63 protein-coding genes, 1 pseudogene and 1 riboswitch (1 of these 65 running past the window's edge) are annotated in these 57671 nt (G+C 36.2%); of the genes and pseudogenes, 8 read left to right on the forward strand and 56 right to left on the reverse strand.

From position 1 onward, the window contains the following. Positions 1-30 precede the first annotated feature (30 nt). The 3 genes from HMPREF2937_RS09565 to HMPREF2937_RS09575 all read right to left on the reverse strand — a co-directional run bounded on the left by HMPREF2937_RS09565 (position 31) and on the right by HMPREF2937_RS09575 (position 4312). Positions 31-1539: a degradosome RNA helicase CshA gene (locus HMPREF2937_RS09565; protein WP_002481757.1), complete on the reverse strand. Its 1509-nt coding sequence runs from the start codon at positions 1537-1539 to the stop codon at positions 31-33. 323 nt (positions 1540-1862) lie between these two features. Then, positions 1863-3227, reverse strand: coding sequence for a UDP-N-acetylmuramoyl-tripeptide--D-alanyl-D-alanine ligase (gene murF / locus HMPREF2937_RS09570; RefSeq protein ID WP_070864469.1), 1365 nt, complete (start codon positions 3225-3227; stop codon positions 1863-1865). Between the two features lie 14 nt (positions 3228-3241). Further along, on the reverse strand, positions 3242-4312 hold the full coding sequence (locus HMPREF2937_RS09575; protein WP_002481759.1) for a D-alanine--D-alanine ligase: 1071 nt from the start codon (positions 4310-4312) through the stop codon (positions 3242-3244). Positions 4313-4557: 245 nt separating this feature from the next. On the opposite strand from HMPREF2937_RS09575, the gene HMPREF2937_RS09580 reads away from it, so the two are divergent. Further along, positions 4558-5766, forward strand: coding sequence for an FtsW/RodA/SpoVE family cell cycle protein (locus HMPREF2937_RS09580; protein WP_002481760.1), 1209 nt, complete (start codon positions 4558-4560; stop codon positions 5764-5766). A gap of 59 nt (positions 5767-5825) precedes the next feature. Here the strand turns inward: HMPREF2937_RS09580 and HMPREF2937_RS13780 are convergent, their stop codons facing one another. The 5 genes from HMPREF2937_RS13780 to csoR all read right to left on the reverse strand — a co-directional run bounded on the left by HMPREF2937_RS13780 (position 5826) and on the right by csoR (position 9072). Next, positions 5826-5966 carry an Lmo0850 family protein gene (locus HMPREF2937_RS13780; RefSeq protein WP_023016106.1) on the reverse strand — a complete coding sequence of 47 codons (141 nt, stop codon included), beginning with the start codon at positions 5964-5966 and terminating at the stop codon, positions 5826-5828. 81 nt (positions 5967-6047) lie between these two features. Beyond that, the gene (locus HMPREF2937_RS09585; protein WP_070864470.1) at positions 6048-8240 is read right to left on the reverse strand and encodes a heavy metal translocating P-type ATPase; all 2193 of its coding nucleotides are present in this window, start codon (positions 8238-8240) and stop codon (positions 6048-6050) included. Between the two features lie 92 nt (positions 8241-8332). Then, positions 8333-8539 (reverse strand): copper ion binding protein, encoded by a 207-nt coding sequence (locus HMPREF2937_RS09590; protein ID WP_002481763.1) that lies wholly within the window; start codon positions 8537-8539, stop codon positions 8333-8335. A gap of 18 nt (positions 8540-8557) precedes the next feature. Continuing rightward, positions 8558-8764, reverse strand: a complete 207-nt coding sequence (locus HMPREF2937_RS09595; RefSeq protein WP_002481764.1) for a putative copper chaperone CsoZ — start codon at positions 8762-8764, stop codon at positions 8558-8560. Positions 8765-8778: 14 nt separating this feature from the next. After that, positions 8779-9072 (reverse strand): copper-sensing transcriptional repressor CsoR, encoded by a 294-nt coding sequence (gene csoR / locus HMPREF2937_RS09600; RefSeq protein WP_002481765.1) that lies wholly within the window; start codon positions 9070-9072, stop codon positions 8779-8781. A 158-nt stretch (positions 9073-9230) separates the two neighbouring features. Between csoR and cls the strand changes: the two genes are divergently transcribed. Together cls and HMPREF2937_RS09610 are read left to right on the forward strand one after the other, a co-directional pair. Then, positions 9231-10712 (forward strand): cardiolipin synthase, encoded by a 1482-nt coding sequence (cls, locus tag HMPREF2937_RS09605; RefSeq protein ID WP_002481766.1) that lies wholly within the window; start codon positions 9231-9233, stop codon positions 10710-10712. 23 nt (positions 10713-10735) lie between these two features. Further along, on the forward strand, positions 10736-11386 hold the full coding sequence (locus HMPREF2937_RS09610) for an HD domain-containing protein (RefSeq protein ID WP_070864471.1): 651 nt from the start codon (positions 10736-10738) through the stop codon (positions 11384-11386). A 56-nt stretch (positions 11387-11442) separates the two neighbouring features. On the opposite strand, the gene HMPREF2937_RS09615 is transcribed toward HMPREF2937_RS09610, so the two are convergent. The 9 genes from HMPREF2937_RS09615 to HMPREF2937_RS09655 form a co-directional block, all read right to left on the reverse strand. Further along, positions 11443-11955, reverse strand: coding sequence for a GNAT family N-acetyltransferase (locus HMPREF2937_RS09615; RefSeq protein ID WP_002481768.1), 513 nt, complete (start codon positions 11953-11955; stop codon positions 11443-11445). A gap of 125 nt (positions 11956-12080) precedes the next feature. Next, on the reverse strand, positions 12081-12950 hold the full coding sequence (gene yidC / locus HMPREF2937_RS09620; RefSeq protein WP_002481769.1) for a membrane protein insertase YidC: 870 nt from the start codon (positions 12948-12950) through the stop codon (positions 12081-12083). Positions 12951-13038: 88 nt separating this feature from the next. Next, a complete protein-coding gene (thiE, locus tag HMPREF2937_RS09625; protein WP_060804053.1) occupies positions 13039-13677 on the reverse strand; it encodes a thiamine phosphate synthase in 639 nt (212 codons plus the stop codon). Further along, entirely contained in the window at positions 13678-14472 is a 795-nt protein-coding gene (gene thiM, locus HMPREF2937_RS09630) for a hydroxyethylthiazole kinase (protein ID WP_060804052.1), read from the reverse strand. Further along, positions 14465-15286, reverse strand: coding sequence for a bifunctional hydroxymethylpyrimidine kinase/phosphomethylpyrimidine kinase (gene thiD, locus HMPREF2937_RS09635; protein ID WP_002481772.1), 822 nt, complete (start codon positions 15284-15286; stop codon positions 14465-14467). The genes thiM and thiD overlap by 8 nt, the downstream gene beginning before the upstream one ends. 2 nt (positions 15287-15288) lie before the next feature. Further along, entirely contained in the window at positions 15289-15969 is a 681-nt protein-coding gene (tenA, locus tag HMPREF2937_RS09640; RefSeq protein ID WP_060804051.1) for a thiaminase II, read from the reverse strand. Positions 15970-16036: 67 nt separating this feature from the next. After that, positions 16037-16133: riboswitch (TPP riboswitch) on the reverse strand. Positions 16134-16246: 113 nt separating this feature from the next. After that, positions 16247-17008, reverse strand: coding sequence for a LysM peptidoglycan-binding domain-containing protein (locus HMPREF2937_RS14190; protein ID WP_060804050.1), 762 nt, complete (start codon positions 17006-17008; stop codon positions 16247-16249). Between the two features lie 209 nt (positions 17009-17217). Then, positions 17218-17895 carry a transglycosylase family protein gene (locus tag HMPREF2937_RS09650; RefSeq protein WP_070462648.1) on the reverse strand — a complete coding sequence of 226 codons (678 nt, stop codon included), beginning with the start codon at positions 17893-17895 and terminating at the stop codon, positions 17218-17220. 711 nt (positions 17896-18606) lie between these two features. Next, a complete protein-coding gene (locus tag HMPREF2937_RS09655) occupies positions 18607-19023 on the reverse strand; it encodes a single-stranded DNA-binding protein (RefSeq protein WP_002481776.1) in 417 nt (138 codons plus the stop codon). 185 nt (positions 19024-19208) lie between these two features. Between HMPREF2937_RS09655 and HMPREF2937_RS09660 the strand changes: the two genes are divergently transcribed. After that, positions 19209-19652, forward strand: a complete 444-nt coding sequence (locus HMPREF2937_RS09660) for a YwpF family protein (RefSeq protein ID WP_002481777.1) — start codon at positions 19209-19211, stop codon at positions 19650-19652. A 72-nt stretch (positions 19653-19724) separates the two neighbouring features. Here HMPREF2937_RS09660 and fabZ read toward each other — a convergent pair whose 3' ends face one another. The 28 genes from fabZ to fdaB all read right to left on the reverse strand — a co-directional run bounded on the left by fabZ (position 19725) and on the right by fdaB (position 43782). Then, positions 19725-20162 (reverse strand): 3-hydroxyacyl-ACP dehydratase FabZ, encoded by a 438-nt coding sequence (gene fabZ, locus HMPREF2937_RS09665; RefSeq protein ID WP_002481778.1) that lies wholly within the window; start codon positions 20160-20162, stop codon positions 19725-19727. 4 nt (positions 20163-20166) lie between these two features. Next, positions 20167-20355: a DNA-directed RNA polymerase subunit beta gene (locus tag HMPREF2937_RS14265; protein ID WP_002481779.1), complete on the reverse strand. Its 189-nt coding sequence runs from the start codon at positions 20353-20355 to the stop codon at positions 20167-20169. Positions 20356-20372: 17 nt separating this feature from the next. Beyond that, entirely contained in the window at positions 20373-21644 is a 1272-nt protein-coding gene (gene murA, locus HMPREF2937_RS09675; protein ID WP_002481780.1) for a UDP-N-acetylglucosamine 1-carboxyvinyltransferase, read from the reverse strand. A 109-nt stretch (positions 21645-21753) separates the two neighbouring features. Then, positions 21754-21987: a DUF1146 family protein gene (locus HMPREF2937_RS09680; RefSeq protein ID WP_002481781.1), complete on the reverse strand. Its 234-nt coding sequence runs from the start codon at positions 21985-21987 to the stop codon at positions 21754-21756. Between the two features lie 186 nt (positions 21988-22173). Beyond that, positions 22174-22578 (reverse strand): F0F1 ATP synthase subunit epsilon, encoded by a 405-nt coding sequence (locus HMPREF2937_RS09685; protein WP_002481782.1) that lies wholly within the window; start codon positions 22576-22578, stop codon positions 22174-22176. A gap of 19 nt (positions 22579-22597) precedes the next feature. Then, positions 22598-24013 carry a F0F1 ATP synthase subunit beta gene (gene atpD, locus HMPREF2937_RS09690; RefSeq protein WP_002481783.1) on the reverse strand — a complete coding sequence of 472 codons (1416 nt, stop codon included), beginning with the start codon at positions 24011-24013 and terminating at the stop codon, positions 22598-22600. Positions 24014-24035: 22 nt separating this feature from the next. Then, entirely contained in the window at positions 24036-24899 is an 864-nt protein-coding gene (atpG, locus tag HMPREF2937_RS09695) for an ATP synthase F1 subunit gamma (RefSeq protein ID WP_002481784.1), read from the reverse strand. A 33-nt stretch (positions 24900-24932) separates the two neighbouring features. After that, positions 24933-26444 (reverse strand): F0F1 ATP synthase subunit alpha, encoded by a 1512-nt coding sequence (gene atpA / locus HMPREF2937_RS09700; protein ID WP_002481785.1) that lies wholly within the window; start codon positions 26442-26444, stop codon positions 24933-24935. Positions 26445-26466: 22 nt separating this feature from the next. Then, on the reverse strand, positions 26467-27006 hold the full coding sequence (locus tag HMPREF2937_RS09705; RefSeq protein WP_002481786.1) for a F0F1 ATP synthase subunit delta: 540 nt from the start codon (positions 27004-27006) through the stop codon (positions 26467-26469). Next, a complete protein-coding gene (locus HMPREF2937_RS09710) occupies positions 27006-27530 on the reverse strand; it encodes a F0F1 ATP synthase subunit B (RefSeq protein WP_002481787.1) in 525 nt (174 codons plus the stop codon). The genes HMPREF2937_RS09705 and HMPREF2937_RS09710 overlap by 1 nt, the downstream gene beginning before the upstream one ends. 113 nt (positions 27531-27643) lie before the next feature. Continuing rightward, complete coding sequence (gene atpE / locus HMPREF2937_RS09715) at positions 27644-27856, reverse strand: F0F1 ATP synthase subunit C (protein WP_002481788.1); 213 nt, start codon at positions 27854-27856, stop codon at positions 27644-27646. Positions 27857-27904: 48 nt separating this feature from the next. Continuing rightward, positions 27905-28630 (reverse strand): F0F1 ATP synthase subunit A, encoded by a 726-nt coding sequence (gene atpB / locus HMPREF2937_RS09720; protein WP_070864472.1) that lies wholly within the window; start codon positions 28628-28630, stop codon positions 27905-27907. A 33-nt stretch (positions 28631-28663) separates the two neighbouring features. Further along, on the reverse strand, positions 28664-29014 hold the full coding sequence (locus HMPREF2937_RS09725; RefSeq protein ID WP_070864473.1) for an ATP synthase subunit I: 351 nt from the start codon (positions 29012-29014) through the stop codon (positions 28664-28666). A 160-nt stretch (positions 29015-29174) separates the two neighbouring features. Then, complete coding sequence (gene wecB, locus HMPREF2937_RS09730; RefSeq protein ID WP_070864474.1) at positions 29175-30326, reverse strand: non-hydrolyzing UDP-N-acetylglucosamine 2-epimerase; 1152 nt, start codon at positions 30324-30326, stop codon at positions 29175-29177. A 164-nt stretch (positions 30327-30490) separates the two neighbouring features. Beyond that, a complete protein-coding gene (gene upp / locus HMPREF2937_RS09735; RefSeq protein ID WP_060804043.1) occupies positions 30491-31120 on the reverse strand; it encodes a uracil phosphoribosyltransferase in 630 nt (209 codons plus the stop codon). 23 nt (positions 31121-31143) lie between these two features. Beyond that, positions 31144-32382, reverse strand: a complete 1239-nt coding sequence (gene glyA / locus HMPREF2937_RS09740) for a serine hydroxymethyltransferase (RefSeq protein WP_002481793.1) — start codon at positions 32380-32382, stop codon at positions 31144-31146. A 25-nt stretch (positions 32383-32407) separates the two neighbouring features. Beyond that, a complete protein-coding gene (locus HMPREF2937_RS09745) occupies positions 32408-32935 on the reverse strand; it encodes a TIGR01440 family protein (RefSeq protein ID WP_023016114.1) in 528 nt (175 codons plus the stop codon). Positions 32936-33049: 114 nt separating this feature from the next. Further along, entirely contained in the window at positions 33050-33484 is a 435-nt protein-coding gene (locus HMPREF2937_RS09750) for a low molecular weight protein arginine phosphatase (RefSeq protein ID WP_002481795.1), read from the reverse strand. Next, on the reverse strand, positions 33481-34524 hold the full coding sequence (locus HMPREF2937_RS09755) for an L-threonylcarbamoyladenylate synthase (protein ID WP_070864475.1): 1044 nt from the start codon (positions 34522-34524) through the stop codon (positions 33481-33483). The genes HMPREF2937_RS09750 and HMPREF2937_RS09755 overlap by 4 nt, the downstream gene beginning before the upstream one ends. Positions 34525-34631: 107 nt before the next feature. Beyond that, the gene (prmC, locus tag HMPREF2937_RS09760) at positions 34632-35471 is read right to left on the reverse strand and encodes a peptide chain release factor N(5)-glutamine methyltransferase (RefSeq protein ID WP_070864476.1); all 840 of its coding nucleotides are present in this window, start codon (positions 35469-35471) and stop codon (positions 34632-34634) included. Next, positions 35461-36537, reverse strand: coding sequence for a peptide chain release factor 1 (gene prfA / locus HMPREF2937_RS09765; RefSeq protein WP_023016117.1), 1077 nt, complete (start codon positions 36535-36537; stop codon positions 35461-35463). The genes prmC and prfA overlap by 11 nt, the downstream gene beginning before the upstream one ends. A gap of 2 nt (positions 36538-36539) precedes the next feature. Further along, positions 36540-37139 (reverse strand): thymidine kinase, encoded by a 600-nt coding sequence (locus HMPREF2937_RS09770; protein ID WP_002481799.1) that lies wholly within the window; start codon positions 37137-37139, stop codon positions 36540-36542. A gap of 151 nt (positions 37140-37290) precedes the next feature. Continuing rightward, positions 37291-37551: a type B 50S ribosomal protein L31 gene (locus tag HMPREF2937_RS09775; protein ID WP_002481800.1), complete on the reverse strand. Its 261-nt coding sequence runs from the start codon at positions 37549-37551 to the stop codon at positions 37291-37293. 132 nt (positions 37552-37683) lie between these two features. After that, positions 37684-39000 (reverse strand): transcription termination factor Rho, encoded by a 1317-nt coding sequence (gene rho, locus HMPREF2937_RS09780; RefSeq protein WP_002481801.1) that lies wholly within the window; start codon positions 38998-39000, stop codon positions 37684-37686. A 191-nt stretch (positions 39001-39191) separates the two neighbouring features. Beyond that, a complete protein-coding gene (locus tag HMPREF2937_RS09785; RefSeq protein WP_023016119.1) occupies positions 39192-40622 on the reverse strand; it encodes an aldehyde dehydrogenase family protein in 1431 nt (476 codons plus the stop codon). A gap of 131 nt (positions 40623-40753) precedes the next feature. Further along, complete coding sequence (locus HMPREF2937_RS09790; RefSeq protein WP_002481803.1) at positions 40754-41104, reverse strand: winged helix-turn-helix transcriptional regulator; 351 nt, start codon at positions 41102-41104, stop codon at positions 40754-40756. A 62-nt stretch (positions 41105-41166) separates the two neighbouring features. Next, entirely contained in the window at positions 41167-42426 is a 1260-nt protein-coding gene (locus HMPREF2937_RS09795; protein ID WP_023016121.1) for a UDP-N-acetylglucosamine 1-carboxyvinyltransferase, read from the reverse strand. A 498-nt stretch (positions 42427-42924) separates the two neighbouring features. After that, the gene (gene fdaB / locus HMPREF2937_RS09800) at positions 42925-43782 is read right to left on the reverse strand and encodes a class IIb fructose-bisphosphate aldolase FdaB (protein ID WP_002481805.1); all 858 of its coding nucleotides are present in this window, start codon (positions 43780-43782) and stop codon (positions 42925-42927) included. 302 nt (positions 43783-44084) lie between these two features. Here fdaB and HMPREF2937_RS09805 point away from each other — a divergent pair, with 302 nt between their 5' ends. Further along, a complete protein-coding gene (locus HMPREF2937_RS09805) occupies positions 44085-44618 on the forward strand; it encodes a DUF2529 family protein (protein ID WP_070864477.1) in 534 nt (177 codons plus the stop codon). A gap of 97 nt (positions 44619-44715) precedes the next feature. On the opposite strand, the gene HMPREF2937_RS09810 is transcribed toward HMPREF2937_RS09805, so the two are convergent. The 4 genes from HMPREF2937_RS09810 to HMPREF2937_RS09825 all read right to left on the reverse strand — a co-directional run bounded on the left by HMPREF2937_RS09810 (position 44716) and on the right by HMPREF2937_RS09825 (position 48512). Continuing rightward, complete coding sequence (locus HMPREF2937_RS09810) at positions 44716-46332, reverse strand: CTP synthase (protein WP_070864478.1); 1617 nt, start codon at positions 46330-46332, stop codon at positions 44716-44718. 227 nt (positions 46333-46559) lie between these two features. Beyond that, the gene (rpoE, locus tag HMPREF2937_RS09815; protein WP_002481808.1) at positions 46560-47108 is read right to left on the reverse strand and encodes a DNA-directed RNA polymerase subunit delta; all 549 of its coding nucleotides are present in this window, start codon (positions 47106-47108) and stop codon (positions 46560-46562) included. A 122-nt stretch (positions 47109-47230) separates the two neighbouring features. Continuing rightward, positions 47231-48097 (reverse strand): GNAT family N-acetyltransferase, encoded by an 867-nt coding sequence (locus HMPREF2937_RS09820; RefSeq protein WP_070864479.1) that lies wholly within the window; start codon positions 48095-48097, stop codon positions 47231-47233. A 49-nt stretch (positions 48098-48146) separates the two neighbouring features. Continuing rightward, positions 48147-48512: a VOC family protein gene (locus HMPREF2937_RS09825; protein ID WP_002481810.1), complete on the reverse strand. Its 366-nt coding sequence runs from the start codon at positions 48510-48512 to the stop codon at positions 48147-48149. A gap of 93 nt (positions 48513-48605) precedes the next feature. On the opposite strand from HMPREF2937_RS09825, the gene coaW reads away from it, so the two are divergent. Next, positions 48606-49415: a type II pantothenate kinase gene (gene coaW, locus HMPREF2937_RS09830; protein ID WP_070864480.1), complete on the forward strand. Its 810-nt coding sequence runs from the start codon at positions 48606-48608 to the stop codon at positions 49413-49415. 82 nt (positions 49416-49497) lie between these two features. Here the strand turns inward: coaW and HMPREF2937_RS09835 are convergent, their stop codons facing one another. From HMPREF2937_RS09835 to HMPREF2937_RS14075, 3 genes and pseudogenes are all read right to left on the reverse strand, one after another. Next, entirely contained in the window at positions 49498-50163 is a 666-nt protein-coding gene (locus HMPREF2937_RS09835) for a DUF2750 domain-containing protein (RefSeq protein ID WP_002481812.1), read from the reverse strand. 139 nt (positions 50164-50302) lie between these two features. Beyond that, positions 50303-51523, reverse strand: coding sequence for an L-aspartate--L-methionine ligase LdmS (locus HMPREF2937_RS14070; protein WP_257245387.1), 1221 nt, complete (start codon positions 51521-51523; stop codon positions 50303-50305). A 9-nt stretch (positions 51524-51532) separates the two neighbouring features. Beyond that, positions 51533-52690: pseudogene (locus HMPREF2937_RS14075) on the reverse strand (M20 family metallopeptidase); the annotation flags it as partial. 291 nt (positions 52691-52981) lie between these two features. Here HMPREF2937_RS14075 and HMPREF2937_RS09845 point away from each other — a divergent pair. Beyond that, positions 52982-53449, forward strand: coding sequence for an S-ribosylhomocysteine lyase (locus tag HMPREF2937_RS09845; RefSeq protein ID WP_002481814.1), 468 nt, complete (start codon positions 52982-52984; stop codon positions 53447-53449). Positions 53450-53563: 114 nt separating this feature from the next. Here HMPREF2937_RS09845 and HMPREF2937_RS09850 read toward each other — a convergent pair whose 3' ends face one another. Both HMPREF2937_RS09850 and deoC read right to left on the reverse strand, forming a co-directional pair. Next, positions 53564-54820 (reverse strand): aminoacyltransferase, encoded by a 1257-nt coding sequence (locus HMPREF2937_RS09850; RefSeq protein WP_070864482.1) that lies wholly within the window; start codon positions 54818-54820, stop codon positions 53564-53566. Between the two features lie 178 nt (positions 54821-54998). Beyond that, entirely contained in the window at positions 54999-55661 is a 663-nt protein-coding gene (deoC, locus tag HMPREF2937_RS09855) for a deoxyribose-phosphate aldolase (protein WP_070864483.1), read from the reverse strand. Between the two features lie 248 nt (positions 55662-55909). On the opposite strand from deoC, the gene deoD reads away from it, so the two are divergent. Next, positions 55910-56617 (forward strand): purine-nucleoside phosphorylase, encoded by a 708-nt coding sequence (gene deoD, locus HMPREF2937_RS09860; protein WP_002481817.1) that lies wholly within the window; start codon positions 55910-55912, stop codon positions 56615-56617. Between the two features lie 66 nt (positions 56618-56683). Here the strand turns inward: deoD and HMPREF2937_RS09865 are convergent, their stop codons facing one another. After that, positions 56684-57376, reverse strand: coding sequence for a D-Ala-D-Ala carboxypeptidase VanY (locus tag HMPREF2937_RS09865; RefSeq protein WP_002481818.1), 693 nt, complete (start codon positions 57374-57376; stop codon positions 56684-56686). A 164-nt stretch (positions 57377-57540) separates the two neighbouring features. Continuing rightward, positions 57541-57671 carry the end of a Dps family protein gene (locus HMPREF2937_RS09870; protein ID WP_002481819.1) on the reverse strand. The gene runs 316 nt beyond the window's last position, so 131 of the gene's 447 nt are visible here — the last part of the coding sequence; its start codon lies off the right edge, out of view — the gene reads right to left on this strand; the stop codon is at positions 57541-57543.

Here is a 57671-nt window from a genome sequence, read left to right on the forward strand (position 1 = left end):
TTTATATATCAACCGAATTTGACAAAGAGCCTATTTTTGCATGTCTGCGAATGTACGACCTTTAATCGGTTTTTTATGATCTTTTTTATCGTGTTTTTGTTTTTTACCATTAAATTTGCCTTTACCGCGACGGTTTTTGTTATCAAATTTATTGTTTGAACGTTTATTAGAAGGTTTGCCTCCACGACGAGGACCTTTCGCATTATGACGACCTTTGCGTGCAAGTGGTTTTTCGAATGTTAATTGAACTTCTACTTCATCATTTGACTCTACTAATTCTTGTAATAATGCAGCTACTAATTCTACATCATCATATTCATTTAATAATTGAGAAGAGATATTTTGTAGACGTTCTGAATGTTCTTGATTCATCCATTTTTCTACTTTTTCTTTAATATCATTTTCGCGTGCACGTAATACTTCTTTACGATGTGGTGGTCTTAACGCTTTCATACGTCTATTATTTGTATCTTCGATTTGACGGATATAGTCCATTTCAATCGGGTTAACGAATGTAACCGCGATACCTTTTTTACCGGCACGGCCTGTACGTCCGATACGGTGAGTATAACTTTCAGTATCTTGAGGAATGTCGAAGTTGTATACATGGCTGACACCTGAAATATCTAAACCACGTGCTGCAACGTCTGTCGCAACTAAAATATCGATTTGGTCATTTTTAAATTTCTTCAAGACTTCTAAACGTTTTGCTTGTGTAATATCACCATGCAAACCTTCAGCTTTGTAGCCTTTTGAAATTAATGCACTTGTTAATTCGTCTACACGACGTTTTGTACGACCGAAGACAATTGCTAATTCTGGTTGGTGGACATCTAAGAAGTTGGTAAATGTTTCGAATTTCTCTAATTCTTTAACGATTGTGTAGTATTCATCAATTTGCGGATCTGACATTTCGTTATTCATTGTTTTAACGATTTTAGGGTCTTTCATGAATTGTTGTACTAAAGCTTGGATGGCTTTAGGCATTGTTGCTGAGAACAACATTGTTTGACGATTTTCTGATGGAATATGGTCCATAATGAATCTCATATCGTCGATGAAGCCCATGTTCATCATTTCATCCGCTTCATCAATAATTAATGTGTGGATATCATTTGTTTTAAGTGTACGACGGTTCAAGTGGTCAATGACACGTCCTGGTGTACCTACAACAATTTGCGGTCCTTTTTTCAACGCTTTAATTTGGCGTCCGATCGGCATACCACCGAAAACTGTTACGACTTGTACGCGTTGTCCGCGACTGAATGCACGTAATTGTTCCGCAACTTGCATTGCAAGTTCGCGTGTAGGTGCTAAAATCAGTGCTTGTACGCCTTCTTTTCCGACAACTTTCTCAATTAACGGAATACCAAACGCTCCCGTTTTACCTGTACCTGTTTGCGCTTGTCCTAAAATATCTAAACCGTGCAATGCAAACGGAATACTATCATTTTGTATAGGAGTCGGTTCTTCGAAGCCCATATTAGCAAGCGTTTCAGCAGTTTGTTCTGAAACACCTAAGTCTATAAATTTTTGCAAAATAATTCTCCTTTATATATGGTCGAGACGACTTTGATGAATTTGTGCTCTCTTTATTTCAGTAGATATACATCATCTATCAGTTTCATTTTCATCTAAAAATGATAAAAAATGAGCGGTTAATACTTTAACAATTATTCTGTATGGATACAGAACTAATGAGCACCCGCCCCCACCTTGTCTTTAATTTTTCATCAACTTCTATATAGTACCACCTTAAGCCCATTATAGCAATCATGCAATTCTCACTAGAAAGTAAAAAAGTCAGTAAGATGATAGGATTTCTCGTAATAAGAAATTTCATCATCTCGCTGACTTTCTAATTAATTTTGTTCTAATAGAGCTTGAGCTACTTCTTCTAAAGCCATACCTCTTGACCCCTTAATCAACACATTATCTTTTGGTTGAACATGTGCTAACGTATATGCGATTAATTGTGTTTTATCATCAAAATGTTCGGCAGTCTCTACAAATGCTTTACCCGCTTGATGAATATGTGCCGCTTCTTCGCCGTAAGTCAATAAATAGTCGATACCTTTATCTTCTAAGTATTCACCTACTGAAGCATGCATTGCTGCACTGTTTTCTCCTAATTCTAGCACATCCGCTAAAATCAAGATTTTGCGTCCATCCATTGCAGATAGCGTATCAATAGCCGCTTTCATACTTGTTGGGCTGGCATTATAAGCGTCATTAATTACTGCGACATCTTGTTTAGAATGATGCAACTCCATACGCATTTGCGTCAATTGGACTTGCGCAATATTCGTTTTAATTGTTTCATAATCAAGACCTGACAATTTGCCGACCGTAATCGCAATTGCTGCATTACGCATATTATGAATACCTAAAATAGGAATTTGATAATGTTCTTGATCATTGATACTAAATGCAATACCTAACGCATCATGTTGTTCAACATGACATACCACTTCATTCTCAGAACTTATGCCGATACTGATGGCTTGATTGTTTTCTAACGTATGAACATGCGGTACAAGTAAAGGTTCATCTCCATCATAAAGCAGTACACCTTCTGGTTTTAAACCAGCAACAATTTCAAATTTAGCTCGGGCAATACCTTCTCTAGAACCTAAATCTTGCATATGTGATTCACCGATATTGGTAATCACTGCAATATCAGGTTGTGCGATTTCAGATAGTAGTTCAATTTGATGGAAACCTGACATACCCATTTCTAAAATGGAAATTTCAGTATCCTCATCTAACTCTAAAATCGTTATTGGCATCCCAATTTCATTATTGTAATTTCCTTGTGTTTTCTTCACTTTGAAATTCGGCTTTAAGACACTTTCAATCATATCTTTAGTTGTTGTCTTACCATTAGATCCTGTTACAGCAATTACTTTTGGTTGTACGTGCTGCAAGTAAGCTTTCGCCAGTTCTTGCAGTGCTAATAAGGTATCATCAACCCAGATGACAGGACCTTCTACTGGATGTTCTGGTTTGACATCTTTTTGATAAAAAACAGCGCCTGCACCATCTTGTAATGCTTGTTCTACAAATCGATGACCATCTGTATTTTCACCTTTAAATGGGATAAACAAATTACCTTCATCAATTTTTCTTGAGTCGATTGTGACACCTTTAATTGTATGATCTAAATATTTTTCATCAATTTCACAAGGAATCCACGCTTTAATTTGTTTTAAAGTTACTTCTATCATGTAAGTACACGACCTTAATCAATTTTGTATTTGTTCTTTTGTTTTTCGATATGTTTTTCTTTCGCTAACTCAATTAATTTTGTAATCAAGTCAGAGTATGATAAGCCCATGCTTTCCCACAGACTTGGATACATACTGAATTTAGTAAATCCTGGCATCGCATTTGTTTCATTAATGTAGATTTGATTATCTTCTGTCACAAAGAAATCTGCACGTAATAAGCCTGCGCAGTCTGTTGCTTTAAATGCTTCAACTGCCATATTACGAAGTGTTGTACGTACTTCACTGTCTAATTCAGCTGGAATAGATAAACGGATATTACCATCTAAATATTTAGATTTATAGTCATAGAATGCCACATCTTTGATAACTTCCCCTGGTTCCGTTGTTTCTGGGTAATCATTACCTAATACCGCAACTTCGACTTCTCTCGCAACGACACCTTGTTCAATCACAAGTTTTCTATCGAATTGGAAAGCTTCTTCAATCCCTGCTTTTAACTCTTCTTCGTTGTTACATTTACTGATACCGACACTTGAACCTAAGTTTGCTGGTTTTACAAAGACAGGATATTCTAATTTGTCATGCACAAGTTTTAAAATATTGCTTTGATATTTGTCATACTCACTTCTTAAAAAGCTGACATATGGTAATTGCGGTAAACCTCTATGTGCAAATAATTGTTTCATGACAAGTTTATCCATTGTACTAGAAGCTGCTAACACACCATTACCGACATACGGTAAATCTAATACTTCAAATAATCCTTGAATTGTTCCGTCTTCACCATTCGGTCCGTGTAATAATGGGAATACTGCTGAATATGGCTGTCCAGAACTGCTGTTTGTAAGCAAGCTGGAAATTTCACCTTCTTTTACATCTTCTAGGCGCAAAGTTTCTGTATCTTCCACACTATCGACGATGTTATCTTTCTTTTTCCAAGCACCATCATTTGTAATGTAGATAATATCTACTTGGTACTTATCTTTATCAATAGCATTTAAGACATTCTGCGCAGTTAAAATAGAAACATCATGTTCCGCGCTTTTTCCACCATAAATGATACATATATTTTCTTTAGCCATGTTCTTTCCTCCAAACGCATTGTTAAACTTTATTTTATCACGATTTCCTAATTTATTGCATGTCAAACCTGAGAAATTAAAGTCATAATTGGTAAAACGGTATATAATAGGAAATAGCTACAGATGAAAGTTCAAATATGCTATAGTTTTTCATATGGATAACTATACATAACATTCAACTATCAAAGAGTAACCTGTCAACATCAATTGAACTGATGTAAAACATGCATTAAAGGAGACTATTTATGAAAGCTTCACGTCAACAACCTAATAAATCATGGATACGGCGTATTGACTGGGTTTTAATCGGCATTTTGGTAATATTTGCTATCATTAGTGTCGTTTTTATAAAATCTGCCATGGGCGGCGGTCAATATAGCGCAAACTTCAGTATTAAACAAATCATTTATTACATACTCGGTTTTATAATCGCCTTTGCAATTATGGTAATCTCACCTAAGCGCATTATGAAATACACGTATACGTTGTACGGCATTTTATGTGTTTTGTTAATTGTCTTATTGGTAATGCCGGAAACAGCGATAACACCTATCATCAACGGTGCAAAAAGTTGGTACAGTTTTGGTCCGATCAGTATCCAACCTTCTGAGTTTATGAAAATTATACTGATTTTAATGCTTGCGAAGATTGTATCTCGTCATAACAAATATACATTTAACAAATCATTAGAAACTGACTTTAAGTTATTCTTTAAATTATTAATAGTCACAGGTATTCCGATGGCTTTAATCTTTTTACAAAATGACTTAGGGACAACGTTAGTCTGCCTAGCAATCTTAACAGGTGTTTTAATCGTCAGTGGGATTTCTTGGAAAATCCTTGCACCAATTTTCTTAACGATTTTATCAATCGGTGCATTCTTTATTTTATCTATTATCTTCAAACCATCATTAATTGAAAATGGGTTCGGTATTAAAACCTATCAATTAGGGCGTATCGCTTCATGGTTAGATCCTTATTCTTATAGTTCAGGCGATGGTTATCATTTAACAGAGTCGCTAAAAGCAATCGGTTCTGGGCAATTATTAGGTAAAGGACTTAATCATGGTGAAGTTTATATTCCTGAAAACCATACTGACTTTATCTTCTCTGTTGTTGGTGAGGAATTCGGATTTATCGGCGCTGTATTATTAATCATTTTATTTATTGTGCTGATGTTCCACTTGGTACGTCTTGCGAATAAAAACACAATTATTTACAACAAGATTTATATTATCGGATTTATGACACTTGTTTTATTCCATGCAGTCCAAAACATGGGAATGACAGTTCAATTATTACCAATTACAGGTATTCCGCTTCCATTCATCAGTTACGGCGGTAGCTCTTTATGGAGTTTAATGACGGGTGTCGGTGTGATCTTATCAATCTACTATCACCAACCTGTCCCTTATCAACCAGACTTCTTACGTTCTAAATCTTATACAAACTAAAAAAACAGGTTATCGGTTGAACATTGCATTCAATGTCCGAATCGATAACCTGTTTTTTATTACTTTAATTTTGGTGTCGCTACTGAAGTATTCGGTAACGTATGCATAATCTCTAATCTGGATTTCGTTTTCTTAATATTGACACCGAGCGAAGATAACAATTGAACGACATTACGTAGTTTATCTGTATTATTATTCATTCGTGTTCACCCCATCTTCGTATTACTATAGAATAGTTACTTTTATTCTACCCTAAAAATTTTCATTTTACTACATTATTTTTATATTTTCTTTTGTGGTTTAACTTTTTGTAGTCTTAATGCATTGAGTACGACTGAGACTGAACTGAATGCCATTGCAGCGCCAGCCACCCATGGGGCAAGTAAACCGAATGCCGCAATCGGAATGCCGATTGCATTGTAACAGAATGCGAAGAATAAGTTTTGTTTAATATTCTTCATCGTACGCTGACTCATATCTAACGCATCTTCTACTTTTTCAATATCTCCACCGACAATCATAATGTCGCCTGCTTCAATCGCAATATCAGAACCTGTACCCATCGCCAAGCCGATGTTACTTTTTGCTAATGCTGGTGCATCATTGATACCATCACCGACCATCATCACATTTTTACCTTCGTCTTGTAATTTCGTAATCTCTTCAGCTTTATGATCAGGTTTCACGCCAGCGATGACACGGTTAATGCCTAACTCTTCAGCAATGACTTCAGCTGTACCTTGGCTGTCACCACTTAACATCACAATGTCATAATGTGGATTTAAGCGCTCAATTAATGCTTTGGCACTTGTTTTCGGTTCATCTCTTAAGGCAATCAATCCCGCAAATTGATTATCGATTGAAGCTAATACAACCGTTGAACCTTGATGTTGTAAATTTTTTATTTCTGCTTCAAGCTGCTCATCCCAATCATTCAAATCAGGTTGAATAAAGCTTTGTGATCCGATTTTGATAAACTGTCCATTAATATAACCACTGATACCATTACCTGGATGTGTTTGATACTGTTCTACTATCAAGTTTTGCGCATCTTGATAATAGTCTGTAATTGCTTGTGATAATGGATGTTCAGATTGTACTTCTAAACTTTTTACAAGTGTTCCGAACTGTTGATTATCTGTATTATCGATGACTTTGTATACTGAAGGTTGCCCTTCTGTTAATGTGCCTGTTTTATCAAATACGATTGTGTCCACATTTTGCGTTTGTTCTAACGCTTCAGATGATTTGAATAACACACCTAATTCTGCTGAACGTCCTGATCCAGCCATAATTGAAGTCGGTGTCGCAAGACCTAAAGCACATGGACATGCAATAACTATGACTGCGATAAAGACCTCTAAACTAGATTGAAAATTAAATGGTGTGATAAAACTGAACCAAATAATAAACACAACAAGCGCGATACCGAGTACTGTCGGCACAAAGATTCCAGAAATCTTATCTGCTAAACGTTGAATATTTGGTTTTTCTCCTTGTGCTTCTTCAACAATTTTAATAATTTGATTTAATACTAAATCATCGCCTGTATGTGTCACTTTCACTTTAATAAAGTTTCCATGGTTTAATGTGGCACCGATGACTTCATCACCAATCGTTTTATCTACAGGAATACTTTCACCAGTTAACATTGATTCATCTAAACTCGTCTCCCCTTCGATAATTTCACCATCTAAAGGCACATATTCACCGCTTTTAATCAGTAAAACATCACCTTTTTGTACTTGATCGACTGGTAAAGAGACCGCTTCCCCATCTCGTTCTACACGCGCTTCTTTAACTTGAAGTGATAACAATTTATTAATCGCATCACTCGCATGGCCTTTAGCTTTCGCCTCAAAGTATTTACCAAGTAAGATTAACGTTATTAAAACTGCACTGGTTTCAAAGTACAATGGAATGTGTTTTTCACCTGCATGAATAATCCACATATAGATACTATAGAAGTACGCTGCGGAAGTCCCTAATGCGACCAAGACATCCATATTAGCACTCTTATTTCTTAATGCACCATACGCACCTTTATAGAATTGCCAACCTAGAATAAATTGGACTGGCGTTGCTAAGATAAATTGGAACCACGGTTCTGTCATCACATGAGGGAGTGGCAAGAAGCTTAAGAAACTGAAATGCCCCACCATGGTATATAACAATGGCAATGATAAAATCATCGCAATAATAAATTTCATTTTTTGACGGTTTAACTCTTGGTTTTTACGTGCTTTTGCTTCATCTGCAGTTTCAAGCGCAATGGGTTCATAACCGAGCTGTTTCACTTTTTCAAAGACTTGATCCATATCGACATGGCTTTGGTCATATTCGATAGATGCTTTTTCAGTGACTAAGTTCACATTCGCTTGGTCGATCCCTTCTGTACGACTCAAAACCCGTTCAATTCGTGATGAGCAAGCAGCACAAGTCATACCTGATATTTTAAACTCTGCTTTTTCCATATTTCACCCGCTCCTATACCCTATATAGGTATATTTTTATTTAAAAAAGAAGGCTCAGCCATAGAGATAACTTGAGCCTTTATAATTCTGTCTTATTTTACAACGTCATAACCTGCGTCATAAATTGCTGATTCAACTTCAGATAATACTTTATCTTCACCATTGAATGTTACGTCTACTGTATCATTATCTGGAGTAGCCGTTACTTGGTCAACCCCATTTACTTTACCAACAGCATCTTCTACAGCTTTTTTACAATGACTGCAACTCATACCTTCAACTTTTAATTGTTTTTCCATATCACAACACTCCTCTTTTTAATTTAATATTTGGTAACCTTGATCATAAATTTCTTTTTCCAAATTGTTTAAACTGATTGGTGTCTGGTAACTCGCTTTCACTTCTTGTGATTTCAGATCCACTTGCACTTCTGACATACCAATCATTTGCTGCAAATGTTCTTGCAAAATATGCTGTTGTTCTTCAGTTTCCATACCACTGATTTGAATCACACTACTATGCATGTCTGACTCCTTTATTAATCTTTAATTAATTTTTGGACGGTAACTAATAATTCTTCCATTGCAGCTTCTGCTTGTCCATCTTCAGCTTTATGCAAAATACAGCCTTTCATATGATGATCCAGCAATTTTACAGCAACACTATTCAAAGCTGAACGTGTCGCTCTGATTTGTGTTAAAACATCATCACAATAAACATCTTCGTCTATCATGCGATTAATCGCTCTGACTTGTCCTTCTATACGATTTAGTCGTGCTTTAAGGTTAGATTTGATTTTTTCTGAATGATGTGCGCGTTCTTCTTGCGTCATGTTTGAACCTCCGTCCTGTTAGGTTTCTATCTCTAGAATATACCCTATATAGGTATATGTCAAATGTATCGTGAAAGGTGTGCCTGTGTTACAATAAGTTCAACATCAGCCAAAGTAAAAACATACATAATTGCTGATTAACAACACGGAGGTTACTTATGTATAATTTCGACTTTATACCTTTTCAAGCCAATTTAGTCATCAATATTATTTTAATCGGCTTATTCATATTAAACCTCGTATTCGGTTTCGTTATTGTATTTATGGAAAGAAGATCTGCAGGATCGATTTGGGCATGGTTGCTCGTACTCGTATTCTTGCCTGTTATCGGGTTCATACTTTATTTATTGCTGGGCCGTCAAATCCAAAGAGATCATATCTTTTCCTTAGATGAGGAAGACCGTATTGGATTAGAGGCAATTGTTAATGAACAATTAAAAGCATTACAAACCAAAGAGTTCTCTAAAGGAAACCATGAAATCGTCAAACATAAATCAATGGTACAAATGTTGTTGTATAATAACTCAGCCTTCTTAACTACTGATAATGAAATGACGATTTTTACAGATGGTCATGAAAAGTTTGATGCGTTGATTAAAGATATAGAAAACGCCACAGATTACATCCATATCGAGTATTACATTTTTAGAAATGACAAGCTTGGTAAACGTATCTTAGCTGCCTTAGAGAAAAAACTTGAAGAAGGCCTTGAAGTAAAAATGTTATACGATGATATGGGTTCCAGAGGCTTAACTTTAAAAGACTTTGATGAGTTCAGAAGAAAGGGCGGACAAGTTGAATCTTTCTTCCCATCTAAATTACCGCTTATCAACTTTAGATTAAACAACCGAAATCACCGTAAAATTGTCGTGATTGATGGTTATATCGGATATGTCGGCGGTTTCAATGTTGGTAAAGAATATTTAGGCTTATCCAAACGTTTCGGATACTGGAGAGACACGCACTTACGTATTGTCGGAGATGCGGTCAATGCCTTGCAATTACGCTTTATTTTAGATTGGAACTCACAAGCTAAGCGTGATAACATCACTTATTCTGATCGCTACTTCCCTGACATTGATACAGGTAGTTCTATCGGTATCCAAATCGCATCAAGCGGTCCAGATGAAGATTGGGAGCAAATCAAATACGGTTATTTGAAAATGATTACTTCAGCGAAAAATTCGATTCAAATTCAATCGCCCTACTTTATTCCTGACCAAGCCTTTATGGATGCTGTGTCTATTGCTGCATTAGGCGGTGTAGATGTATCGATTATGATTCCAAATAAACCAGACCATCCATTCGTCTACTTTGCGACATTGAAAAATGTTGCATCACTGTTGGCATCAGGCGTCAAGGTTTATCATTATGACAATGGTTTCTTACATTCAAAAATGATGATTATTGATGACGAAGTCGCAAGTGTAGGAACAGCGAATATGGACCATCGTAGTTTTACACTGAATTTTGAAATCAATGCGTTTATTTATGACCGTCAAATTGCGGCACAATTGCGTGACCAGTTCAATCAAGATTTAATGTTATCTTCAGAATTAACACAAGAGCGTTATAATCAACGCAGTTTATGGGTGAAATTCAAAGAAGCCATTGCCAACTTAATTTCACCGATATTGTAAATCATAAAGGAGTACACAAAGTCATGAATCAATACCAACAATTAAAATCAGCTGAACAATATATGAAAGACTTCCATCAAACAGATCACACAGGGCATGATATCAACCATGTCATGCGGGTCGTTAAAATGGCACTCTTTATTTCTGAACAAGAAGGCTACGGCAATCCTTACATTATTCAGATGGCTGCATTATTACATGATACGGTAGATACCAAATTAACAGATGAAACTGCTGCTGAAAATCAACTAATTGATTTTTTAAACCGTATTGAAGTTAGTGGACAGGATCAAGAAAAAATTATGCATATCATCAAAAACATCAGCTTTCGTCATAATGCGGATCAAGAAATCCCCTTATCCAAAGAAGGTTATATTGTTAGAGATGCAGATCGCTTAGATGCGATTGGTGCAATTGGTATAGCGCGTACGTTCCAATTTGCGGGTCACTTTGATGAGCCGATGTGGCAAGGGCCTATTCCTGATAGTATTAGTTCTGATAACGAATTAGAAGGTTATGATCCTTCAGCGATTAAGCATTTCTATGATAAATTGTTTAAACTTAAAGATTTAATGCATACTGAAACAGCTTCAGAAATTGCGCAAGAACGTCATCGTTTTATGGAATTCTTCGTCGCACAATTCTTTAACGAATGGCAGTTTACAGAACAATAAGCAAATAAGATGAAGAAGCGGTTGAGAACAAATCTAAATTCTCAACCGCTTCTTTTTTATTCGATATTATATGCTAGTATTAAATCTGTTTGTCTATCATTCCCCATCATGAAATCATGTTCTGAGATCTTCTTGAATCCTAAATGTTTATAGAAACCTAATGCTTGTTCATTTTTCTCCCATACACCTAGCCATACACATTTTTTACCATCTTCGACTGCTGTCTTTATAGCAAAGTTCAATAATTTTTTACCATAACCATAGCCATGATAATTCTTCAAAATATATAAGCGTTCTATTTCAGTACAATCAGATGAAACTTGTTCTGTTTGTGAATCCCCTTCATTCAACTTTAAATATCCGACAATTTTATCGTTATCATACAAGAAATAGAAATTCGAATGTGGATCTTCTAATTCACGTCTTAGTTTGTCTTGTGTAAATGCTGTATCTAAATAATCTTTAATATTTTCTGGGCTGTTCATTTCTCTAAATGTGTCATCAAAAGTTCTATAGCTGATTTTCTGTAACTCTAAAATGTCAGCAGTTGTTACTGATTTAATTTCCATTGGTATTCCCCTCCAATTTTAAAATAACACTTTTAGTTACTATTACTATTCCCTATTGTACAAATCCTAAATAAAAAATCAGCTGCAATTTTAGTTGCAACTGATTTTAAGTCATCAATGATGTATTATTTTTTCTTTCTGTTTTTCTTACCTAAGACTTGCGCACCTTTTTGTTTACCGTCTTTACCATGTTTCTTTTCATATTCTCTAATCATCGGAGCGACTTCTTCTTTCGCTTTCTTAGAGTAATATTGGTTCGCAACATATGTTTGAACAATCAAGAACGCGGCACTGACTGACCAGTATAAACCTAATGCAGCTGCTGAACTTAATGATACCCAGATAATCATAATTGGTGAAATGATCATCATCATGTAACTCATTTGTTTTTGTTCAGGCGGCATACTGAATGTTGATACGTAAGCTTGTAGGAAGTATAACACACCGGCAATAATTGTAATCCAAATATCCGGTTTTGCTAAGTTGAACCATAAGAAATCAGGATGTTCTACAATACCACCTGGTGATGGGTATTTTAATACGAAGAATAAGCCCATGATTACAGGCATTTGTATTAACATTGGTAAACATCCAAGCATACTTTGCATTGGATTCATATCGTATTTTTTATAAACTTCCATCATTTCTTGGTTTGCTGCCATTTTTTCTTCTTGTGTGCGTGCACGTTTTACTTTCTCTTTCACTGCGTCCATATCTGGTTTTGCAATCACCATTTTTTCGCGCATTAAGTGACTGTTCTTATAGTTAGAAAGCATGAATGGCAGAACGACAATACGGATTGCTAAAACTAAGACAATAATCGCTAATCCATAATCGTTATTAAAACTAGAGCCTAGCCAATGGATGATGTTATCCATGTTTTTCACAAATGTATTATAGAAAAAACCTGTTCTGTTTTCAGGTTTAGAATAATCACATCCTGCAAGAAAAACCATAACCCCAAGAAGCAAAGGCAATAATGCTTTTTTATTCATTTTTCCACCTCTATTGGTATTATTCACATAAAAATAATTTTATCACATTCTATGAGGTGTAGAAAACAAAAACATAGAATTAAGGGCATTATTTAAAATATTGTAAGAAATTGCGAACGGTTTCTTTAACATTTGAACTCTGAGCAATCGCTGAAATAACCGATACACCTTGTGCATGTGTTTGCGCAATCGGTTCGACATTATTTAACGCAATACCGCCAATTGCGACAATCGGCATACCATTTGTTTTCTCATGCAATGTTTCAATCATTTCTGTGCCGACAGGATCACTGGCATCGTCTTTAGACCCTGTTTTAAATATCGGACCAACGCCAATATAATCGACATCTGTTAAATCAGATTGCGCTAATTCTGTTTCATTGCCGACACTTAAACCGATAATTTTATTTTTAAAGTGTGTCTTAAAAGTATTCACTTTCGCATCATCTTGTCCAACATGAATGCCATCAGCATCAATCAACTCTGCTAATTCAACATCATCATTTACGATAAAAGGTACATGATATTGTTTACATAATTGTTTCAAAGATTGTGCCAGTTCTTTCTTCGCATCACCTGTTTTAGCGTTAGGCCCTTTTTCACGAAATTGATACATCGTAATGCCGCCTTCTAATGCTTCAGTTAATACTTCATGAATCGTACGACCTTCAGGTATATCTTGTGTTCCGCAAATAAAGTAAACTTTTAAATCTTCTGGTTGAAACACTTATTTCACCTCTTGTGCTTTACGATTTTCAACTGCTGCTTCACTGTCTATTTTATATAAGGCATCAATAAATTGAACTAAGAAAGTACCTGGTCCTTTACTTTCACTTAATTGTTCAGCACGTTCAGCTGCAATATTATAAACAGAAACTGCTTCAATTAAATCTTCAATCTCTGGATTTTCATTTCTAAATAAGAATGCGCCTACAATAGCACCTAATAAACAACCTGCACCTGTAATTTGTGTTAAGAAACGTGAACCATTATTCAGCTTAACGATTTTATTGTTTTGAGCAATGACATCTGTTTCGCCAGTTAACACAATGGCAGTTTGATATTGTTCATGTGCTTTTTTCGCAATGGATACAACATCTAAGCTTTCAGCACTATCTGTACCTTTCATTGTTGTTGTATCATCTATAAGCGTTAAAATTTCTGAAGCATTTCCTTTGATTACAGTTGGTTTCACTTGCTCTAGGAATGTTTTGCAGAATTGTTTACGATACGTTGATGCACCCACAGCAACGGGATCAAATACTAACGGTGTGTTTGTTTTATTCGCAATTTTTCCAACTTCTAACATTGCTTGTTCATTCGCTTTTGTCAGTGTGCCAATATTAATTAAGACTGCACCCGCGTGTGGATAAAAATCTTCTGCTTCTTCTGGTGCTTCGCTCATTGCTGGACTCGCACCTAAACTTAAGAGTCCATTAGCTGTAAAATTTTTGACGACATCATTCGTAAAACAAATAACTAATGGATGTTCTGTTCTGATTCTATCTAAACCTTTACTCATCATCTAATCCTACTTTCTTCATATATGCAAAATGGTTAACTGGTCCTCTGCCTTGTCCGATCTCAGGTGTATATTTAATACTTAATGCGATAAAGTCTTTTGCTTTTTTAACCGCTTCATAAATCGTTTTCCCTTTCGCTAGCTCAGCCGCAATTACAGCTGAAAAAGTACAACCTGTACCATGTGTATGTTTTGTTTCATATCTTTCACTTTCAAAAATTTCTAAACCATCTTTCGTAAATAGATAGTCTTTTGCGATATTGTCATCTTCGATATGACCACCTTTAATGACTACACCTTTACTGCCGATTTCTTCTATGAAGATTTTACCTGCTTTTTTAATCGCATCTTCATTATCTAATTTGAATCCTACAATTTCCTCTGCTTCAGGTAAGTTAGGTGTTGCAACATCAGCAAGTGGTAACAAGATACTTTGTAAGGCATGTTTACCTTTATCATCCATTAAAGAGTCTCCACTTTTGGCTAGCATTACTGGATCAATGACATATGGAATTTCAGGATGCTTTTCTAAATAAGTACGAATTAATTCCATCATTTCTTTTGTCGCAATCATGCCAGTTTTAATCGCTTGCGGTAATTCGTCATCAAACACACTATCTAACTGTTCTTCTAACCAAGATAATTCTAAGTTATGAATGTGTTGAACCCCTTTTGTATTTTGCGCTACGATACTTGTGATTGCGGCCATCCCATACACACCGCATGCATGAAATGACTTTAAGTCAGCCATTACACCTGCGCCGCCTGTTGGATCTGTGCCTGCAATCGTTAAAGCAATTTTCGGTTTGTTCATAATTATTTACCTCCAAATTCCCATTGTTCTTTTGTATAAGCCATATTAAAGAAGTTTCGTTCATGTACTGTACTTTGTAGATAATTCTCTCTGACTTCTTGTCTCTCTGTATCTGTCATATGTTTTGTTAACTCATTCATTAATTGGTTTAAAACATCGATTAATGCATCCATTTCTGTTTGATAGAATTCAAACCATTTTTTCAATATAGAAGATTGATTTAATCTGTCATCCTGCATTGCGCGTTTTGCTACTTCTGCATAGACATAAGGACAAGGTGCCATTGCCGCAATCGCATATGCAGCATTTTCATGGGCATAAACGTTGTAATACATATGTTTAATATAATGGTCACCACTTGGCGGCCACACTTTTTGTTGTACGATTTCGTGATACGGTTCACCCACGTATTCTGCCATGAATTCATGTGCTTCCACTTCACCATTCACAATGAATTGAATTTGATCAACTAGAAATCGAACACTTTCTAAATTCGGCATTTTAGGAATTAATAATGCATAGATATTCGCAAACTCTCTTAAATACGAGGCATCTGCACGTAAATATTGTCTAATTGACTCTTTATCTATATTCCCTTTTAACAATGCTTGAATGAAATTATCGTCATAAATTTGATCAATAATCGGTTGTGCATCTCTTTCAAGTGTTTCAGCAAAAGTCACTTTTATTCCTCCAATAAAAAAACTGCATTCCAACCTAGGAGTGCAGTTTCAGTATTTTTGCATCATGCATACTATGTATCTACTTTCCTACGTTGGTCTTAACCAAATCAGGTTTAAAGGGTCTAGTTTCCTATCTCAGCCAAAAGGCGCCCCTAGCAGTTTTTATTTAATTTATTTACATACTAAACATATCAAAGCCCTTTCATACTTGCAATGAATCTGTTTTCATAAAAAAAGCCGAGACCTCAGTCTCGACTTGAATTTTAACTATTTAACATTAATAACCCCAAGCACTTAATCCTTGTACGTTATATGCATGTACAGCTGAGTTGATTTGATCTTGAACTGAAGCTGTTGAACCATGACCAGGCATTGTTTGGAATAAACCATGTGCACCTGATGCATTATGTGCATGTAATTGTCCATTTGATTCACGTGCAATGATGTTTTCCCATACTGATGCAGATACGCCTGTACGAGCTTCCATTTGTGCTGCTGCGTATGCACCTGTAGAACCTGCAGTATTACCGTTAGCTAATCTTACTGAACCTGAACCATAAGATGCATATGATGGTGCACTGTATGATGCTTGTGGTGCGTTATAAGATTGTTGTGGTGCTGTATATGATGATTGTGGCGCATTGTTTGATTGCGCTTGGTTATAATTATTGTAAGATACTTGTTGCGTATTGTATGCATAGTGGCTGTCTGATTGTACAGCTGTTTGTGTTGTCGCAACTTTTTTAGGTTCTTTAACTTTTAAACTTTCATCTACTAAGATTAAGTCAGATTTTTTATCGTTCCATTTTTTTAATTCTTTGACTTTAACGTCGAATTTTTTAGCGATTTTATTTAAAGTGTCACCTTTAACTACAGTGTATTCACCTTTTTCGTTTAGATACTTTTCAGCGTCTTTTACTTTCTTCGCATGTTCAGCTTTTGATGATGATTTTGCTTGTACGTCTTGAGTTCCAATTCCTGTTGCCAATACTGCTGCAGCAGCTGTCACCGCTGTCGATGCTACTAGTAATTTCTTCATGTAAAATATGTCCTCCCATAAGGTGTTTGTATTAAATCATTTATTTGATGTCTTTATAATAGCATCTATCCTAATAACATAGGTTACAACAATATATATTTCTTGTGTCTTTCTTTACATACATATTACAAAAGGCAGGTTACCTCCTAAATTGGAGATAACCTGCCTGATAGATTTTTTAACTATTTATTTATAATCAGTTAACTGAATTATGCAGTAACCCAGTGACCTGCACCTGCGCCACCGTCATATAATTTAACAGCTGCTGCGTCTTGTACGCTTTCTGGTGCTGATGCTGGTGATTTACCTACCCATTCAGCTGGTGCTACTGAATCCCAAGTTGATTGTAAGAATTGGAATTTACCTGCTGCACCTGATGATGGGTTGATTGCGTGGATGTCGCCACCTGATTCACGTTGTGCAATTGCACGTAAGTGATCATTTAAACCAACTGATGAACCAGTGCTTGCTGATTGTTGTGGAGCAGCTTGTTGAGCTTGAGGTGCTGCTTGTTGTGCTGGTGCTTGTTGAGTTGTTGCTTCTTGTGCTTGAGGTGCTGCTTGCTCAGCTACTGGAGCTTGTTGAGCTGCTGGTGCTTGTTGAGTTGTAGTTTGAGCTGCTGGTGCGTTACCGCCTGCTTGACCATAGCTCCAGCTCCAATATTGACCGTCTGATTCAAAGTTGAAGTCTAAACCATTATATTCAAAGTTAATATTATAAGCGCCTTCTTGTACAGGGCTTTCGTTTAATTGTTCAGGATTGTTTAATGCTGTTTCTGCTAATTGTGCTTGATCTGCATTTCCTTGTTCAGATGCGTGAGCTTCTGCTCCTACTCCTACTGCGAATAATGCTGCTGTTGCTGATGAAGCTACTAATAATTTTTTCATTTCTAAAAATCCTCCTATAAGGTAATTGTTTTTTCGTGTGATTAATATCATCAATTTGCAATTACAACTATATCATCTGAAATCAGGGTGTAGGTTACAACGAAATAAAAAAATACAGCTTAATTTTACGTGTAAATTACATTAAAATAAAATAGTTAGATATCTTACTATCACTTCAAATCCTATTAATATCACATTCGAACTGAATTTTGGCTCTTAACCTATGTAACATTTATGTAATCTTTCAGATAATTGAAGGGTTATTTTACCCTTTACATCGGCTAAAACTTCTAGAAAAAACCGCAATAAAACCCGATTTCTTCTCTGTCAAACGTAGTTTTTATGAAAAAAGACCCTGCATAAAGTGAAATTTATGCAAAGTCTTGGTGAGTATTAGTATATTTAAAGAGTTTTTTATGGATTAAGTTGAAAGTACAAAATTGAAAATGGAGCAATCCAAGCATCTTTCGCAGTAAAAGCTATGCGTTGGACTAAATAGAGTTTAAAAATAGAGTTTGGAATAGATTATAGGAACCTTCCTATAATAGAAAGAAGGATAATTCTAACATCATAATGAATTACTTTTAATTAACGAGAGGACAGCATGATACTTTGAACAGGATAGAGATGGATACATCATGCTGGTTGTTGCAATTTGATTTTGGGAGATATGCAGTTAAGCATATATAATGTCAATGGATAACTTGGTAGTTAGAGATGAATGGCGTCGAAGGACGGGCTTCCTTCATATTCACCCATCAAAGTGTCCGTTTGTGCATGGTGTGATGAGAATTGACAACTTGAATTGTCATTCGGATGCGAGATAAATTTGATTGTTTCTACAACCAGCTCCATACCGAAATGTGTTTGATTATCTTTTTCATATTTGTAGGAATGCATATAGCCAGTAATACCGACAAGCGATCCTTTTTGTGTATAGCTGGCAATATTTCGGGCAATCTTGCCAAAAGCCTTACAATTAATAAAGTCTACAGATTGTTTGTTCTGGCCTTGATAGTTATAATGACGTTCTGTCGCAACACTAAAGTATACAATGTCTGATTCCTCCTTTGCTGTCAATTGAGGTTGTTTCGTCAATCTTCCTACAATAACGATTTTATTAAGCATTTTGTCACCTCCTTGGTTACTATCATATTCAGATTGATACATATCGTCAAAACACAAATTAAGAGAAATTTTATAGTTGATTGGTTAATTTTCTGTACTATCTCTCAAATATTTTTATCTTTTACGCTATACTAGAATCAGAAAGAAAAAATTTGCAGATTTTAAAAAGATTGGAGTGACTTCAATTGAAAACATTTAAAGCAGTCAGATTCCAAATTGTCACTGAACACGGTGGCGTTATAGAATATGAACTCTATGATGGTGTAATTATCAATAAAGAACAAAGCGGCACCGGCTGGTTGTTAGAAATTGTAATCTCCAGTAACCACTACGATATTATGAAAGAATATATGGATGATGAAACATTATTAGATATACGTGTTGTGATTACACGTCCTTCTAATGATCCTGCATTATTCGATGCAACGATTAAAAATATTTCATTATACGATAATGAGCGTATGTCTATTATTTTTGATTGCCACGTCTATACATTAAGACAAGTTTATGCTGAAAATTTATTAGCACAACTTGTAGATGATGGATTATCTGGTGAAGAATTGAAGACTTCATTCAACCGTATGATGCAATCAAAACCACGTTTAAAAGACGAAAAAAGAGAAGATTAAAAAAAGACTGAGACAATATAGATGAATTAAAGCAATGCTTTATATCTATTGTCTCAGTCTTTTTATATCAGCTTATACATCTTGGATTGCGAATGTTAATTCACAGCTACATGCCAATTGACCATCAACAGTTGCTTTCGCAGTGCCTTTACCAATTGGTCCACGCATTTTAGTAATTTCAACTTCTAACTGTAATGTATCACCAGGTACAACTTGTCTTTTGAAACGACATTTATCAATACCAGCGAATAATGCGATTTTACCTTTGTTTTGTTCACTGTTTAAAATCGCAACTGCACCAGTTTGTGCTAATGCTTCAGTAATCAACACGCCTGGCATAACCGCGTATTCTGGGAAATGACCTTGGAAGAATGGTTCATTACCTGATACTTGTTTAATAGCCACACAACGTTGACCTTCTTCATACTCAACAACTTTATCAATTAATAAAAAAGGTTGGCGGTGTGGGATAATGTTTTTAATTTGGTTATAGTCAAAAATTGTTTCCATGTTACTAGCCTCCAAAAATTTGCTTGAAATGATACCAAGTCTGGTATTCAAATATATTAAGCGGATTTTGATGATTCAATATAAAACCGATACACATACCGATGAAAAACATCAAAAGCATCATAAGCATAACGATGAGTATGTGAAAACCAATCGGTAATTTTATCACTTTAAAATAAAAGCGTTTAATCATCTTAATCCCCTACTTACTTATTTATTAACACGCTCAATATCAGCACCTAAAGCTTTAAGTTTACCGTTAAAGTTTACGTAACCTCTATCTAAGTGTTGTAATTCTGAAACTTCAGTAGTACCTTCAGCCACTAAACCGGCTAAAATCAATGCTGCTGCAGCGCGTAAATCAGTTGCTTTCACTTGTGCGCCTTGTAAATGGCTTTTACCTGTAATTTTTGCATTGCGTCCTTCAACCGTAATTTGAGCATTCATTCGTTTGAATTCAGCAACATGCATAAAGCGATTTTCAAAGACAGTTTCTGTAATGACTTTATGTCCTTCAGCTGTTAACAATAACGCCATCATTTGTGATTGCATATCTGTAGGGAATCCTGGGTGTGGTAATGTTTTGATATCTACTGGTTGCAATTCACCTTCTGCAGATACTCGGATACCTTTATCTTCATATGATAAGTTGACACCCATTTCTTCTAGTTTATACAACAAGCTTGTTAAATGTTCTTTAATTGCACCTTTAACTAAAACATCGCCTCTTGTAATAGCGCCTGCTACAAGTAATGTACCTGCTTCAATACGATCTGGGATAATCGCATGTTCTACACCATGTAAAGCTTCGACACCATGAATCGTAATTGTATCTGTTCCTGCACCGGTTACATTACCGCCCATTTCGTTAATGTAGTTTGCTAGGTCAACGATTTCTGGTTCACGTGCAACATTCTCGATAACAGATTTACCTTTTGCTAATGAAGCTGCCATGATGATATTTTGCGTAGCACCTACACTTGGGAAATCTAAGTGAATCTCTGCACCTGTTAAACCATTTGCAGTTTCTGCAAAGACAAAGCCGTTTTCTAAATGAATTTTGGCACCTAGTGCTTCAAATCCTTTGATATGTTGTTCAATCGGTCTGCTTCCGATAGAGCAACCGCCTGGTAAAGCTACTTTTGCATGACCTAAACGTGCAAGCAATGGACCCATGACTAAAATACTCGCACGCATTTTACTGACATATTCATAAGGTGCTTCTGAATTCAATTGTTTCGTCGCATCAACTGTCACGCTGTTATCCTCTTTATGATACTCAATTTCAGCATTAAGCGTTGAAAGTACATTATTAATCGTTTCAACATCGCTTAACTCAGGCACATTATGTAATGTACTCGCTCCCTTTGAAGCTAACAATGATGCAGTTAAAATTGGCAATACTGCATTTTTTGCTCCCTCAACTTGTACTTCTCCTACTAGACGATTTCCGCCTTTAATAATCATTCTATCTCTATTCATTACTACTCCTCCACTTTTTAACTCCTGAACATCTTCAATTTAAAAATTTCTCATCTCTTCTATTACCTATTATTATATATGGAAAAACATTTGAATTACACTCAAACGATTAGCGGCCAAGATATTTAAGTTGCGTTGAAAATTGCAATAAATCTATGATGAAATTACTAACTCCTGTCCCGATTAAAATCGCAAGAAATATAATCAACACTTGTACTTGGACAGGATAACCCTTTTTAAAGAATTGATCCAACCTAATCGCATTCAATGCCCAATATGCGACACAGATACAAAGCACATGCATAATCAAATGCGCAATCGCAAATTGCCCTAAATATTCCATGATCTTTGTCGTCTCCTCAATTGTTTACTGTCTCATATTGTACATGAAAATAAAGTAAAATCATACATTCTTACTTAGAAATTCAAAATCCTAATATCTGTTCACTCATATGTTTACCCTAAAATTTGACATTAAAAAATAGGATATACCTCAAAGTGAGATATATCCTATACTTTATGGTTGTTATTATTTCATTTCCGAAACTTTAATGCGGTTTTCCGCACGTTCTAAAGCTCGTTCTGCTCTGTTAATGTCAGTATCTTCGTCATTGTTATTCAAATGTGATTCTGCTCTTTCTTTAGCCGATTTAGCGCGTCTGATATCAATATCTTCAGCTTTTTCTGCTGTCTGTACAATAATTGATGTGCTTTCATGTCTGATTTCAACGAAACCATCACTGACCGCAATGAAATCAATCCCATCTGTATAATTTACTTTAACATAACCTGTTTTAATTGCTGTAACAGTTGGTAAATGGCCGGCCATTACACCAATGTCGCCTCCAACTGTCTGCAGAATCGCAATTTCAACATCATCTTGGTTATAAACAGAACCATTAGGAGTAACAATATTAACGTTCATTGTGTTCATTAAACTTTACCTCCTAATATTATACTTCAACACCCATGTCTTTAGCTTTTTCTAATACATCGTCCATGCTGCCGACTAAACGGAATGCATCTTCAGGGATGTGGTCGTATTTACCTTCAAGAATGTCTTTGAAGTCTTCAACTGTACGCTTAACAGGTACGTATGAACCTTTTTGACCAGTGAATTGTTCTGCAACGTGGAAGTTTTGAGATAAGAAGAATTGAATACGTCTTGCGCGTTCAACTGTGCTCTTATCTTCATCAGATAATTCATCCATACCTAAGATTGCGATGATATCTTGTAATTCTCTGTATTTTTGTAATGTTGATTGTACACGACGAGCAACATCATAGTGTTCTTGACCAACGATGCTTGGTTCAAGCGCACGTGAAGTTGACGCTAATGGGTCAACGGCTGGGTAGATACCCATTTCTGTTAATTTACGCTCTAAGTTAGTTGTTGAGTCTAAGTGAGCGAAAGCTGTTGCTGGCGCTGGGTCAGTATAGTCATCGGCAGGTACGAATACCGCTTGGATAGATGTGATAGAACCTTTCATTGTAGAAGTGATACGTTCTTGTAATTGACCCATTTCTGTTGCCAATGTTGGTTGGTAACCAACGGCTGATGGCATACGGCCAAGCAATGCTGATACCTCAGAACCTGCTTGTGTGAAGCGGAAAATATTATCGATGAATAAAAGAACGTCTTGTCCTTTAACATCACGGAAGTATTCAGCCATTGTTAAACCTGATAAAGCTACACGCATACGTGCACCAGGTGGTTCGTTCATTTGTCCGAATACCATCGCTGTTTTCTTGATAACACCACTGTCGCTCATTTCGAAGTACAAGTCGTTACCTTCACGTGTACGTTCACCAACACCTGCGAATACTGAAATACCGCCGTGTTCTTGAGCGATGTTATTAATTAATTCTTGGATTAATACAGTTTTACCTACTCCGGCACCACCGAATAAACCAACTTTACCACCTTTGATATATGGTGCTAATAAGTCTACTACTTTGATACCAGTTTCAAGTAGTTCAACTTTTGTTGATAATTCATCAAATTTAGGTGGTTGTCTATGAATTGGTTCACGTGGAACTGATTCAGAAATCGGTCCATCATTATCGATTGGATCACCTAAAACGTTAAATACTCTTCCTAACGTATCTTCACCGACAGGTACACTGATTGGACGACCAGTGTCTTTAACGTCGTCACCACGTTTAATTCCGTCTGTAGAGTCCATGGCGATAGTTCTAACTACGTCGTCGCCTAATTCAAGTGCTACTTCTAATGTAAGAGATTCAGTCGTGCCATCTTTCTTAGGTACATCTAGCACTAATGCGTTATTAATCTTAGGCAGTTCATCATGATTGAATCTTACGTCAATAACTGGACCCATGATTTGTGTTACGCGGCCTACACCCATTCTTTTTTCCTCCTTTAATATACTATTCAAGAGCTGTTGCGCCACCGACAATCTCAGTAATTTGTTGTGTGATTGCTGCTTGACGTGCTCGGTTATATTCTAATGATAAATCGTCAATAAGGTCGCTCGCATTATCAGAAGCATTCTTCATGGCAGTCATTCTAGATGCGTGCTCGCTGGCTTTCGCATTCAGAATTGAGCCGTAAATTAAGCTTTCTACATATTGCGGCAAAATAATATTTAAAATTGATTCTTTATCTGGTTCGAATTCATATGAAGACATTTGTCCATGTCCTGAACTTGTATCTTCTTCTGCTAATGGTAATACTCTTCTTGCAGTTGGCGTATTTTCAAGAACGTTGACGAATTTGTTGTAGTAAATTTCCAACTCATCAATATCACCGTTGCTATATAAATCGATTGCTTTCTTCGTTACAGAAGAAATATCTTTGTATGACGGTTGATCTGGAACATCCGGCAATGCAAAGTCTACTTCATAGTCTCTGTTTTTGAAGAAATCAATACCTACTTTACCAAGAACGAGTAATTTATAATCGCTCTGACTTTCACCACGCGCTTCGATATCTTGTACCACTTTCTTCAAGATATTTGCGTTATATGCACCAGCTAATCCACGATCACTTGAAATAACTAAGTAACCACGTTTTTTAACCGGACGTTTCTTCAGCATCGGATGATTAGAAGTCGTTTGGCCTGCAACTGCTGTAATCGCATTTTGCATTTTTTCCATATAAGGTTTGAACTGGTTCGTGTTACGTTGCGCTCTGTTGAGCTTAGAACTCGCTACCATGTTCATCGCTTTGGTAATTTGATTCATTTTTTTCGTCGACTTGATTCTTGAATCAATATCCTTTAGAGATCCCATTATTTCACCACCTTATTTATACTTCGCTTCATCTTACTCTTCAGAAATACTGAAACTGCGTTTGAAGTTTTCAATTGCGCTGTTCATTTTTTCTTTGTCAGGTAAAGTACCTTTTGTTTTGATTTCATCTAAGATTTCTGGCGCATTGTTTTTAGTCCAGCTGATGATTTCTGCTTCAAAACGTTGAACGTCTTGAACTGGGATATCATCTAAGAAGCCATTAACTAATGCGTAGATGATTAATACTTCGTTTTGAACTGGTAATGGTTCACCTTGTCCTTGTTTAAGAACTTCAACTGTACGTTTACCACGTTCTAATTTTCTTGCTGTGAATTCATCTAAGTCTGAACCGAATTGCGCGAATGATTCTAACTCACGGTATGAAGCTAAGTCTAAACGTAAAGTACCCGCAACTTTTTTCATTGCTTTAATTTGCGCTGAACCACCTACACGAGATACTGAGAATCCGGCGTTGATCGCTGGACGTACCCCTGAGAAGAACAAGTCTGATTCTAAGAAGATTTGTCCATCAGTGATTGAGATTACGTTTGTTGGAACATAAGCAGAGATATCTCCGGCTTGTGTTTCAATGATAGGTAATGCAGTAATTGAACCGCCACCTAATTCATCGTTCAATTTAGCTGCACGTTCTAATAATCTACTATGTAGATAGAAAACGTCACCTGGGTATGCTTCACGACCTGGTGGTCTGCGAAGTAATAATGAAAGTTCACGGTAAGCTGCTGCTTGTTTAGTTAAATCATCATAAACGATTAACACTTGTTTACCGTCGAACATGAATTCTTCACCCATTGCTACACCTGCATATGGCGCAATGTATAATAATGGAGCTGGGTCAGCTGCTGATGCAGTTACAACGATTGTGTAATCTAAAGCACCATGCTGTCTTAATTTTTCTACAGTCGCACGTACTGTTGATTCTTTTTGACCAATTGCTACATAGATACAAATCATGTCTTGATCCGCTTGGTTCAAGATTGTATCGATTGCAATTGTTGTTTTACCAGTTTGACGGTCACCGATGATTAACTCACGTTGACCACGACCGATTGGTACTAATGCGTCAATCGCTTTGATACCTGTTTGTAATGGTTCGTCAACTGATTTTCTTGCCATAACGCCTGTTGCTTTTTCTTCAACTGGGCGTGTTTTATTTGTTTCAATTGGACCTTGTCCATCAAGTGGTTGACCTAATGGATTCACGACACGACCGATTAATTCTTCACCTACAGGCACCTCCATGATACGTCCTGTACGTTTAACTTCGTCGCCTTCTTTAATGTCAGTGTATGGTCCTAAAATTACAATACCGACGTTAGATTCTTCTAAGTTTTGAGCTAGTCCAAGCACACCATTATGGAATTCTACTAACTCACCAGCCATAACGTCGTTTAATCCGTGAACTAATGCAATACCGTCACCAATCTGAATTACTGTACCAACATCAGTAACAGACATCTCTGACTCATAATTTTCAATTTGTGAGCGAAGTAATGCACTAATCTCTTCAGCTTTTATGGCCATCTATGTCACTCCTCTATAATTATTATTTCGTTCTAGTAAATCTTCTCTCTAAGTTAATAAGATCATTTTGAATACTGCCGTCATATACTTTAGTTCCTACAGTTGTTCTCAAACCGCCGATGAGTGCTGGATTGATTTCATTTGTAAGAATGACTCTTTCAAGTCCTGTACGTTGAATTAAAGACTCCCCTACTTTGTCCAGTTCTTCTGGAGAAAGCTCATATACAGACTCAACCGTTGCAAAGTCTTGATTATAGTGTTGATTGTATAAACCTTGGAATGCTCTGAATACTTCTGAGATAATCGCAAGATTACGATTTTCAGCTAAGACATATAACATGTTTTTTAAGTATTCATTGATATCTTGGAATGTTGCATCAACAAAAGCTTTGCGGTTTTGTGCAATATTCTTTGGATCTTCATCGAAAGATTTTAATTTCTCTTTATAAGGAATTACTGCTTCATCAATAACAGCAAATTCATCGTACATTAAATCTAAAACATCTTTATCGAGTGACGTTTCATACAGTGCTTGGGCATATTTTTTAGCAACATCTGCCATTATTTATCCCCTACCTCTTTAATGTACTTGTCGATCAAGTCTTTTTGATCTTGTTCTGAGATATCTTTTTGTAAAATTTTAGATGCAATCAGAACTGATAGTTTAGAAACTTCATCGTTGATTTCAGAGATTGCACGTTCTTTTTGGCTGTTGATTTCACTTTGTGCAGTTTCAATCATGCCGTTTGCACGGACGTTAGCTTCATGAATGATTTGTTCATGTTGGTCACGCGCTTGAACTTTTGCTTCTTCTAAGATTTTTTGAACCTCTTCTTGAGTTTCTCTTAGTGTTTGTCTATTTCGTTCTTCTAATTTTTGAGCATTAATTTTAGCTTGTTCTGCATCATCGATATCTTTGTTGATATCGCGTTCACGTTTATCCATGACTTGTTTCAATGGACCCCATGCGAACTTTTTAAGCAATGCTAAAAGGATTAAGAAAGTAATTAATGTTACTAATGCTGAACCCCATTCAACACCGCCGCCTGCAGCACCTAAAACTAATGTGTTTGTAGTCGCAGTCACAGTACTTGGACACTCCTTTCATTCAAAGTCCTCTATTGGCTCTTACGATAGTTGTTTACGAAAGAAATGGCGAGAGTCGATGTGAGACTTCGCCGTTAGTATCGATGTATAAATTACATGAATAAGACGATGAATGTGATAACAAGGCCAAGGATAGGTAATGCCTCAACTAAACCGATACCGATGAACATGATTGACATTAATTGTCCACGTGCTTCTGGTTGACGTGCTACACCTTCAACTGTTCTAGATACAATAAGACCATTACCAATACCTGCACCAAGTGCTGATAAACCAATTGCGATTGCCGCTGCGATTAAATTCATATTAAAAAATCCTCCTAAATATTTTTATAAAATTTTAATGTGGAAAAACTAGTGGTCGTCCGCAACTTTGTGGGACATGTATACCATGGATAACATGATAAAGATATACGCTTGGATCGTACCGATGAAAATCGAGAATGCTTGCCAAGCAATTAAGCCTGGAATACTGATAATCCAACCCCAAGCTGCATGGCCTATGATTAAAGTAGATAATAAGCCGATTAAAATTTCACCAGCGTAAATATTACCGTATAAACGTAGACCGAGCGTCAATGTATTTGTAAATTCTTCAAATATATTGACAGGTGTTAACGCTAAGAAAGGCTGAGCATAATTTTTAAAGTAACCTTTCGCTCCGCGCAACTTGATACCGTAGTAATGTGTCAACAGAATCATTAACATTGCCAACGTCAGAGTAACTGTGGCATCAGCTGTCGGAGATTTCCACCATAGCGTATGGTCGATGACTATCGCAAATGGCAGACCCAACATGTTACCGATAAAGATAAACATAATTAATGTCACTGCCAAGAAGTGGAATTGACCGCCATGTCTCCATGCAAGGTTACTCTCGATGATGCCTCTAACAAAGTCAAAGACCCATTCGATGAAGTTCTGTTTGCCAGTCGGTCGTTTCTGTAAGTTACGTGTACAAGCTATGGCTATTGCTAAAACAATAATTGCTGTAATAATTACCATTAAAATACTAGCCAAGTTGAATTTGATATCTAAACCAAATAGCTCCCATGTAACTACAGGGCTTTTATGTTGCATATAATACTCACCTCTTTCATTCGTTGATTTGTATTACATTTTGTGAAGAAATGGTCGAAAAATGATTAATAGGTATGAAATCATTAAACCAATCATTACACCAATAATATTCACTTGGTTTTTGAAATAAACCCAGATAATACAAGCAGCAAGTGCCACTAAAAAGCGCCATATCCCACCTGTAGATATCTGAGACGTTTCATGTTTCTGCGCCTGAGATAAATATAATTCAAAGATGTATGTATTGATCAAGGAACCAAATGAACCGATGATAAGACCAATAATGAAAGGCTTTGGTATAAAAATTGCTATTACAACCAAGGCTAACAACCAATAAATGTAATATTGAAGATATTGCTTAAAAATTAAGTTGAACTGTTTCATTTATTGTGCCTCATTTCACATGGAGATACGAATCATTTGTAAACCATTTCATCCATACATTTTTAATCATAATATAGCAATGGAACGCGTGTCAATTACATTCAAAACATGCAATTCTTATGAGTGATTTTTGTCACAAATTAGACACATTTTTAACAAATCATTCATAATTGTCTTTATTTTCATTAAAATTTACAGGTTTTTCGCTTGTCAGATTAAAATAATACTTAATATTGTCACAAATGCGTTTCGAAGCTTTACCATCACCATAAGGATTGGCAGTTTCACTCATTTGCTGATAAAGTGCTTTATTCGTTAATAATAATTCAGCTTCTCGATACACATCTTCTTCATCCGTACCAGTCAATTTCAAGGTACCCGCTTCTACACCTTCAGGTCGTTCTGTTGTATCTCTTAATACTAAAACTGGTTTGCCTAAAGATGGTGCTTCTTCTTGAATACCGCCTGAATCTGTTAGTATCAAATAAGACTGATGGGCAAAGTTATGAAAATCTACGACATCTAAAGGTTCTATCAATTCTATACGATCATGATCACTGAGATACTGTTGTGCAATTTCACGTACTTTAGGATTCTTATGCATAGGATAAACCAACACCACATCCTCATGAGCTTCCACTAATCTTCGTGCTGCACTGAAAATATGTGCCATGGGTTCACCTAAATTTTCTCTACGATGCGCTGTCAATAAAATAACGCGCTTGTCTTTATGACGTTTCATCACTTCTGAATGATAATCCTTTTGAATTGTAGTATTCATAGCATCAATGGCAGTGTTGCCTGTAATTACAACTTTAGCGCTAGGTATATTCTCTTTTAATAGATTCGCCTTCGCTTGTTTTGTCGGCGCAAAATGAATATCTGATAAACAGCTGATCATTTGGCGATTCATCTCTTCAGGATAAGGCGAATACTTATTCCAAGTTCTTAATCCAGCTTCTACATGACCTATAGCGACTTGATTGTAAAATGCTGCTAAACCGCTGGCAAATGCAGTCATCGTATCACCGTGGACTAATATCATATCTGGTTTCTCTTGTTGAATAATAGCTTCCAATCCTTTTAAAACTCTAGAAGTAATATCTGATAATGTTTGCCCTGCCTTCATAATATTTAAATCATAATCTGGTTGAATATCAAATGTTTCTAGTACAGCATCAAGCATTTCTCTATGTTGAGCCGTAACGACAACCACAGGTTCTAGCGCTTCTTCATGTTTTAATTGATTGACTAATGGCGCCATTTTGATTGCTTCAGGTCGCGTGCCGAAGATTGTCATTATTTTCTTCAAGTCAATGCCTCCTATACAGAGAAAGAGTATGCAATGTTATGGCATCACAGATTGAACTTTCTGTTCATCTACGCTAAACAATTTGCATACTCTTATATCTATTTATCTCTTATTTCCATTTAAAGCATGCACATGGGTTAACATGTGTGACTGCTGAACACTTTTTATTTTGTACCGAATAAACGGTCTCCAGCATCACCTAAACCTGGGATGATATATGCTTTATCATTCAATTTTTCATCAAGTGCTGCAATATAAATATCAACATCCGGGTGCGCTTCTTGAAGTAATTCCACACCTTCAGGCGCAGCAATCAAGCACATGAAACGAATATGTTTCGCACCACGATTTTTCAATGAGTTGATAGCTTCAATTGCTGAAGCACCTGTTGCTAACATTGGATCTACAACAATAATTTGTCTTTCCTCAATATCTTGAGGCAATTTAACAAAGTATTCGACTGCTTCCAATGTTTTTGGGTCACGATATAAACCGACATGACCGACACGCGCTGCAGGGATTAAGCTTAAGACACCTTGTGTCATACCTAAACCAGCTCTAAGAATCGGTACAAACGCTAGTTTTTTACCAGATAATCTTTTCGCTACCGTTTTAGTCACGGGTGTTTCGATTTCAACATCTTGAAGTTCCAAATCTCTTGTCACTTCATATGCCATTAACATACCGACTTCGTCTACTAACTCTCTGAACTCTTTTGTTCCAGTGTGGACGTCACGGATGTAACTTAATTTATGTTGAATTAACGGATGATCAAATACATGTACTTTTCCCATAAAGGAATAGCCTCCTAGTTCTCTTATTTATATAGTGGATGTTTTGAAGTCAAAGCTTGTACGCGTTCAGAAGCTTCTTTTAACTTCGCTTCATCTTTAGGATTTTGAACAACTAGGCTGATGATTTTACCTACTTCTTCAAAGTCTTTTTCATCGAATCCACGTGTTGTTGCAGCTGGTGTACCTAAACGTAAACCGCTTGTTACGAATGGTTTTTCTTGGTCAAATGGAATTGTGTTTTTGTTACAAGTAATGCCCACTTCATCTAATGCTTCTTCCGCTTCTTTACCTGTAATACCAAATGAACCTTTAACATCAACCGCTACTAAGTGGTTTTCTGTACCACCAGAAACAACTCTGAAGCCTTCATTGATTAACGTATCAGCTAATGCTTTCGCATTTTTGATGACTTGTTCTTGATAAACTTTGAACTCAGGTTGCAATGCTTCACCGAATGCTACTGCTTTTGCCGCAATAACATGTTCTAATGGTCCACCTTGAATACCTGGGAAAATTGTTTTATCAATTTGTTTCGCATATTCTTTTTTAGTAAGAATCATACCGCCACGAGGGCCTCTTAAAGTTTTATGCGTTGTAGTTGTCACAAAATCAGCATAGTCTACTGGGTTTTGATGTAAACCTGCAGCTACTAAACCAGCGATATGTGCCATGTCTACCATTAATTTAGCACCGACTTCATCAGCAATTTCTTTGAATTTCTTGAAGTCGATTTCTCTTGGGTAAGCTGATGCTCCCGCAACGATTAATTTAGGTTTGTTTTCTTTCGCAAGACGACGTACCTCTTCGTAATCGATGCGTTCTGTTTCTTTATCTACACCGTATTCGACAAAGTTATAAAATTGTCCGCTGAAGTTGACTTTAGCACCATGTGTCAAGTGACCGCCATGGCTTAAGTTCATACCTAATACAGTGTCACCGTAATCCAATGCAACTAAATAAACTGCCATATTTGCTTGTGAACCTGAATGTGGTTGTACGTTAACGTGTTCTGCACCAAATAACTCTTTCGCACGTTCAATCGCTAATGTTTCTGTTACATCTACAAATTGGCAGCCGCCATAATAACGGCGTCCTGGGTAACCTTCAGCATACTTGTTAGTCAATACTGAACCTTGTGCTTCCATTACTGCTTCTGACACAAAGTTTTCTGATGCGATTAATTCAATGTTGTTATTCTGACGATTGTATTCGTTTTGAATAGCTTCAAATACTGCTTTGTCTTCCTTTTCGATAAATGACATGACATCATTCCCCCAATTCATTTAGTTATAAAGTATAGTGAGCACGTTCGCCGCCGATTAGCTTAGGTCTAGAAGTCGCAAGTGTCACGACCGCATCCCCGACACGCTTCACTGAAGTACGTACAGGTACTGCAACATGTTTGATATGCATACCGATCATTGTTTGACCGATATCAATACCGCAATCAGCAGTGATATGTTCAACAACCATCGGATTGTCTAAGTGACGATAAGCATATGTCGACATACTGCCGCCAGCATGCGTTGCGGGCACAACTGTAACTTCTTCCATTGTAAGTGGATTGAAATGTTCTCTTTCGATAGTAATTGCCCTATTGATATGCTCGCAACCTTGGAATGCAAAAGTGACACCTGTCTCTTTACGGATTTCCATCAAAGCATCAAAGATTTCTTGTGCTACTTCCATTGAACCGACTGAGCCGATTCGCTCACCGATAACCTCAGATGTTGAACAACCAATAACACAAATTTCTCCGGGTTTGAAGAAATCTTGTTCTTTTAACTCATTAAGCAATAACTTCAAATTTTCCATTTAATTCCACCCCTTTGTAAACTCATCTCAAGCGAAAACAGAAAAGTTCTCGCTTATGTAAAGCAAACGATGCTATATAGTTGCTATTATAACGCATTTAAAGCTCAACTCATACTAATTATTAACATCTTTTTCCAATCTTAACTTCACTTCGTTCAATAAGTAATTCAGTTCATTATAAATCTGTTGGTATTGATTGAGGTCTCCGCCATAGGGATCTGAAACTTCACCTTTTTGGCCTGCAAACTCATAAAGCGTATATACCGGTAATGGTTGCGCATACATCATTTCGAGTTGTTGCTTATGTCCTTCAGTCATTGTCAAAATCAAGTCTGCATCTAAATCACTTTCAGACAACTGACAAGCCTTTGTCGGCGAATCTAAATTTTTTTCTTCTAAAATAGATTGTGTATGTGCAGCTGCAGTTTGACCATTCATCGCAAATAAACCTCTTGAATAAAAGGTATGTTCAGGCATTAATGATTTCGCAATACTTTCAGCCATTGGACTGCGACATGTATTTCCTGTACAAACAAAGATTATTTTCACAGTTGATCCGCTCCTATTTGTTGATTACCTGTTGCTTTTTCTAAACGATTTAAGAAAGCTGTACTTTCATCTGTAGGTTCAAAACGATAAATATAACCTTGTTCAATGGATTCATCCGTATCAAGCTCGTGCAGAATTTGATATAGCATATGATTTGCGGATTTTAAATCAGTGACATCTTTTGCAAGTTCGCGATAAATAGCATCTTTTGGCAAGTAAGCCTGCAATGTCGCAGGTACCGCAAACAATGTATGCGACCAATCTTTATCCTCTGAAATAGCTTGTGTTAAACTTGTCAGCATCGCTACAGGTGTTAGTGGTGAATAATGTTTATACTTCATACCTGGTGCGATTGGTTTTTCTGTATTTAATTGTGCATCGTGGTCTACAGAACCTGGCAATACAGAGTCAATCATTTCTTCTGTTATCGCACCTGGTCTTGCAATTCTATAAGGATATTGTGTGCAGTCAAGTACTGTACTTTCTAAACCTTCTTCACTTTGATCACCATTTACTATTCCTTCTACCCGTCCGTCCATATCATTAAAGACATGTGAGAAAGTTGTAGGTGAAGGTCTGCCGCTAATATTAGCACTCGGTGCAGCAATCGGCAGATTTGTATATTTCAAAATAGCACGACCAATAGGATGACTCGGCATTCTCACTGCGATAGAGTCAAGACCTCCTGAGACACGTTCACATAAGTAACCTGGTTTCAACGGTAAGATAAAAGAAATCGGCCCTGGCCAAAACGCATCCATTAATTGTTCCACTTCTTTTGAATAAGAAGCCACAAAATCATTCAATTGACTTTTATCATGAATATGAATGATTAAAGGATTATCAGATGGACGTCCTTTCGCTTCATAGATACGACGTACGGCTTGATCATCACATGCGTTAGCTCCTAATCCATAAACTGTCTCTGTCGGAATTGCGACTAAACCGCCCGCATGATAGATGTCACTGATTTCATTTAATGCACGTTGACCTTGTTCTGTCTGTAATTGGTTACGTAAATCCCATGTTTTTGTCATCATTTTCTGCTGCACGTCCTTTCAATTTAATTGTAAAACAAAATAAGAAGTTATGCGAGAACAGGGAATGTGCGATTCCCCTTCTTCTCCCATAACTTCTCATCCTCTGTTTAAGCTGACCATTTAAATGCGACAATTCGATCGTTTTGATTAATATCTGCGACGACTTCAACTTGTACTTTTGGATACATGGTTTCAATCATCGTTTTTAATACTGCGCCTTGATTATAACCAATTTCAAAGACGACAAGTGCCTGATCATTTAAAACATACGGCAATTTTTCAATGATCGCACGATAAATCGCTAAACCTTGTTCATCTGCGAATAAAGCTTGATGTGGTTCATAATTCAAAACTGTTTCGGCCATATCGACAGATTCACTTTCATCAATATACGGCGGATTAGAAATCAAACCATCTAAACGAATACCTTGTTTAATGTAAGGTTCCAAATCACTGCCTTGTATAAAAGTGATTTCTGTTTGATGCAGCTTCGCATTAGCTTCAGCAATAGTTAACGGTCCTTCATATAAATCTGACGCATACACTGTCAAACTTGGTTCTAAACGTTTTAAGGAGACAGCTAAAATACCGCTTCCCGTCCCAATATCTGCCACCACACTTTGCTTAGGTAAACGTTCTAAAAAGTACATGAGTACTTCTTCTGTTTCAGGTCTTGGTATTAAGCAACGTTCATCTACTTGAAACTTTTCTCCTAAGAAACTTTGAAAGCCAGTGATATATTGAATCGGTTCCCCTGTCAACATACGCTCGACCGCTTGTTGATATAACCGTTCATGTTCTTCTGGCATGGTATCCTGCATATGCAGTACATAGTCCGTCAACGACCAATCTAATAAATCTAGCAACAGCCATTCTGCGCGTTTCGATTCATAACCACGAGCAGTCGCTTGTTTTGAGGCAGCTTGAACCGCTTCTTTATAATTCAACGTTGTTCAATTCTTTCAATTTCTCTGTCTGTTCTGACATTGTTAACGCATCGATAATTTCATCTAATTTACCTTCGATGATTTGATCTAACTTTTGAATTGTTAAACCGATACGGTGATCAGTGACACGATTTTGTGGATAGTTATACGTACGAATACGTTCTGAACGGTCCCCAGTACCCACTGCTGATTTTCTTTCAGATGCGTATTTTTCTTGTTCTTCTTGTAATTTCATATCATACACACGTGCTTTCAACACTTTCAATGCTTTTTCACGGTTTTGAATTTGTGATTTTTCAGATGATGTCGCAATAATACCTGTTGGTAAATGCGTAATACGTACTGCTGAGTCAGTCGTATTGACGTGCTGACCACCTGAACCACTTGAACGATATGTTTCAATTTTCAAGTCTTCATTTCTAATTTCAATTTCTACATCTTCCGCTTCAGGCAGTACCGCTACAGTAGCAGTTGACGTATGAATACGACCGCCTGATTCAGTTTCAGGTACACGTTGTACACGGTGTGCGCCATTTTCGTATTTTAATTTAGAATAAGCACCTTGACCATTGATAATAAAGCTGATTTCTTTGAAACCGCCATGGTCACTGTCATTCATTTCAATGACTTCAGTTTTATATCCTAGTGCTTCACTATAACGTGAATACATACGGTATAAATCACCCGCAAAGATGGCTGCTTCATCTCCACCTGCTGCGGCACGGATTTCAACGACAACGTTCTTGTCATCATTTGGGTCTTTAGGAATCAATAATAGTTTTAATTGTTCTTCTAAATCAGGTAATGTATTTTTTAATTCGCTGATATCTGATTTCAACATGTCGACTTCTTCTTTGTCTGTTGTTTCATTCAGCATTTCATTCATTTCTTCAATATCTTCTTTGTTTTGTTTATACTCACGATAAACATCTACTGTTTTTTGTAAATCAGATTGTTCTTTTGAGTATTCACGCAGTTTATCAGAATCACTGACCACATCTGGATCACTCAGTAATTCGTTCAACTGTTCATAACGTTCTTCAACAATGTCTAATTGATCAAACATGATTATAATTCCTCCTTCTCAGTCTCACTTGGTGCAACAATATGATGTGCACGACATCTCGGTTCATAACTTTCATCTGCACCAACCATAATAATCGGATCATCTGCTTTGGCAGGTCTGCCATTAATCAAACGTTGCGTTCTGCTGGCAGGTGCACCACAGACTGCACAAACGGCTTGTAACTTTGTGACAAGTTCACTGACTGCCATTAGTTGAGGCATCGGTTCAAAAGGTTCACCTCTGAAATCCATATCCAATCCAGCAACAATCACACGATGACCTTGTTCAGCCAACTCTTGTGCGATATCTACTACTGAATGTTCAAAGAATTGTACTTCATCAATACCGATGACATCTACCCCTGTTAAATCCTGTTCAAAGATTTCTTCAGCTGCTTTAATTGTAATGGCTTCTATCGCATTACCATTATGCGATACCACTTTTTCTTTATGGTAACGATTATCTATTGCAGGTTTAAATACAACGACTTTCTGTTTTGCATACATGCCGCGTTTTAATCTGCGGATTAATTCTTCAGATTTACCGCTGAACATGCTGCCGGTAATACATTCAATCCAGCCGGAATGATAAGTTTCATACATTATGCTTTTCCTTCCTTTTCAAAACAAAATCATCTCATTATATCATATTTTTAATTTTGATAGAGAAATAACTGCAAGAAAATCCAAATGAATTCGGACAAAAAAGTAAAAAAACTCTCGCTTTAAAAGCGAGAGTAAATGACATTCAATATTATTGATTGTTGTTTGATTTAAGACCGAATTTTTTGTTGAATCGTTCAACACGGCCATCCGCTGCTGCGAATTTTTGACGACCTGTGTAGAATGGATGTGAGTCAGATGAAATATCTAAACGGATAACTGGATATTCGTTACCATCTTCCCATTCCATTGTTTCTGATGATGTTTTAGTTGAACCACTTAAGAATTTATAGTTAGTAGTAGTATCTAAGAAAATTACTTTGTGGTATTCAGGATGGATTCCTTGTCTCATTATTATTTTCAGCTCCTTTGCCCTGAACCATCTGGAACAGAGTTATTTGTGAGTTTTTACCCAATACTTAGTAATTATAATTGTTACCAGAATAAATTGCAACCCATTCTGGAAGACAAATCAAATTTATATTTATATAATCGGCTTGCCTGTACGCTTGCTGTCTTCAGCTGCTTTTTGTAATTGTTGGAAGAATTCTTCATTATTTTTCGAACGTTTTAACTTTCTAATGAAACGTTCTGTGAAGTCTGTAGAATCTGTAAACATATTACGTAATTGCCATAAGCTTTCTAAATCTTTCTTATCTACCAGCAATTCTTCTTTACGTGTTGAGCTTCGACCAATATCAATAGCTGGGAAGACACGTCTTTCAGCTAATTTACGATCTAAATGAAGCTCCATGTTACCTGTTCCTTTGAATTCTTCATAAATTAAATCGTCCATTCTAGAACCTGTATCAATTAATGCAGTGGCTAAAATCGTTAAGCTGCCGCCTGCTTCAATATTTCTTGCCGCACCAAAGAAATGTTTAGGTTTGTGTAATGAAGCCGGATCTAAACCACCTGATAAAGTACGTCCGCTTGGTGGAATAACTAAGTTGTATGCACGTGCTAATCGTGTAATAGAGTCCATTAAAATAATGACGTCTTCTCCGATTTCAACTAAACGTTTCGCACGTTCTAGTAATAATTCAGCAACTTTAACATGATGTTCTGGCGGCTCATCAAATGTTGAATGCACTACTTCTGCATCATCACTTGAACGTTCAATATCTGTTACCTCTTCTGGTCGTTCTCCAACTAATAAAATGAACAATTTAGCTTCTGGTTTGTTTGCTGAAATGGCGTTCGCAATTTCTTTAAGCAACGTTGTTTTACCTGCTTTAGGCGGTGCGACAATTAAACCACGTTGGCCTAAACCAATCGGTGAAACCAAGTCCATGATACGTGTGGAATAGTTAGTTGATTTTGTTTCTAATCGAATACGTTCATCTGGATATAGTGGTGTAAGTGCTTGGAAGTGAGGACGTTTTTTGACTTCTTCTGCATTGTGATCATTAACGAAGTCAACTTGCAGTAAACCATAATATTTCTCATTATCTTTCGGCTTTCTGACTTTACCTGTAACCTTATCCCCTCGTTTGATTTCAAAACGGCGGATTTGGCTTGCAGAAATATAAATATCTTTTTCGCCCTTGGAATAGTTGACTGTTCTTAAAAAACCGTAACCGTCAGGTTGAATATCATCTAAGATACCTTCCATATAATAGTTGCCGTCTTTTTCCATTTGAGCTTCCATGATAGCTAATACTAATTCTTTTTTATTAAGTTTACTATAATTTGTAAGTTTAAGAGATTTTGCTTTTTGAGTTAGCGCTTTAGTAGTGTTGTTCTTATAAAGTTCGTGGAAAGACTCGTATTGAGGAGATGTACGTTCTCTTTCAGGCATGTTTGACACTCATTTCGTTTTAATTTTACGTATTTACTTATTATAAAGTATTTTTCATAAGATAACCATAGCAAATTTCCATTTTAATTACAAAAACAATCATTGGTCTAACGTTATCAATTGCGTATAATTAACTATTTCTCCATTAAAAAAGCTGGGCACTTTCGTGCCCAGCAAATAGTATTCAAAGGTTATTCATTATAGTAACCTGCAATTGATTTGATTTCTAAGAATTCTTCAATACCATAGTCGCCCCATTCTCTACCGATACCTGATTGTTTATAACCACCGAATGGTAAATCTGGTTTGCGACCTGCTTCATTGATTTCAATTGTACCTGCTTCAACTTCACGTGCAACTTTGCGTAAAGTGTTTAAGTCTTTACCATATACATAACCAGCAAGACCATATTTTGTTTCGTTCGCAATTTCAATTGCTTCTTTAAGGTCTTTGTAAGTGATAATTGACATTACAGGTCCAAAGATTTCTTCTTGTGCGATAGTCATTTGGTTATCAACATTCGCAAAGATTGTTGGTTTTGCGAAGTAACCTTTGTCTAATCCTTCAGGTTTACCTACACCGCCAAGAACTAATTCAGCACCTTCATCGATACCTTTTTGAATATAATCTTCAACTTGATCAAATTGTTTTTTGCTGATGATTGGACCCATTTGAACGCCTTCTTCTCTTGGATCTCCAACTTTTACTTGGCTCATTTTTTCTTTTGCTGCTTCAATGAATTTATCTTTCATTGATTCAGGAATAATAGTTCTTGTACCTGCAGTACATACTTGGCCTGTGTTGTTATAAACTTTGCCGACTGCAGCTTCAGCAGCTTCTTCTACATCTGCATCATCTAAAATGATATAAGGTGATTTACCACCAAGTTCAAGTGAAACTTTTTTGAAGTCTTGTGCTGCTTTTTCCATGATTTTTGCACCTGTACGTCCTGAACCTGTGAATGACATCATGCGTACATCTGGATGTTCACTTAATGGATTGCCGACACCTTCGCCGTCACCATTTACTAAGTTGAATACACCTTTTGGTACACCAGCTTTATCAAAGATTTCAGCTAAGATAATTGCTGCGTATGGTGTTAATTCAGAAGGTTTTAATACGACTGGACTACCAGCTGCGAATGCTGCTGCTAATTTTAATGATGTTTGGTTAGTTGGGAAGTTCCATGGTGTGATTAAACCAGCAACACCAATACCTTCTTTCACCACTAAGTCATTACCGCGTCTTTCTTCAAATTGGAAATTATCCAATGCATCTCTTGCTTCTGAGAAGTGATTAAGTCCCATTTGATAATGCACATTTTCGGATTTTTCAAGCGGTGAACCTAGTTCATCAGTAATCGCTTCAATAATATCTTGTTTTCTATTTTCATACTCTTTGACAATTTTATCGAGTAAGTCTCTTCTATATTCTACACTGCTGTGACGGAATTCAAGATAAACATCTTTTGCAGCTTGGACTGCTTTATCTACGTCTTCTTTGTTACCTTTCGCAACTTGACCTAGTACTTCTTCAGTTGCTGGGTTGATGACATCGATTGTTTCGCCACTTGCACTATCAACCCATTCACCATTGATATATTGCTTAGTTTGAATTCTCAATTCAGTCACTCCTTAGTATTACGTCTTACTTTATAGTTTATCCTTTCTCAGATTTTTTTAAACGTTTCTGCTTATAACGCAAAATAAGAGCTACTCCAAAAGGAATAACTCTTACTTCTCTCAAGTCTATATTAAGAATTGGCCACATTATCTGTTTGATTCTCAGATTCAAGTTCAATATATTTTTGTGCCCATTCTTCCATCGGTACTAAAGCCTCAGCTAAAGCAGCACCTTTATCAGTTAAATGATAAACGATTGATAAGGGGGCTTTTGATACGATGTTCTTTTCTACTAACTCCCATTCCATCAGTTCAGAAAGTTTTAAGCTTAAAGAACGTGGTGTAATTGTCTTCAAATCTTTCTTCATATCACTGAAGTGTGCAGACTGTTCTGGACATCTAGATAAATAATTTAAAATTAATCCATTCCAGCTTCGACCGATGATTTTGAATGTTTCTTCTAGATATGGACAAATTTCCATTTAAATCACCTCTCATGATTACTAGATCATGCAAACCTACTATACAAAGTATACCACGTTTCCTAAATTTTTTCAGTCCAAATGTTTGCGCCGAGAGATTTTAAATTCTCTACAATGTTTGTGTAGCCGCGATAAATGTGATTTACATTATAAATTGTTGTTACACCCTCAGCGATTAAACCTGCAATAATTAAGCAAGCACCGGCACGCAAATCACTCGCATACACAGACGCACCATGTAATTGAGACGGTTTAACTGTTGCTGTGTTTTGATCTACAGAAATTTCTCCGCCCATTTTTCTTAACTCTTCGATATGACGGAATCTTTCAGGATAAATTGTATCTGTTACAAATGAAGGTCCATCTGCTAAGAATAATAATGGTGTGATTGGTTGTTGTAAGTCAGTCGCAAAACCTGGATAAACCAATGTTTTGATGTTGACGCTGTTAAATGGTAATTGGCCTTTAAGTTTTACGCGGTCATCATCAATCTCAACATCTACACCTAGTTCACGTAATTTAACAGTTAAAGGTTCGATGTGTTTTGGAATGATATTATCAAGTTCCACTTCAGCACCGCAAGCTGCTGCCATACACATATATGAACCCGCTTCAATACGGTCTGGAATAATTTGATGTGTCACACCATGCAAATGATCGACACCCGTAATTTTAATAGTACTTGTACCTGCACCTTTGATGTTCGCACCCATTCCTGTTAAGAACGTCGCAACATCTACAACTTCAGGTTCTTTCGCTGCATTTTCGATTACTGTTTGTCCCTCTGCACGGACAGCAGCTAACATAATATTGATCGTTGCACCAACACTAACCATATCTAAGAAGATATTCGCACCTTTTAATTCTTCCGCTTCAATCTTCATAGAAGTCGGGCTTGATTCATCAATCGTCGCACCTAATGCTTTGAATCCTTTAATATGTTGATCAATCGGACGTGGTCCTAAAGGACAACCACCTGGTAGTCCGATGACGCATTTTTTAAATCGACCTAACATTGCTCCCATCATATAATATGATGCTCTTAATGACTCTACCTTATGGTTTGGTAAAGACGCATTTTTTATTTCCGTCGGGTCTACTTTTAATTCTGTATCTTTTAAATCTGTTTTAATGTTTAAATCCTCTAACAAGCTTACTAAAGTAGCAACATCTGAAATTTGCGGTAAGCCTTCTAATGTTACAACATCCTCTGCAAGTAATGCTGCTGGGATAATCGCCACTGCACTATTTTTAGCGCCGTTGATTTTCAGTTTCCCTTTTAATGGCTGTCCGCCTCTGATTTTTATTACTTCTTGAGCCATTCGATTGTTCTCCTTTGTTATTCAATCTTTATTCCACAGTTCTATGTATAGTCTACCTTGTTTCTGATACGACTACACCCACTCTTTCATCATTTTCTATGAAAATAACTGTTATCCACATACTTCATATTAATTATAGTTGAATGTACTAGCGATTGTATATTCATATTATAGAATACAAAGCCATTTGTTAAAGTATTTACAACATGTTGATATGTTGCACCCATTTTATGCGTTTGTCTTAAGATGTCAGTCTCAACAAACTTTTTTGTTTCATTCAAAAAATCACTTAAGACATTATAGCACAAGTCACGTTAAGACTGCGAAATAATTTCAGGCAATACACCATTTTTGCCTAACATTATTGTCATATAGATATTTCCGCAATCTTTTGTATCCTAACAAATGGTTGACGAGAACACAATCTTTTGGTGTTGTCTCACAACACAAAAAAGAGCATCCGAAAAAGATGCTCTTTCAATACTTAATTATTCATAATTAAGCGCGGTTAGAAGTACCGAATTCTTTGATTTTACCAGTTACTGTAGCTTTGATAGCTTCACGAGCTGGTCCTAAATATTTACGTGGATCGTATACTTCTTTGTCGTTGTTTAATACTTCACGAACTGCTTTCGCTGAAGCAATTTGGTTTTCAGTATTTACGTTGATTTTAGCTGTACCTAAAGAAATAGATTTTTGGATATCTTTAGTTGGGATACCAGTACCACCGTGTAATACTAATGGTAAACCAGTTGATTGACCGATTTCTTCCATTTCTTTGAAGCCTAAGTTTGGTTCACCTTTGTAAGGACCATGAACAGAACCTAATGCAGGTGCTAAAGTATCGATACCTGTTTTTTCAACAAGTTCTTGACACTCTTTAGGGTCAGCATAGATAACGCCGTCAGCTACTACGTCGTCTTCTTGTCCGCCAACAGTACCTAATTCAGCTTCAACTGATACACCGCGTGCATGTGCATATTCAACCACTTTTTTAGTGATTTCAATATTTTCTTCGAATGGGCTGTGTGAAGCGTCGATCATAACTGATGTGAAACCAGCGTCGATTGCTTCTTTACATTTTTCGAAGCTTGAACCGTGGTCTAAATGGATAGCAACTGGTACAGTGATTTTTAAATCATGTAATAAGCCTTCTACCATTTTAACTACAGTGTAGAATCCGCTCATGTAACGAGCAGCACCTTCAGATACACCTAAAATAACTGGTGCATTTTGTTCTTGTGAAGCTTCTAAAATAGCTTGAGTGAATTCTAGGTTATTTAAGTTGTATTGACCAACTGCGTAACCTTTTTCTTTTGCATCGATTAACATTTCTTTCATTGAAACTAAAGGCATGAAAGTTCCTCCTTGCGTGCGTTTTGCACGTGATTTTTATACGTTAAGTATATCAAAGTCACCGCCGTAATGCATTGCAAAACTAAATGTAAGCGGTTATAAATGATAAAATTGTGTGAAATTTCAAATGAAAACGTATACAACATGTGTATATGTGTTTCACAACCACTTTGTTCTGTGCTTAACGTTGTATTTTTTATTATTACCCATTTTCATCTGCGTCTTATACATTTTTCAGTCAATTGAATTAAAGATAAGCTTCATTTAAAATTGAAATATCGATAATAAAGTTGGAGGCTACTATGGCGAATATCTTACAAACACAACTTACTGGTATATTCAATCGCTTAAATCAACAAGAATTGGATATACAAATGGCATCACAATGTTTAATTCAAGCTATCGGCGGAGAAGGTCATGTTTATGTCAAAGGTTATGGCGACTTAAATTGCTTCGAAGATTATGTGCTTAACAGCAATGAAAAATTAGAAGCAAGCAAACGTCTAACTGACTTAGAAAGTTATGATGCATTAGATACAACTGACCGCGTCTTACTCTTCTCTCCTTTTTATACAGAAGAAGTTCAAGCGGATACACAACGCTTAATTGATTTAGATGTTGATTTCGTTTTAATCTGTAACAAAGATAAAGAAACACCTATTCCTGACCATCTTCTTCATTATATAGATTTATGTACACCAAGACCGATTGTCTATACAGAGGATTACGACAAAATCGTTCAACCTCATCCTATGGCATTCACTTATGTTTACTATGAAATCTATACACAAATGATTGAAATGATCAGAGACTTGGATTTGAACGTAGAAGAGTAACTAAATAATTTGAAAATACAAAAGCGGCAAAGCTGATTCACCTAGTTGTGAATCTGCTTTGCCGCTTCTTTATGCTTTATAATAGACGTATTTTGCCTTATTTACTTTTATTTTGTTGATATTTGTTAGCCGCTTCGATAAACGCTTTGAAGATTGGTTGCGGACGGTTTGGTCTTGATAAGAATTCTGGGTGGAATTGACTCGCGAAGAAGAAGTCATTACCAGGAATTTCAATCATTTCGATTCTTCTGCCGTCTGGGCTGATACCTGAGAAGACCATACCTGCATCTTCCATTTGTTGACGATAGTCGTTGTTAAATTCATAACGGTGACGATGACGTTCTTCGATTTCTTTTTTACCATAGATATCATAAGCTAATGAACCCTCTTTAACTTCACTTGGGTACAAGCCTAAACGTAATGTTCCGCCTAAATCTTCGATATCTTTTTGTTCTGGTAATAAGTCAATGATTGGATATGGTGTATCAGGATCTAGTTCTGCAGAATGTGCACCTTCTAAACCAAGAACGTTACGCGCAAATTCTACTGTAGCCAACTGCATACCTAAGCAGATACCGAAGTATGGCACATTGTTTTCACGCGCATAACGGATTGCTGAAATCTTACCTTCACTTGCTCGGTAACCAAAGCCGCCAGGCACTAGGATACCATCTACATCTTTTAAGTATTCCGCTGCGTTTTCGTCTGTCACTTCGCTAGAATCAATCCATTTAACTTTAATGTCTTTATATAATGGGTAGCCTGCGTGTTTTAATGATTCTACAACTGAAAGATAAGCATCTTGCAAGCTTACATATTTACCGACTAAACCGATTGTGATTTCACCATCAAGATTGTTTACGATTTCTAATAAATGTTTCCATTCATCTAATTGTGTATCGTATTTCGCATCTAAGTCTAAGCGATTGATGACTAAGTCATCCATATGTTGTTTGCTTAATTGTAAAGGAATTTCATATAAAGATTCAGCATCACGACATTCGATAACATTTTCTTCAGGAATGTCACAGAATAATGCAATTTTATCTTTTAAATCTTGTGTCATTTCATATTCAGTTCTTACCACAATCAAATCAGGTTGGATACCTAAACCACGTAATTCTTTAACACTATGTTGTGTCGGTTTTGTTTTCATTTCACCTGCTGCTTTGATGTAAGGTAATAAAGTACAGTGGATATACATGACATTATCTCGGCCTAAATCACTACGGATTTGACGAATCGCTTCGATAAATGGCAGTGATTCGATATCGCCTGTTGTACCGCCGATTTCAGTAATAACAACGTCTGCATTTGTGCTTTCGCCTGCTAATAATAAACGTTCTTTAATTTCATTCGTGATATGAGGAATAACTTGAACCGTACCGCCTAAGTAATCACCGCGGCGTTCTTTTTTCAATACGTGAGAGTAAACTTTACCAGCTGTCACGTTTGAATATTTATTTAAGTTGATGTCGATAAAACGTTCATAGTGTCCTAAGTCTAAGTCTGTTTCCGCACCATCATCTGTCACAAAGACTTCCCCGTGCTGATACGGACTCATAGTACCTGGGTCTACGTTTAAATATGGATCGAATTTCTGTATCGTTACGGATAAACCTCTATCTTTTAATAATCTGCCTAATGATGCCGCTGTAATTCCTTTACCAAGTGAAGAAACTACTCCGCCAGTAACAAATATGAACTTAGTCATTCTTTTTCCTCCTACTTTTCAATTACAAATTAATTTAACATTCCATAACTTGTTTGTATTCATGTTAAGACATAAAAGTCTTAGCGCTTATTTTAAATATCGCTTAAAAAATAAAAAAACGCTCCCTCTCACATCTCATGTAAAGGGGGAGCGTATGATTTATACACGTTGTCCTAATTAAAGGAGCCCGAATAAAATTTTATCATTTTTCTAGAAAAAGTCAATTATTATTCTTCATCGTCTGGCTCATCATTAAAACCAGCCGCATCTTCAAATAATTCTTCTGCTTCTTCTAATTCATCTTCGTCTTCTTCGATAACGATATCAGATTCATTGACTTCTTCTTCATCTTGAGGATCGTCTAAATTTTCTTCGTCGTCCTCAACATCTTCTTCAGTTCTTGCTTCGTCTTCCTCTTCTTCCTCTTCGCCAAGAAGTTTAAGATTTTTATCTTCTTCGTCTTCTTCATCCAAGATATCGAATTTTTGAATTGTAGGTGCGATTTTTTCTTCAATATCATCTACTGAATACCAGTCACGTAATCCCCACATATTTTCTCCGACATTTAAGAAACGTCCATCTGTGTTTAAGTCAGTGTAGAATTGAACAATACGATTTTCTAAATGTTCATTATCTTCATAGTGTCCTAAAGCTTTAAATTCATCAATGATATCGTATAAGTTCATTGTAGTCCCTTTTTCTTCTAATAAAGTATGGGCCATATCGATGAATGATTTTTCGTCTACCATTTCTTTTGTGTAGTCTTGAATTTTCATATGTTCTATTACTCCCTTTCAAAGGCTTTATCAATTCAATCACAAGTTTACTTATTTCTCATGTTAACAAATGTAAATTATAAATGACAATGCCCTATTTCGCAATGCTAATGATTACATTTTTAATAAACGATATATTTTTCAAATTTTACATAATCTTCAGTTTGCAAGGTTGCGACAAAATTACTGTTCAAACATAACGGTTTTAATTCATTATGTTCACCAAATAAAACAATATCTAACACTTCTATTTCAGGATATGTTTTTCTGATATATGTCGCTAACTGACGTAATGCACTTTCTGCGATACCTTTATGTCGTTTATCCTTATCCACTTCTATACCTCTGATATGCATACGGTTTTCTGTTGCTTGCAAAGCAATAAAACCTGCTTTTTGACCGTCCAGCATTAAATGTACTGTATCGATTTCTTTATCAGGTTGTTCATCGGGTGCTTTCAACTTTAATGATGAAACATATTTAGAATCTAAATCTAAATAGTATAAACGTTCTTCACCGATCGGTCCTTCTTGTTTTGTCGCAGTATGCATAAACCCTGCACGTTCATACACATTCCACGCTGCTTTATTTTCAGCATCGACCACAAGGTATAAATGGTTGAAATCACTATAAAGTGACTGAACATAATTCGGCAGATTCATCATAATCTTCGTGCCGTAACCATTTCCTTGGAATTTTTCATTAATAGATAACGAACGGACATAGACGACATGTTCTGGTGTGTCGTAACCTTCGTGTTGATAATATTGATGTAAAACAAAGAAGCCGACCACTTCCCCTTTTTGATTAATAGCTATATTCGCGATACGGTCTTTGTCTTTTAATGCATCGTCTAATACTTGTTTTGGTAAAGAAGAATAAATCATCTGTCTTTCTGACAGTTCGAAATCTTCGACTTCTTTATGGTACTTTGGTTCGTATGGCTGAACGATAATATCTCCAAATTGCTTACTGTGTTTCATATACATCCCCTACATTTCTTATTTACTGCAAGTTCAATTAGTGTTTCCCTATGCGCTATGCTGAGAAACAATTTGAGAGCCAATTGACACCGTATTGGTCTCTGACTTGACCATGCATTGCGTTGAAAAAAGTTTTAGTAATTGGCATGTGTGGATCTCCACCAACACTCAACGCATCATATACACGTTGTTGTTCTGTAGAATCTTCAAATGTCAGAAGCAGATTCACATCTTCATTACTGAATGGTTTGCCATAATTGCTCGATAAGTGCAATACAATAGCATCAGTAATGTGAACTTCTGCGTGCAACACTTGTTCTTTTTGTTGATTTAATACTTTAATCTCACCGCCGAAAACACTTTGATAGAATTCAGCTGCTTTTGCAACATTTTCTACGATAAGGTATGGACTTAATTTCATTTTTTATTGTACACTCCTTAACTTTGCTTTTTTCTTTCTCTTTTGATTATACTATTAATGATTACATGTCATACATAATTTTGAGGTGAAACTATGAAAATCGGTATTGATGCCGGTGGTACATTAATTAAAATTGTCGAAATCGACAACGGGCACCGTACTTTCAGAACGAAACGTACTGATGAATTAACAGAAGTGATTGAGTGGTTGAATCAACAACCTTGCAGAAATGTTTCTTTAACCGGCGGTAAAGCACAAATGATTAAAAATCAATTAGATTTCCCTGCACAAGAATTCGTTGAGTTCGATGCAGCTTCAAAGGGTTTAAATATGTTATTAGAAGAACAAGGTCATTATTTAAAAGACTACATCTTCGCCAATGTCGGAACAGGCACATCTATGCACTATTTTGACGGCCAGACACAAAGACGTGTCGGAGGTATCGGTGCCGGCGGCGGTATGATTCAAGGTTTAGGATACTTATTATCTGGGATTACAGATTATCAAACTTTGACAGATACCGCAGAACAAGGTGACCGTGAATTTATTGATTTAAAAGTAAAACACATCTATAAAAATAGTGAACCGCCGATTCCAGGTGATTTAACAGCCGCAAACTTCGCACATGTGATGCGTCATCTAGATAAAGAAGTTTCAACCGCAGATCAATTAGCATCAGTAATGGGTGTCGTTGGAGAAGTTGTCACAACCATGGCCATCACACTCGCAAGAGAGTTTCAAACTGAAAATGTGGTGTATATCGGTTCTTCATTCAACAATAATCATCTTCTACGCAAAGTTGTAGAAGATTATACTGTCTTACGTGGTTTCAAGCCTTACTATGTTGAAGGCGGCGCTTTTTCAGGCGCTTTAGGCAGTATCTACTTAGGAAATCCAGCGTAATGTACATCAAATAAATAGGGAATAAGGCAGATTTTAATCATAGCCTTATTCCCTATTATGTTCTCTATCTAATTAAACAATTTTAATAAGATAATTCATTTTTCAATGTTTGGGCTGAAACTATCGAACCTACAACATTCGGTTTTAAGTTGATGCCGACGCCGTTATCATCATCTCTTAATTGATCAAGCCATTCACTGAAAACTTCTCCTTCAACTTGATCTACATCGCATTCTTCAAAATCTTCATCGCGCACTTTCAATGCAGATTGATAATCACTCCACACTGGCATGAAGTTAGGCTGGTTTTCCCCGTTATTGCTGATAATAATAAACTGTTTATTTCCTTTATCAGTCAGACCATAAACATCATCTGTTTTCGCAGTAATTCGCGCAAATTCAACTGTACGAATACGATCCAGTTCTGTCATAATTTGTTTTGTGGCTTCATAAATATCAATGAAATGTCCGTCTAGTTCATCTGTAACATTAACTAAGACTTTATCCCCTTTATCAAATAAGTCATCCATTTCACTTGTCACAAAGCGATCTAAATCACGAATAATAATTTTATCGTAAGCATCTTTACGGTTTTCAAAATAAGCTTCTGCTAATTCTTTCTTTGTCCAAAATAGCGCAATGGCATGTCCATCTACATCTCTTCTAACCATTTTTCTATCTTTGACTGCAATATAGTACGTTTCATTTACAAGCAAATCTTTGAAAAACGTTTCGTATTTATAATCCATAGTAAACCCACTTTCTCTATAGTTGTGTATCAATGCAAATATAAAATAATAAACTTAAACAGTCAATCTAATACGATTTATGTTAAAGCAAAACGGCTAAAATCACACAGGATTTTAACCGTTTCACTAAAACTCTATATTAATCGCCTAATTCTTTTAAGAAGGCTTTTTCATTTAATTCAATTTCTTCTCTTGAGCTGCCATGCCAGATACACGCAAAACGAGAATTCACTTTATCCTTACCATACCAATCACCATCATAATAAGATAATGGATAAATTTTGCCCTGGCGGACATATTTCATAATCGTACGATAAAATTTCGTATTATCACCGCGTGAGAAATAACTATAGAATTTATGGAAATCTCCAGATAATTCATCATCTAACAGCAACATGCTTGTTGACCCATTTTGACGGAAGTTTAAATCAATCGCATAAACATGACCATACTTATCATAAAGCAAGTCGAAACCTCCGACACCATAGAAACCTTCTTTAATACCGTTTTCCATAATTTCGCGACCCGCTTCAATCACAGCTTGCGGCACCTCTTCCACCGGTACACTTTGATTTCCGTTATAGAAACCATAATCATCTGTGATTTGTTCGGCTGTTCCTAAATATTTCAAACCGATTTGATCTGAGTAAGCAAATTGTACACAGTAATTGGCGATATCATCCACTTTTTGTTCAATAATCATTGTTTCCGTTTCATCTAATGCTTGATGAACACGTTCAATTGCTTTTTCTAAATCTTCTTGGTTATAACAGATCATCACGCCATAGCCGCCGGCTGTCGGTAAATCATCGCCCGGTTTTAATACAATCGGTAAATCCCACTTCTTCACTGCTTCTTCAAAATCTTCTACCGCCACAACTTCACGTTTCGGCAAATATTTACCGTTTGTCCACTCTGGTATACGTGCTTTATTGTTGAGCGCAACAAACGTATCTTTATCCTGCGCATAATCTTCTTTAGGTACAATGTCTTCACTATGCACATATTGGAAGTATATCTTCTTGTTGTCTTCTGTCGTTAACGAACGTAATAAATGTTCATAACTAGCTTGGTTATGGAATTTATAAACATTGCTTGGCACTTCTTTACCGACTTCGTTGAATAACTGTTTCAACTTATCAGTGACACTCGCTTCATGCACAATCACCGGCATTTTATTTGCGATTAATAATTCACGACCTGTTAAGAAGTTAGATTGATGCTCATCAGGCTCTAACCAAGGATTGGAAACATACGATGGACGAGACGAATAAACAATAGACTCATCATATAAATCACTTAAAGTGACCTTAGGTTGTTCTGAATGTTTTCTAAGTTCTTTTAATGATGCTTGCTTCACTTTTCTGACATGTTGTTCTTTAATTTCTCTCAACAATTCATTGTTTTGAATTAAATCTAAGCCCATACGTGCTAAAATATCCGCACCTTTAATTAAGGCACTATCACCATGGTCAGATGCAGCAGCTTCTTTAAATTTGTAAGTATGTCCTACTAAATTGCTTGGTCCGATTTTAATATGTGCATGTAACGTCGGTACGATATGACTGACGTTACCCGTATCAGTAGAACCGTAACCGAAGTCATCTTCACTGACTTCTTCTCCTTTTTGACGGGCATAATGTGCAAACAGTTCATCTAATTTAGGTGTTAAGATAAATTCGTTCACGCCATTTTGAATCGGTTTGAATGAATAGTCACAACCTGTCTGCAATGCGGCACCTTGAGCAATTTGACCTACTCGGTGTGTTAACACATCTAAATCTTTACGTGTTGTTGCACGTGTATAGAAACGTGCATGTGTAAAATCAGGAATAATGTTGGCTGCTTCTCCACCATTTAAAATCACACCATGTACACGTTCACCTTTTTTAATTTGTTGACGTAATTGTGCTACACCATTGAAATAGCTGATCATCGCATCTAAAGCGTTAATCGCTTCATCTGCATTTTCAGAGGCATGCGCACTTTTACCGTAGAATTTAATATCTAAGACATCTACTGCTAATGTATGGATTGTTTTGTATGTTTCATTACCAGGGTGCAGCATCAAAGCAACATCTAATTCGTCAATGATACCTTCTTTAACATAACTCGCTTTCGCACTTCCATTTTCTCCGCCTTCTTCAGCTGGACAACCTAACACAACCACTTGTCCGCCTACTTTATCGATAACTTGTTTTAAAGCGATACCAGCTAACACACTTGTTGTACCGATAATATTATGACCGCATGCATGACCTAATCCAGGAAGCGCGTCATATTCTGCTAGGAAACCAATCGTCGGTCCTGGCTTGCGACTATGATATTGAGCAATGAAGCCAGTCGGATGACCTGCGATATCTTGTTCAATTTCAAAGCCGTATTTCTTTAATTCTTGCATTAATAAACCAGAAGCAAAGACTTCTTGGTTTCCTAGTTCTGGTCTTTCATGGATTTTATGACTGATATCAATAAATTCTGACTGTTTCGCATCTATAAATTGTTCAATATGAGTTTCAAATGACATTTTAGTGACTCCCTTTATTTTTCAAAGATATATGTGTCTTTAAGGTCGTTTTAACACGATTTGGAACGCTTTTACCTTGCGTTCTCATCCCCTTTTATATCTTTATCAGTAAAATTGATTACTAAACATTTTAAAGGTTTTTCATGACTTTGTCATCCTTTTTCTTAATTTTCAACAAATTTATTCCGAGTAAACTGATAAACTTTTCATTGAAAGTGCATTCGGTAAAATTGTAAATGCTGCTTAGCCTTGTTACAATAAGACATGAAGAACTAAAGGAGGTTTAGTTTTATGCCTAAAATGAACGTTGAAAGTTTCAATTTAGATCATACTAAAGTTGTTGCACCATTTGTGCGCTTAGCAGGTACAAAAGAAGGTCAAAACGGAGATGTAATTAAGAAATACGATATTCGTTTCAAACAACCAAACAAAGAACACATGAAAATGCCTGGTTTACATTCATTAGAACACTTAATGGCTGAAAACATCCGTAACCACACAGACAAAGTCGTAGACTTAAGTCCAATGGGTTGCCAAACTGGTTTCTATGTATCATTCATCAACCATGATGACTACGAAGATGTATTAAACATCATTGAAGCAACATTAAAAGATGTTGTTGCGGCTAAAGAAGTCCCTGCTTGTAATGAGGTACAATGCGGTTGGGCAGCAAGCCACTCATTAGAAGGTGCACATGAAATTGCACAAGAAATGTTAGAAAAACGTGACCAATGGGATAAAATCTTCAGCGAAGACTAATCCGGGTCATTTGATGCATTAATAGTATGTGAAGCCCCGCTTCAAATCAAAAAATGATTTGAGACGGGGCTTCTTTTTTGTTTGCTATTAAAATTATGAATAGGTTGCTTCAATCTATTCTCTGTTTTTTAGTTTGTCTAATAATAATGAGAGTTTGTAGAGCATTGGGCGAAGCGGTTTAATAAAATCTCCAATATACTCTTCTACGTGTGCATTAAATCCTTCTTTGAATTTTTGTACACCATAGTCTTCTGCGTTATCAGAGAAATCTCCTGTAATACCATAGAAATTATAACGGTCAATACCTTTCTTCTTCGCAAATTTAATCATTTCCCATTGTAAACGGTATGCGCCCATAAACGCATTATATTGAGGATTCGAACCACTAGAGAGATAGTAAACTTCGTGCTCATTATAAAGATAAAGCGCAGCTGCTAAGTTTAAGATGTTGCCATCTTTTTCTATCATCGCTTGTGTTTCTTTGATTTTACGTTCGTTACTATTAAATTGTTGCTGCAGTTGATTAGCTCTGCTTTTTGATTTCTTAGAGTTCGGACTTTCTTTCAACTTCTCATTCACTTCATCTAAATCACTTTGTAATTGTGCGTGTTTCTCTTTCAACTCTTTTAAGTACGTATGCAAATCGACATACGCTAATTTTAAGAAACCACGATGACCATAAATCTTTTGCATTTGTTTAAAATAATCCAAACCTCTAAATGTGAAACCGTGTTTCTCTTCTGCCATTTTAAACAATTCGAAGAATAAAGGTGTTTCATCAATAGAAAGTGTACGGACTTGTACACCCATTTCATAAGTCTTTTTAATATTACGTCTTGTTTGATAGTCCATTTCATTGAGTAACTGCGTTTCTGATTTTCCTTTTAAATCTAACACAGACAACCATCTGATTTGACTCATAGAAGAATAACCAGTGGAATAGCCTTGATGTTTGTAACCTAACTTTTCCAATGTTTGAATCAACTGATGATTATCAAATTGTTCAATGATTTCACCATCAGGTTCTCTGATATTTTCCAAAATATACGGATCGACAAGTACATATAACCCTTTGTGTTTTCTTAAATAAAGTGTCAAAGACGCAAAGAAATATTCCACAAGTTTAATATTCTTATAATCCATGACAGGTCCGCGATGTGTATAGAAGTATTTAAAGAAGCGCAAACTTCTCGCTTCTGTTAGTAAGCACGCCGCAATAACTTCATTTTTTTCATCTTTAACTCCTACTAGGTGCACATCATGTTGTGCTTTATTGCGATTATGATAATGTTTCGCTGACTGTGTATAATGTGAAAAATGTTGTTTTGTATAATTATCAAACTCTGTTTCAGATAAATTTGTAAAGTACATGTTGCATCTCCTTTGATGATGTCGCTCCCTTTAACTATATCATTCTACAACACATCGCACAACATAGTCGTACATAATTGTTTATTTATTTTAATTTTTAAAAAATCACCTTAAAAAAGATACGATACCTAATCATATTTACAATTAAGCATCGCATCTTTTCTTTCATCTATTTCTATTAATAATCAGAATCTGATTCTAATCCTTGGATAATTTGTACACCTGCACTTGCGCCTACACGAGTTGCGCCTGCATCTAGCATAGCTTTGAAGTCTTCTAAGTTACGAACGCCGCCTGAAGTTTTGACTTCTAATGCGTCGCCAACGACTTCTTTCATTAATTTTACATCTTCAACTGTCGCGCCACCACCAGCAAAGCCAGTAGAAGTTTTCACAAAGTGTGCACCTGCTGCTTTACTTAATTCAGATGCTTTACGTTTTTCTTCATCTGTCAGTAACACTGTTTCAATAATCACTTTAACGGTACGACCATCAGCAGCTTTAACAACCGCTTCAATATCTTGCTGTACCTCATCATAGCGTTTGTCTTTTAATGCACCGATATTAATAACCATATCTAATTCATCTGCACCATTTTTCACTGCATCTTCTACTTCAAATGCTTTTGTCGCAGTTGTATTTGCGCCTAATGGGAATCCGATGACTGTACATACTAGTACGTCAGAATCTGCTAATGCTTCTGCCGCATGTTTCACGTAAGTCGGGTTGATACATACAGATTTAAATTGATATTCCTTTGCTTCTTCAATCAACTTATCAATTTGTTCTAAAGTAGTATCTGGTTTTAATAAAGTATGATCAATATACTTCGCATAATTCATTTGTATACATCCTCCAATTTGGTTGTTTACTTTCACATATAATATAACGTATTCAATTATCATTTTACCAAATATTTTAACTCGCTAAAATATAAGAGATGTTCAACTTGTTTCAATTTCACTCTTTTAATGAAATCATACCTGAATTGTCATTAAATAAGCCCAACTGTGTATAGTAATTCTCGCAAATTATAGGCTTGCGTGTTATCTTTAACTTAACTTATTTTTTATTAAAGGAGCAGATAAATATGACTCAAGGTACACCGCATATTCAACCAAATGGTGCTAAAATCGCGAAAACAGTTTTAATGCCAGGTGACCCGCTGCGCGCAAAATATATCGCAGATAATTATTTAGAAGATGTCGTACAATTTAACGAAGTTCGTAATATGTTCGGTTATACAGGCACATATAAAGGTAAAGAAGTTTCAGTAATGGGTTCAGGTATGGGGATTCCAAGTATTGGTATCTATTCATATGAGCTTTATAACACGTTTGATGTAGATACAATTATTCGTATCGGTTCATGTGGTGCATTACAAGAAGACGTAAATCTTTACGATATTATTATTGCACAAGGTGCTTCTACAAACTCTAACTATGTAGATCAATACAACATTCCTGGTCATTTCGCACCATTAGCTGACTTTGATTTAATGGTCGAAGCTAAAAATGTTGCAGACAAAGTCGGCGCAACGACTCATGTTGGTAATATCCTTTCTTCTGATACGTTCTATAACGCTGACTCAACATTCAACCAACAATGGCAACGTATGGGTATTTTAGGTATTGAAATGGAATCTGCAGGTTTATACTTAAACGCAACTTATGCAGGTAAAAAAGCATTAGGTATCTTCACAGTAAGTGACCACATCTTACGTGATGAAGCTACAACACCTGAAGAACGTCAAAACTCATTTACACAAATGATGGAAATTGCGTTAGAAATCGCATAATCTATTCAATATATTTTAAGGCGAAGCTCAACTCAGCTTCGCCTTTTTTCATAATTTCATTTAATATTATTTCTTATCATAACCATAATCTAGATATTCTTCTAATGTCTGATGTTGATTATGGATGTCTTTCGCATGTTTAAGGCCGACATATCTGAAATGCCAAGGTTCATATTGATAACCTGTAATATGTTCTTTACCTTTCGGATATCGAAGAATAAAACCATATTCATGCGCATGTTCAGCAAGCCATTTACCTTCAGGTGTTTCACCATATGCTTCTAAGAAATCTTTATTTCCTGGTGGTGTGCCCACATCGAAAGCTAAGCCTGTTTGATGTTCAGAAAAGCCAGGTCTAGCACTATATTTATCAGCGGCTTTCTGACCATCACGAGCCACATAACTATTATAAAGTCCGACTTGTTCTTGATAAGATCTAAATCCGCTGCGATAGACAATATTTAATCCTTCTTTTTTTGCATCTTGCATCATTTCATTTAAATGTTGTCTCGCTGTTTGATTTTCTCCACGATTATAGTGTTTTGAAATCGATACCTTTTTATTCACTAACATTAAACCATCAACAGTTGTCACACCATTTTTCTTGTTCACTTGATGTTGTTGTTTAGGTTGTGGTGCTTTTTTAGTGTCTTGTTGTGCTGATTGCTTGTTCTCCTTGTTGTCGTTTTGTTCTGATGTACTGCCGCAAGCTGTTAATAATAAACTAGCAGCCAAAGTACCCGCAATTAATTTATTCATCCCGTTATCACCTCATCAACTTTCACATCTATAGTATAGAACGCATAATATATTTTTCAACATCCTTTTATGAAACTTTAAAATACTTTCACAAAAGAAAAACCAAGCCATGGTTCTTCTTGACCACGGCTTGGTTTTATCATTATAAGTTATTTGATTGATGCTTATTTGCCTAGGAATGATTGGAACATCCAGTTGTGTTTATCAACTGAAGTTTGTAATGCGATTAACATATCTTGAGATACATCATCTTCTGCATCTCCTGCAACTTCTACTGCTTTAGCAAGTTGTTCAG

It is taken from the genome of Staphylococcus sp. HMSC061G12 (genome assembly GCF_001838465.1).
GTDB classification, from domain to species: domain Bacteria; phylum Bacillota; class Bacilli; order Staphylococcales; family Staphylococcaceae; genus Staphylococcus; species Staphylococcus simulans.

What these genes read in the sequence shown, in the direction of transcription:
- yidC (WP_002481769.1), bottom strand. Translation starts at nt 12,950, where the DNA reads ATGAATAAAAAAGCATTATTGCCTTTGCTTCTTGGGGTTATGGTTTTT.
- HMPREF2937_RS09805 (WP_070864477.1), top strand. Translation starts at nt 44,085, where the DNA reads ATGGCGAATATCTTACAAACACAACTTACTGGTATATTCAATCGCTTA.
- HMPREF2937_RS09615 (WP_002481768.1), bottom strand. Translation starts at nt 11,955, where the DNA reads ATGGAAATTAAATCAGTAACAACTGCTGACATTTTAGAGTTACAGAAA.
- HMPREF2937_RS09650 (WP_070462648.1), bottom strand. Translation starts at nt 17,895, where the DNA reads ATGAAAAAATTATTAGTAGCTTCATCAGCAACAGCAGCATTATTCGCA.
- glyA (WP_002481793.1), bottom strand. Translation starts at nt 32,382, where the DNA reads ATGTCATTTATCGAAAAGGAAGACAAAGCAGTATTTGAAGCTATTCAA.
- HMPREF2937_RS09590 (WP_002481763.1), bottom strand. Translation starts at nt 8,539, where the DNA reads ATGGAAAAACAATTAAAAGTTGAAGGTATGAGTTGCAGTCATTGTAAA.
- atpA (WP_002481785.1), bottom strand. Translation starts at nt 26,444, where the DNA reads ATGGCCATAAAAGCTGAAGAGATTAGTGCATTACTTCGCTCACAAATT.
- rho (WP_002481801.1), bottom strand. Translation starts at nt 39,000, where the DNA reads ATGCCTGAAAGAGAACGTACATCTCCTCAATACGAGTCTTTCCACGAA.
- HMPREF2937_RS09575 (WP_002481759.1), bottom strand. Translation starts at nt 4,312, where the DNA reads ATGGCTAAAGAAAATATATGTATCATTTATGGTGGAAAAAGCGCGGAA.
- HMPREF2937_RS09795 (WP_023016121.1), bottom strand. Translation starts at nt 42,426, where the DNA reads ATGGCTCAAGAAGTAATAAAAATCAGAGGCGGACAGCCATTAAAAGGG.
- deoC (WP_070864483.1), bottom strand. Translation starts at nt 55,661, where the DNA reads ATGAATTATGCGAAGTATATTGATCATACTTTATTAAAACCAGATACT.
- HMPREF2937_RS09755 (WP_070864475.1), bottom strand. Translation starts at nt 34,524, where the DNA reads ATGATGACAAAAACATGGGATTTACGTAACCAATTACAGACAGAACAA.
- HMPREF2937_RS09790 (WP_002481803.1), bottom strand. Translation starts at nt 41,104, where the DNA reads ATGGAAATTTGTCCATATCTAGAAGAAACATTCAAAATCATCGGTCGA.
- HMPREF2937_RS09585 (WP_070864470.1), bottom strand. Translation starts at nt 8,240, where the DNA reads ATGGAAAAAGCAGAGTTTAAAATATCAGGTATGACTTGTGCTGCTTGC.
- HMPREF2937_RS09725 (WP_070864473.1), bottom strand. Translation starts at nt 29,014, where the DNA reads ATGAAACAGTTCAACTTAATTTTTAAGCAATATCTTCAATATTACATT.
- coaW (WP_070864480.1), top strand. Translation starts at nt 48,606, where the DNA reads ATGAAAATCGGTATTGATGCCGGTGGTACATTAATTAAAATTGTCGAA.
- HMPREF2937_RS09655 (WP_002481776.1), bottom strand. Translation starts at nt 19,023, where the DNA reads ATGCTTAATAAAATCGTTATTGTAGGAAGATTGACGAAACAACCTCAA.
- murF (WP_070864469.1), bottom strand. Translation starts at nt 3,227, where the DNA reads ATGATAGAAGTAACTTTAAAACAAATTAAAGCGTGGATTCCTTGTGAA.
- HMPREF2937_RS09810 (WP_070864478.1), bottom strand. Translation starts at nt 46,332, where the DNA reads ATGACTAAGTTCATATTTGTTACTGGCGGAGTAGTTTCTTCACTTGGT.
- deoD (WP_002481817.1), top strand. Translation starts at nt 55,910, where the DNA reads ATGACTCAAGGTACACCGCATATTCAACCAAATGGTGCTAAAATCGCG.
- HMPREF2937_RS09850 (WP_070864482.1), bottom strand. Translation starts at nt 54,820, where the DNA reads ATGTACTTTACAAATTTATCTGAAACAGAGTTTGATAATTATACAAAA.
- atpE (WP_002481788.1), bottom strand. Translation starts at nt 27,856, where the DNA reads ATGAATTTAATCGCAGCGGCAATCGCAATTGGTTTATCAGCACTTGGT.
- HMPREF2937_RS09610 (WP_070864471.1), top strand. Translation starts at nt 10,736, where the DNA reads ATGAATCAATACCAACAATTAAAATCAGCTGAACAATATATGAAAGAC.
- csoR (WP_002481765.1), bottom strand. Translation starts at nt 9,072, where the DNA reads ATGACGCAAGAAGAACGCGCACATCATTCAGAAAAAATCAAATCTAAC.
- HMPREF2937_RS09845 (WP_002481814.1), top strand. Translation starts at nt 52,982, where the DNA reads ATGCCTAAAATGAACGTTGAAAGTTTCAATTTAGATCATACTAAAGTT.
- cls (WP_002481766.1), top strand. Translation starts at nt 9,231, where the DNA reads ATGTATAATTTCGACTTTATACCTTTTCAAGCCAATTTAGTCATCAAT.
- atpD (WP_002481783.1), bottom strand. Translation starts at nt 24,013, where the DNA reads ATGGGTGTAGGCCGCGTAACACAAATCATGGGTCCAGTTATTGACGTA.
- atpG (WP_002481784.1), bottom strand. Translation starts at nt 24,899, where the DNA reads ATGGGATCTCTAAAGGATATTGATTCAAGAATCAAGTCGACGAAAAAA.
- rpoE (WP_002481808.1), bottom strand. Translation starts at nt 47,108, where the DNA reads ATGAAAATTCAAGACTACACAAAAGAAATGGTAGACGAAAAATCATTC.
- HMPREF2937_RS09685 (WP_002481782.1), bottom strand. Translation starts at nt 22,578, where the DNA reads ATGAACACAATGAACGTTAATATTGTTACTCCTAATGGTTCTGTTTAT.
- fdaB (WP_002481805.1), bottom strand. Translation starts at nt 43,782, where the DNA reads ATGCCTTTAGTTTCAATGAAAGAAATGTTAATCGATGCAAAAGAAAAA.
- HMPREF2937_RS09705 (WP_002481786.1), bottom strand. Translation starts at nt 27,006, where the DNA reads ATGGCAGATGTTGCTAAAAAATATGCCCAAGCACTGTATGAAACGTCA.
- HMPREF2937_RS09820 (WP_070864479.1), bottom strand. Translation starts at nt 48,097, where the DNA reads ATGTATATGAAACACAGTAAGCAATTTGGAGATATTATCGTTCAGCCA.
- HMPREF2937_RS14190 (WP_060804050.1), bottom strand. Translation starts at nt 17,008, where the DNA reads ATGAAGAAATTACTAGTAGCATCGACAGCGGTGACAGCTGCTGCAGCA.
- thiM (WP_060804052.1), bottom strand. Translation starts at nt 14,472, where the DNA reads ATGAGTAAAGGTTTAGATAGAATCAGAACAGAACATCCATTAGTTATT.
- HMPREF2937_RS09865 (WP_002481818.1), bottom strand. Translation starts at nt 57,376, where the DNA reads ATGAATAAATTAATTGCGGGTACTTTGGCTGCTAGTTTATTATTAACA.
- atpB (WP_070864472.1), bottom strand. Translation starts at nt 28,630, where the DNA reads ATGCAACATAAAAGCCCTGTAGTTACATGGGAGCTATTTGGTTTAGAT.
- HMPREF2937_RS09580 (WP_002481760.1), top strand. Translation starts at nt 4,558, where the DNA reads ATGAAAGCTTCACGTCAACAACCTAATAAATCATGGATACGGCGTATT.
- HMPREF2937_RS09745 (WP_023016114.1), bottom strand. Translation starts at nt 32,935, where the DNA reads ATGGAAAATTTGAAGTTATTGCTTAATGAGTTAAAAGAACAAGATTTC.
- fabZ (WP_002481778.1), bottom strand. Translation starts at nt 20,162, where the DNA reads ATGGAAACAATTTTTGACTATAACCAAATTAAAAACATTATCCCACAC.
- HMPREF2937_RS09770 (WP_002481799.1), bottom strand. Translation starts at nt 37,139, where the DNA reads ATGTATGAAACTTATCATTCCGGCTGGATTGAATGTATTACCGGCAGC.
- thiD (WP_002481772.1), bottom strand. Translation starts at nt 15,286, where the DNA reads ATGAACAAACCGAAAATTGCTTTAACGATTGCAGGCACAGATCCAACA.
- HMPREF2937_RS13780 (WP_023016106.1), bottom strand. Translation starts at nt 5,966, where the DNA reads ATGAATAATAATACAGATAAACTACGTAATGTCGTTCAATTGTTATCT.
- murA (WP_002481780.1), bottom strand. Translation starts at nt 21,644, where the DNA reads ATGAATAGAGATAGAATGATTATTAAAGGCGGAAATCGTCTAGTAGGA.
- HMPREF2937_RS14265 (WP_002481779.1), bottom strand. Translation starts at nt 20,355, where the DNA reads ATGATTAAACGCTTTTATTTTAAAGTGATAAAATTACCGATTGGTTTT.
- HMPREF2937_RS09825 (WP_002481810.1), bottom strand. Translation starts at nt 48,512, where the DNA reads ATGAAATTAAGTCCATACCTTATCGTAGAAAATGTTGCAAAAGCAGCT.
- HMPREF2937_RS09835 (WP_002481812.1), bottom strand. Translation starts at nt 50,163, where the DNA reads ATGGATTATAAATACGAAACGTTTTTCAAAGATTTGCTTGTAAATGAA.
- prfA (WP_023016117.1), bottom strand. Translation starts at nt 36,537, where the DNA reads ATGTTTGATCAATTAGACATTGTTGAAGAACGTTATGAACAGTTGAAC.
- upp (WP_060804043.1), bottom strand. Translation starts at nt 31,120, where the DNA reads ATGGGAAAAGTACATGTATTTGATCATCCGTTAATTCAACATAAATTA.
- HMPREF2937_RS09595 (WP_002481764.1), bottom strand. Translation starts at nt 8,764, where the DNA reads ATGCATAGTAGTGTGATTCAAATCAGTGGTATGGAAACTGAAGAACAA.
- HMPREF2937_RS09775 (WP_002481800.1), bottom strand. Translation starts at nt 37,551, where the DNA reads ATGAGACAAGGAATCCATCCTGAATACCACAAAGTAATTTTCTTAGAT.
- HMPREF2937_RS09680 (WP_002481781.1), bottom strand. Translation starts at nt 21,987, where the DNA reads ATGGAATATTTAGGGCAATTTGCGATTGCGCATTTGATTATGCATGTG.